This window comes from Shimia abyssi (assembly GCF_003014475.1).
In the GTDB taxonomy this organism is placed as follows: Bacteria; Pseudomonadota; Alphaproteobacteria; order Rhodobacterales; family Rhodobacteraceae; genus Shimia; species Shimia abyssi.
Genome location: NZ_PYGJ01000004.1, coordinates 170,789 through 226,839 on the forward strand (window position 1 = coordinate 170,789; position 56,051 = coordinate 226,839).

Below are 56,051 nucleotides of genomic sequence, written 5' to 3' on the forward strand. Positions count from 1 at the left end.
TCAGTGTTCAGATAAATCAGATCTCGCGTCAGCTTTTCCTTGGCCATTCGCTGGGTTTTGCTCAATCGGCGGGTGGTCATGGCGGCTCTCCTTGGGTTGCAGGCGCGCTCATATCCGACAAGATCACCGCACAAAGGCCCATTGCCGGAAGGGTCCGAGCCGAGCCTGTGTGTGTCTCTCTTACGAACTGCGGCCCGCCAACATGTTGCGCCAGGACATCCTAAAGGCGCGCTAAAGCAGCGCTCGTTGAGCCACCAAAGCTAGTCCCAGGCGTGTGTCGGCGCCGTTTCCGGAACTTCACGCGGACGACCATCTTCATCAATAGCCACATAGGTAAAAATCGCCTCGGTCACTTTTTCCCGTTCCCCAATGCGCCCTCGCAGAACCCACGCCTCTACTCCGATGCCCATTGAGGTACGACCAACCCGTTCGATCCTTGCATAGATGCACAACACATCGCCAACCTTTACGGGTCGAATGAATTTCATCGCGTCTACTGCCACAGTAGCCACCCGCCCATCCGCACGTGTCCCGGCAACAATGCCCGTCGCAATGTCCATCTGGCTGAGCACCCAGCCGCCAAAGATATCGCCGTTCACGTTGACATCTGCCGGCATAGCCAATGTGCGCAACGTCAACTCTCCTCTGGGCGTTTCAGGTTCAGTCATGGCGCGTCCTTTCACTGGGCGTGAGCTGATATAAGCCCTAGGAGCATAGGACGCTGGCAAACCCTTGAGAAGATGGTAAAACCCGCACAGAACGCCAAAGGCACAGCAAGCAGGTCCGCGCCGCCATGCATTTCGATATTATCGTACTGGGCGCTGGCCCAGCCGGAAGCGCCGCCGCGACTTGGGCTGCGCGTCAAGGGCGTCGAGTCGCCCTGCTCGACAAGGCTTTATTCCCACGCAACAAGCTATGCGGCGGTTTGTTTACGGAACGCAGCCGGGCCTATTACCGCGAGATTTTTGGGCAGGATATTGATCTGTCCAATGCTGTTACCCGGCACGAGATTGCCTTTTGGCATGAGGGGCGCGAACTGGCGGTACTGGAGGATATTCCGCCGTTGCACCTCACGATGCGCCTTGATCTGGACAATTGCCTTTATCAACACGCGCTTGCGGCGGGGGCCAAGGATTACACCGGGCGGGCCGTTGCGGAGATCGGCGATCATGACGTGACGCTGCGCGATGGCACAAGGTTGTCGGCGGATATTCTGATTGGGGCCGACGGGGTCAACTCAATCCTTGCACGCCACCTATTTGGGGCACCGTTTAACAAGGACACGATCGGATTCGGCCTTGAAATCGAAGTGTCGCCCGAGACGCAATCACCTGGAGCACATCCTCTGCGCATCGATTTTGCAGCTGCCACGTGGGGTTATGGCTGGTCGTTTCCCAAGCAAAATTCCACCACCGTGGGTGTGGGCGGTCTGCACGCGCCAAACCCGGATATGAAGGGGCATTTTGCGCGATATTTGCGCGCGCTTGACCTTGATCCGGAGGCGGTAAAAGTCAAAGGACACTACCTGCCGTTTGGCGATTTCCGCCCCAGACCGGGACGCGCGCACATGCTGTTGGCTGGGGATGCTGCGGGGCTGGTGGATCCGATCACTGGCGAAGGCATTGCATTTGCCATGAAAAGTGGGCAGCTCGCCGCGGATGCGGCATGCGACGCGTTGGACGCAAATGATCCGGTCTCGGCGCTTCCCCGATATCAAACCGCGCTGAAGGAGATGCACCGTAATCTGCGGATCGCTCGGACCTTGCGTCGCATCATCTTTGCGCCACGTTGGCAAAAGGCGTTTATCGGTACGTTTCGTCGATCTGGCACAGTGCGTATGCAGTACAGGCGCCTGCTGGCCGGAGAGCTGGAATATCCGCAACTGGCCCGCAGCGTGCTTGCACGATTGCCACGCTACCTGCTGAACACGGTGCGCCGCTAGGTAAGTCGGACAAAATTGTCCGACCTACGAAACGGCTCAGACCTGTGCCTTGATCCATTTCACAATGGACGCCTTGGGCATCGCCCCGGCTTGGCGCGCGCGCTCCTTGCCATTAGAAAAGACCGCCATCGTCGGAATGCCCCGGATGCGGTATTTGGCGCTCGCGTTGCGATGTGCCTCGGTGTTCAACTTGACCAGCCGCGCGCGCGGCGTCACCTCGCCCGCCGCCGCCTGATATTGCGGTGCCATCTGTTTGCAGGGGCCACACCATGGCGCCCAGAAATCCACCACCACTGGCACATCATCATTGCGCACGGACTTTTCCAGCGTCGCCAGATCCACTTCGGCCACTTTGCTCGACATCAGCCCGGCACCGCAGGTGCCGCATTTCGGTTTGGCCTCTAGCCTGTCAAATGGCACCCGGTTGATTTGCCCACAGGAAAAACACGTCAGTTTCTTGCCGCTCATGATATGTCTCTTTGTCAACTTTGCCGTTACATAACCCTCAAATTGCAAAAGACCACCCCACCCTCTCGCAAAGGAGCGCCCATGCCAACCGGCCACGTCTTTATTGCCACCAGCCTTGATGGCTTTGTTGCCCGGCCCGATCACGGCCTTGACTGGCTAATGAAACAGCCCGTTGATGAGCACGACACCCGGTTTGATGATTTCATGGCCAGCGTAGATGGCTTGATCATGGGCAGCGGATCATTTCGCACGGTGCTGGGCTTTGGCCAATGGCCATATGAAAAACCTGTGATTGTCATGAGCCGGTCTCTTACCCCCGACGACATCCCCGAGGATTTGCAGGACAAGGTGCGCATCAGCGCGGCGCCGCCCGAGGTGGTGATTGCAGAGCTGGACAAGGAAGGCTGGACGCGCGCCTACGTTGATGGCGGTGGGCTTGTGCAATCGTTTCTACGCGCCGGGTTGATTGCGGATCTTGAGATCACCACGGTGCCGGTTTTGATTGGCAGCGGCATCCGCCTGTTTGGCGAACTGGATGGGGATATCGATCTGGACCTGATCAGTACCAGCCTGCGCAAGACCGGGCTGATGACCACCTTTTACCGCGTGAGACAGGATTAACACAAAAGGGCCGGATCGCTCCGGCCCTTGGAGTTTGAATGTGGCAGACGCTTAGTTCAGCGCCTTGTCCGTGATCGCATGAGTCCACGCTCCCTCAGGTGCGGCGGTGATCACAGGATCAGAGCCACCCGACATTAGGCTGTCGACGGTGCGCTGATAGTCTGCTTCGTCCAGCGCGCCGTTTGAACCTGCAGTCAGCTTGGCAATTTCGCCCATCATCCGCACCTGATGCTCTTCAGTCTGGGCACCGGTCTCATCATACTCGAGTACGATCATTGCCGCGTCTTCTGGATTCTCTTCGGCCCATTTCCAGCCCTTCATGGACGCGCGCACAAAGCGAACCATCTTGTCCTCAAATGCCGGATCCGCAAGGTTCTCTTCCAGCGCATAAAGACCGTCTTCCAGCGTCGCGACACCTTGGTCTTCGTATTTGAAAGTGGTCAGATCATCCGGAGTGAGGCCCGCGTCAATGACCTGCCAATACTCATTGTAGGTCATCGTCGACACACACGCTGCCTGACCGTTCAGGATCGGATCCACATTGAAGCCCTGCTTGAGCACCTCAACACCGGCGTCGCCGCCATCGGTGCTCAGCTCCAGCTGAGACATCCAGCTCAGGAACGGGAACTCGTTGCCAAAAAACCAAACGCCCAGCGTTTTGCCCGCGAAGTCATCGGTTGTGGACACGCCTGCATCCTTGCGACAGGTCAACATCATGCCCGAGGACTTGAACGGCTGCGCAATGTTCACCATCGGCAAGCCTTTTTCGCGCGCGGCCAAGGCGGCTGGCATCCATTCGACGGTCACGTCAGCACCGCCACCGGCCAGAACCTGAGTCGGGGCGATATCGGGGCCACCCGGCTTGATGGTCACGTTCAGGTCTTCTTCGGTGTAAAAGCCGTTTTCCAGCGCGACGTAATAGCCTGCAAACTGTGCCTGCGTGACCCATTTCAGCTGAAGTGTCACATCGTCGGCGGCCAGTGCAGCGGACCCAAGCAGGGAAAAGGCCGCGGCCGTTAGGGAGGAAGTCGAGAGTTTCATGCAAGTTTCTCCTTGTTGAATGTCATGTGGGCTGTTGTTCAACCTCTTTGTGAAGGGTGCCAAAAAGTCACCCGTTTTTCGATCCATGTGACAACCCCGTAAAAGGCGCTGCCTACCAGAGCTGAGACAAAAATCTCGGCCCAGACCAAATCTATCGAAAGGCTACCAACACCGGTCGAGATCCGAAATCCCATACCGCGCGTCGGCGAACCAAAATATTCGGCAACAATCGCACCGATCAAAGCAAGTGTTGTCGCAATCTTCAACCCATTGAATACAAAAGGCATCGCCGCTGGAATGCGCAGCTTGGCCAGGGTCTGGAAATAGCCCGCCGCATAAGTGCGCATAAGGTCACGTTGCATAGCATCCGTTTCGCGCAGGCCCTGCACCGTGTTCACCAGAATGGGAAAAAACACCATCACCACTACAACAGCTGCCTTGGAGTGCCAGTCAAAGCCAAACCAGTTCACCAAAATCGGCGCGACCCCAACAATCGGCAAAGCGGCAACAAAATTGCCAATTGGCAGCAAACCGCGTGTCAGGAACGCGCTGCGATCAATCAAAAGCGCCGCAACAAAGGCGGCTGTTGCGCCAATCAAAAAGCCACGCAAAGCGCCTTTGAGCACCGTCTGCACAAAATCGATCCACAAAATATCCATCGATTGTGCAAAGACGACAATGACCTGACTAGGTGGTGGCAAAATAACCTGACTTACTCCAAATCCCCGCACCAGACCTTCCCAAAGCACCAGAATTGTGACCCCAAACAGCACAGGCACTGCAATGCGCACCGCCCGCTTTTCGGCATGGGCGGAATTTGCCAACCACACATTGATGCACCAGGCGGCAGCCCAAAACGCCATCATTCCAACAATCCAGATCATGTGTGGAACCCCATCCTGCGCAACGTAATACGTTGTAAGACGTCAATAAGTGTCACCAATGCCCCCGCGAGAATGGCCGCGCAGATCAGCGCAGACCAAATCGCCAAAGGCGTGCCAAACTGATCTCCGATCAGGATACGAGCGCCCAATCCGCTGATGGCACCGGTCGGCAATTCCCCAACAATGGTGCCCACCAAGGCCGCCGCGATCCCCACCTTCAGTGCAGTAAAAAGAAACGGCACACTGGCTGGCAAGCGCAGCTTAAAAAAGCTCTGAAACCCGTTGGTGTTATAGGTTTTCAACAGGTCCAGCTGCTGCGCAGTCGGAGATCGCAGCCCCTTGACCATCGACACCAACACCGGGAAGAAACACAGATAGGCCGAGATAATCGCCTTTGGCACACCGCGCCCGTCAATACCGATTTGGTTGGACACCACGATGATCATCGGTGCCAAGGCAACAATCGGTACGGTCTGGCTGATAATGGCCCAAGGCATCACGCTCATGTCCATAACACGGCTATAGACGATGGCCACAGCGCCCAGGATTCCAATCGTCGTGCCTAGCATGAACCCCCACAAGGTCGACTGCAACGTGACCCACGCATGATAGACCAGCGACCGCTTGGACCAAGTACGGCCCTTGGCCACCATCGCGCCGGTGGTCTTCCAAAGCTCTTCACCGACCTGTGATGGGGTGGGCAAGCGTGGACGTTTAAGATCATAACCCACTGCAACCTGACCGGGGTTGTCCAACATCAGTTTCCAGACGGACACATCTCGACGCGGCACCGAGCCTTCGGGCACGACAACCGCACCGCCCCGCTCCGCGATATCCAATGCGGGGCGGATGTTCATCGGTGCAACCGCAAGCCACCACGCGGCCACAATCACCGCCAGAACAGAGAGAACAGGGACAGCATTCTTCATGCACTCCACTCCATCCGAATTTCACGTATCTTGTCGTGCAAATCGCCGTCGTGGCGCGATACCTCGACAAACCCCTCACGTTTGTAAAACCGCTGCGCGGCTTCGTTGGGTACGTGGGTATGCAACCAGATGGATGTGCGCCCCTTCTTGACCGTGTCCATCAACGCCTTGCCCAGCCCCTTGCCCGGACGCGCACAATAGATCCCGCCGATACGGCCGGTTTCGGGATCATAAGACAGATAGGCCTCGACCGGCGCACCCGCGACCCAGATTTCGCGCGCGTCAAAGGCGTCGCGGATAAACCCGGTGATTTCTTCGTGGGTATAGGGGCTCTGCATCCACCCGGTCGCCTTTTCCCAATCGGTCACGATCCGTGCCATCGCCGGGATGTCGTCAACCGTGGCGCGCCTGACAGTGGGATCAGTCATCGCCATGCCCCGCACGCAGCCCGTCGCGCACCCGATGCGCGATCTCGATGAACTCTTTGCTGTCGCGAATTTCCAAGGGGCGTTCACGCGGCAATGTGCTCTCGATAACATCTGTGATCCGGCCCGGACGCGGCGACATCACTACGATCTTGGTCGACAGAAACACCGCCTCGGGGATCGAATGGGTCACAAAACCGATTGTCTTATTAGTGCGCGCCCACAGGTCCAGCACCTGTTCGTTGAGGTGATCGCGCACGATTTCGTCCAGTGCACCAAACGGTTCATCCATCAGCAAAATGTCGGCATGAAACGCCAGCGCCCGCGCGATTGAGGCGCGCTGCTGCATCCCGCCAGAAAGCTGCCATGGGTATTTCTTTTCAAACCCGTCGAGATGCACCAATTCCAGCACCTCGGTAACGCGCTGATTTTGTGTCGCCTTGTCCACACCCATGATCTCCAGCGGAAGGCGGATATTGCCGCCAATCGTGCGCCAAGGGTACAGCCCTGCGTGCTGGAACACATAACCATAGGCGCGCGCCTTACGGGCTTCCTCTGGGCTGACACCGTTTACCGTGATCTCACCGGCGGTGGGTTTTTCAAGGTCCGCCATGACCCGCAGAAACGTGGTTTTGCCACAACCTGACGGGCCGATGAAGCTGACAAAGTCGCCCTTGTTGATATCAAGGGTCACATCCTTGAGCGCATGAACCGGACCATCATTGGTTTCAAAGGTCAGGCTCAGGTTTTTGGCACTGATCACGCTTGACACAGATGCGTCCCCTTCTTGCATAGTCATAGTCATCTTGTCCCCGATGGGAGTGTATTTGAATGTCGGACGAAATGCCCAAAACCTGCCAGAAACTGCGCCCCAAAAGCACATATGCAGGCAAGCAGGGTTTCAACTATTTTGCGGGTGTCGCCCGCGAAACCACCGGTGCACAAGGCATTTGCATGCACATGTTGCGCATTCCACCGGGGGGCCGCGCCAAGGCGCATCTGCATGAAAGCCACGAAACCGCGATCTACGTGCTTGAGGGCAGTGCGATCATGTATTGGGGTGATCAGCTTGAACACCTGATGGAGACCAATGCCGGGGATATGATCTACATCCCAGCGGGTGTGCCCCATCTGCCGATCAACACCGGCACGGTCGAGGCCGTTGCGGTCATCGCCCGCACCGACCCGCATGAGCAGGAAAGCGTGAAGCTTTTGCCCGATCTGGACAATTTGGTGCCCCAGTAAGAGCATTACACCCCCGTCGCCGGAATACCGCTGCGCGACACCGGTTGCGGCGAGGTCAATTCTTTCCACGTGCTCAGCGCCTTGTTCACTGTGGTATTGGCCTCGCGCGCCACGAACTTGCCGTGGCCTTCTTGGGTCTGCACTTCACCGTCATTCACGGCCACTTGACCACGGGTCAGCGTATAGCGCGGCAGACCCTTAACGTCGTGCCCCTCGAACACGTTGTAATCAATCGCTGATTGCTGCGTACTGGCCTGGATTGTCTTGGATTTCTCCGGATCCCACACCACCAAATCCGCATCAGCACCAACCAGTACCGCACCTTTCTTGGGGTAACAGTTTAGGATTTTGGCAATATTGGTCGAGGTGACGGCGACAAACTCGTTCGGGGTCAATCGGCCCGTGGCCACCCCATGGGTCCAGAGCATCGGCATGCGATCCTCTAGCCCGCCGGTCCCGTTGGGTATCTTACTGAAATCACCCACCCCAGTGCGTTTTTGCTCGGTGGTAAAGGCACAATGATCCGTCGCAACCACGCTCAGCGAGCCGGACTGCAACCCGGCCCAAAGGCTGTCCTGATGTTGTTTATTACGGAAAGGTGGCGACATCACGCGCCGCGCCGCATGATCCCAATCAGCGTTGAAATACTCGTTCTCATCCAAAGTCAGGTGCTGGATCAATGGCTCACCCCATACGCGCTTGCCCTGCATCTTGGCCCGCCGGATCGCCTCGTGTGCTTCTTCACAAGATGTGTGCACGACATAAAGCGGCACCCCCGCCATATCGGCAATCATGATGGCCCGGTTGGTGGCCTCGCCCTCGACCTGGCTGGGGCGCGAATAGGCATGCGCCTCGGGCCCGGTATTGCCCTCGGCCAGCAATTTCGCTGTCATCTCCGCAACCACATCGCCATTTTCGGCGTGCACCATTGCGATGCCGCCAAGCTCCGACAAACGGTTAAACGACGCAAACAACTCGTCATCATTCACCATCAACGCGCCTTTATAGGCGAGGAAATGTTTAAACGTGTTGATGCCGCGATCCTGAATGATGGTCTTCATGTCGTTGAAAACCTGCTCGCCCCACCAAGTCACCGCCATGTGGAAGGAATAATCGCAATTGGCACGGGTCGACTTGTTGTCCCAGCGTTTGATAGCATCCAACAGGCTCTCGCCCGGATTGGGCAGGCAGAAATCCACTACCATGGTTGTGCCGCCAGCCAGACCAGCCCGCGTGCCACTCTCAAAATCGTCACTAGAATACGTTCCCATGAACGGCATTTCCAAATGCACATGCGGGTCGATCCCCCCCGGCATCACATAACACCCGGTCGCATCCAGCTCTTTATCACCCTTTAGGTCCGGCCCAATCTCAGCGATCCTACCCCCTGCGACCAATATGTCCGCCTTATACGTCAGATCCGCTGTAACAATTGTACCGTTCTTGATGACTGTGGACATACGCCCTCTCCCTGTTGTTCTTATTCCGACCCGAACTTGTATCGCAAACCGTCCAGATCACTTCCCTTCAGATCAAACTTCGGCCACTGCAATACCCTGTTCTGCCGGCCTACCCAACTCAATCACGGACGCAGCAAGTCTCTTTCATCTTGCCAAAAATACTTCGGGGGTTTGGGGGCTGGCCCCCAAAACGCCCTTCGGTTCACTCCACAATCTCCGCTGTCTCTAGCACTGCATGTAGCAACACGTCCGCCCCTGCCGCTGCCCACTGGCGCGAAATTTCCTCAGCCTCGTTGTGACTAAGACCATCGACACAGGGACACATCACCATCGCAGTTGGGGCCACTTGGTTGATCCAACAGGCATCATGCCCCGCACCGGAAATCAGGTCGCGATGGGTGTACCCCAACCGCTCTGCTGCACTACGCACTGCCGACACACAGCCATCATCAAAGGCCACCGGATCAAACCCGCCAACTTTCTCGAAACTAATGGTTAGCCCCATATCATCGGCGATCTTCTGGCCTTCGACCTTCAGGCGCGCCTCCATGTCCTCGATCACCGCCAGCTCGGGCGAGCGGAAATCCACAGTGAACACGACCTTGCCGGGGATAACGTTGCGCGAGTTTGGATAGACATCGATATGCCCTGCCGCGCCCACTGCGTGTGGCGCGTGGCTCCATGCTATCTCGTCGACCTTTTCCAACACGCGCGCCATGCCCAAGCCGGCATTTTTGCGCATCGGCATAGGTGTCGAGCCGGTATGGGAATCTTTGCCCTCGATTGTCACTTGCGTCCAGCTCAGCCCCTGGCCATGGGTGACAACACCAATATCCTTACCTTCAGCCTCCAGAATGGGCCCCTGCTCGATATGCAACTCAAAGAAGGCATGCATCTTGCGCGCGCCCACTTCTTCGTCACCGCGCCAGCCGATCCGCGCCAGCTCATCGCCAAATTTCTTGCCTTCTGAATCCTCGCGCTCATAGGCCCACTCTTGCGTGTGGATGCCTGCGAATACGCCCGACGACAACATTGCTGGTGCGTACCGCGTACCCTCTTCGTTGGTCCAGTTCGTGACCACGATAGGATGCTTGGTCTTGATGCCCAGATCCTTCATCGTGCGCAAAATCTCGAGGCCACCCAAAACGCCCAGTACGCCGTCATACTTGCCGCCCGTCGGCTGTGTATCCAGATGTGACCCGACATAGACCGGCAGCGCCTCGGGGTCGGACCCGGGATAGGTGGCAAACATGTTGCCCATCTGATCCAACCCCATTTTGCAGCCTACGGCCTCGCACCAGCTCTGGAACAACGCGCGCCCTTCGCCGTCTTCGTCCGTGACAGTCTGCCGGTTATTCCCACCCGCTATGCCGGGGCCGATCTTGGCCATCTCCATCAGGCTGTCCCACAGCCGATCGCCATTCACCTTGAGGTTTTCACCGGGTGCCGCCATGCTTTTCACTCCCTTGCTCTCTTGCGCTGGGCCTTCAGGCCTCTTGCTTTTGCTCGGTTCCTGACCGTATGGTCAAAAACAAAGCACCACACCCTGACCAACCGGTCAAGATTTTTCTTGAGGCAATCGAAATGGCTTCCTCCCGCGCCCCGGCCAAACGCGCCAGCAGCAAAAAAGAACGCCGCCTTGAAAGCGAAACGCTTATTTTGGCGGCAGCTGAAAAAGTCTTTTCCGAAGCGGGGTTTGGCGGAGCGACAATGCAACTTATCGCCGATGTGGCCGGATTGCCAAAAGCCAATCTGCATTATTATTTCCCCACCAAGGAAGCGCTCTATCGACAAGTCGTACAGAATATTTTTCAGATCTGGCTGCAGGCGGCGGACATCTTTGACAAGGCAGATGGTCCTGCTGAGGGAATCGGCGCCTATATCGACGCCAAGATGGAAATCTCGCGCCGCCATCCTGCAGGATCCAAAGTCTGGGCAACAGAGGTAATGCATGGTGCACCTGTCATTCAGGATTATCTGGAAACAACGCTTCTGGATTGGACCAAGGGGCGCGCAGACGTGATACGGCGATGGATCGATCAGGGCCTGATGGACCCTGTTGATCCCGATCACCTTCTGTACATGCTATGGGCCACAACCCAGCATTACGCGGATTTTGGCCACCAAATTGAAACTTTGAACGGTGGTGCAGCGCTTAGCGAAGACCAATGGGTGGCGGCCAAAACGAGCGTAAAACAGATAATCCTTCGCGGTATCGGCGCCACCCGTTGAAACGCCCGGTAGGTCGGACAATAATGTCCGACTTACGGCACGTCTGGACCTGCCTGAGCACCTGCACTAGCGTTGCCCGAACCAAGTTGACGAAAGACAATCCATGGCGCAGACGCCCGCGAAACAAACAGGTAAAAAAACCAGCCGCATTCAACAGCGCAATCGCGGCCGTATCCTTGATGCAGCGCTGAACGTGTTTTCGCGTCACGGCTATCGTGGCGCCACGCTGGACCAGATCGCGGACGAGGCCGGGCTCTCTAAACCCAATATTCTCTACTATTTTGAGGGCAAGGAAGACATCCACGTCACGCTTCTCAACCAGCTTATGGAAACCTGGCTCGACCCACTTGACCATATGGATCCCGATGGCGACCCGCTGAATGAAATCCTCGCTTATGTCCGCCGCAAAGTCGAGATGACCCGCGATTATCCACGCGAAAGCCGCCTCTTTGCCAATGAGGTTCTGCAAGGCGCGCCGCGCATGGGACCGCATCTGGAAGCGGGCCTGAAACCATTGTTTGCCGAAAAAACTGCCCTGATCCAACGCTGGATCGACGACGGAAAACTGGCGCCGATTGATCCGCGCCACCTCTTGTTTTCGATTTGGGCAACCACCCAGCATTACGCCGATTTTGACGCACAAGTACAGGTGCTCATGGGTGATCAAGCCGACATTCTCAACGATGCTGATGGCCATCTAGAAATGATGTTTAAAAAAGTTCTTACCCCATGACAAAACACACAGGTGCCCGCGCCTCCGCATCGCATTGGCCGGGAATTCGCGCCGTGGCCGGACTTTTTGCGCTAAATGGCGCGCTTTATGGCATGTGGGCCTCGCGCATACCGGCCTTCAAGGACGCAATGGCGCTCAATCACGCCACGCTGGGCGCGCTTTTGTTGTTGCTGGCAGCCGGGGCCATTTTGGCCTTTCCGATTGCCGGGCGCCTGACGGACAAACATGGAGCAGCTCCTATGTCGCGCCTATTGGGGCTGGGCAATGCGCTGTGCTTGATGGCAATTGCGTTGTCACCCAACCTTGCCTGTCTGGCGATTGCGCTGTTTCTGTTTGGCGCCACCCATGGCGCGATGGACGTGGCGATGAACGCGTGGGCGGCGGAATCCGATCGGGCCTCAGGCAAAACGATCATGCCCGCCTTTCATGCTGTTTGGAGCTTTGGCGCCGGGGTCGGTGCCATGAGCGGTGTGGCCGCAATTGCGTTCTCTCTTTCGCCCTTGCCGCATTTTTTGATCGCAGGCACTGCCGTCGCAGCCTTGACCCTTTGGATTGCAAACATCCCTTGGCAGTCCGAGACTAGGCCACATCACGAAGGCCCGCTTTTCCCCCTGCCCAAAGGGCCATTATTGCTTGTTGGGTTACTGTGTTTCTGCTCAACACTTGGCGAAGGGGCAATGGCCGACTGGAGCGCGATTTATCTGCGTGACGTAACGCTGGCCTCAGAAAGCTTCGCAGCAGCGGGCTTTGCGGTGTTTTCCTGCACGATGGTTGTGGTACGCCTGTCTGGCGCGTTCCTGACCAAGTTGTTTGGACCTGTGATTGCGACACGGCTAAGTGGCGTGGCAGCCTTGATTGGCGTGACGCTGATCGTCGGTTTTGCAACCCCTCATATGACGATGGTCGGCTTGGCCTTTCTTGGCCTGGGTTATGGGCTGGTGGTGCCGCTGGCCTTTTCCCGCGCTGCCAATGACCCCGACCTGCCTCAAGCTGCCGCCATCGCGCGCGTGGCCACACTCAGCTACGGAGGCATCCTGCTTGGCCCGCCGATTATCGGCTTCGTGGCCGCACTCTCGTCACTGCGGGTCTCTTTCGCCCTGCTTGGTCTTTTGGCCATTGCCACGATCTGGATGGCGGGCGTTCTACGCGCACCTCGATAGGACCGTGACTATGCAAAAATAGGTTTGACGAAAGCCCATAGCCGTCATGGGAATTTTTACAAACCGACATCCAGCCAACTGAAGCTAATGACCTTGGCAGTTGGCGAAAGGCGATGGATCAGATATGAACGGAGCAGAACAACAATCTGCAATCGGGCCGAGTAATTCTCAAGAAAGCTGGAGACCAATCGATGAACCTTGAAAACCTTATTGAGAGAGTAACGGTGGAAATGGACAAGGCCCTTTCTGATCTTCCAGGCGACGAGAAGGCGGAAATTCTGGGGATTGTCAAAAAGGCGATGCTCGACACTTCGCACCGAACGCATCGCGAATTAAAGGAAACCGCTGTCGTCTGCTGTGGTCCAGAGGCAGACTTGGTCCATAAGCTTCAAGAGCAGATGGACCAAAAGCGCGATATGCTTATTGCCAACTTAAGCGCTATGCGTTGACCCGACGGGCAAAGACGTAAAGGCCTGCTAACATTGCTTCTCTTAAGTGCACTGGTTTTTGCCCGCAGTTTGGCAATGGCTTGTGTTATTGACACATGTGTTCAGTTAGCAAAATTGACTGCGAGCTACCAAAAGAACAGATGACGGCAATGCGCTGAGAGCCGGCGTTTACCGTGCGGTGTGCTGCCAAAAACTATTCCAAACCGTATCTCGATTTTTCTATAAACAGCTGATGTGTCGGGCTGCCAATCGCGCAGATAATTCGGTGCTTTCCAGCGCGACACAGAGCTGGCCGCAACTTCACTTGCGACCAGCGATTTTCATTCAAGTTTCGTCACCTCAGAGTGCGACCACTTTCTGTTTCTGCGCGCCAAGCTTCTGAATACTCAGCTCAATTATATCGCCAGGTTTAAGGTAAACTTGCGGGTTTTGCCCCATGCCGACGCCGGGTGGTGTGCCCGTGCTGATGACGTCACCGGGTTGCAGGCTCATGTATTGTGAAATGTAGGAGATCAGATGTGCAACACCAAAGATCATGGTTTCGGTCGTACCATTCTGAAATTCATGCCCATTCACACTAAGGTTCATAGTCAGTGCTTGCGGGTCACCTACCTCATCCGCCGTCACCAGCCATGGACCGATCGGGCCAAATGTATCCGCGCTTTTGCCCTTAACCCATTGACCGCCGCGTTCCAGCTGAAACTCACGTTCGGAAAGATCATTCACCACGCAATACCCAGCCACATAGTCCAAGGCATCTGCCTGGGTGACATAGCTGGCCGCTTTACCGATGATGACACCCAGCTCAACTTCCCAGTCTGAATTGACGGACCCCTTGGGAATGATCACGTCGTCATTCGGGCCACACACAGCTGATGTAGCCTTCATAAACAAAATCGGTTCGCTTGGAGGTTCCATGCCAGCTTCCGCAGCATGGTCGGAATAATTTAGACCAACACAGATAAACTTTCCAATTTGGCCGACACACGGGCCGATCCGTTGATCTTGGGCAATTTCTGGAAGAGACGTCAGGTCCACTTTGGACAGCTCCGACAGTTTGGTCGGATCCAGTGCCGCATCACTCCAATCACTAACAAGCGTCGAAGCATCTCTCCAGATGCCATTCGTATCGACGATCGCTGGTTTTTCTTCGCCGGGATTTCCAATTCTCAGTAGTTTCATTACCTGCTCCTAAATTGTCCACCCGCCGTCAATCATATACTCACCGCCGGTTGTAAATGCTGCGCGCTCAGAAGCAAAAAAGCAGGCCATCTCGGCCACTTCTTCAGGTGTGCCAAGCCGTTTCATCGGTTGTCTTGCTTCGAAATCAGCACGCGCCTTCCTGTTCTCAGCGCAAACGCGGTTTCTATTTGGCAAGGACTGCGCATTGGCGGCAGGGACTCGCATGTCTCTGAACTTAGGACAGCCCTTTCGACGCGATGGCACTAGCTGATTGTTTTCGCACCCAAAAATGCAAGAGCATAACTGGTCGGTGTTTTCATGGCTGGCTGCTCGATTAACCAGACAGCGAACATTCTCTCTTTAAGCTGCAAATGTCCGCGCCTGCCCATGTTTCGGAAACGAATGTATGTTTTCTTCGGCTGAATAGTGCTCGCGTGTGTGTCAGAGGGGGAAAATCGACATTCCGGAGTTTTTGTTCATTTTCAATCTATGAAGGTTACGTTGAACCAGTAATCGTCCGTTGCTCATAACACTAACAAATTCCTGTAGGTTCTGACGCCACACAGGTTAGACAATTTCGACATCACTTTTCTCACCGCTGACGGGTTCGTTTCATCTGCATGAACGTTCACAATTGCGCTAATGTTATCGCCTAAAGGGGTAAAGCCTCAGTTAACCGAGCTTTACCGCTGCAAAACCTTCCTGTTCGAAATTTATTCGGGAATGATAAAGCTTTAGCAAAACGGCTGGCCCGATCGCAGCAATGGCAACAAGCTCCTGCAATCGATAACGGGGCACCCGTTTCAATGAATTCACGCCTTTGGTCGATGCCGCCGTCGAAGTTGGGCTTGCAAAGTGCTCCTGACGCTTGCGATGATCCAACAAAAAAATCCGCCTGTTCGGCAAAAAAACACCCGCCGCAGTTTAACCGGCAGGTGTTGTGGAAAACGATGTTCCCCTGAGACGCTTTACCCCGTAGGGTGCCGCATTCCAGATCTGACCAAGAGCAAACCCTATTCCGCAGCCTGTGCTGACGGGTTGTTGGGATGCGTGGTCCAATTGCCGTAATCCGGGGCCACTGGTTGGCCGGTGCGCTCGTCCATCTCGCCCGCTTCCAGCGTGCGCATGGTGATGCAGCCTTCGACCGGGCAAACATTCACGCACAGATTACAGGCGACGCATTCGTCATCCTTAACCGTAAAGGTGCGATCCTCGGACATGGCGATGGCCTGATGCGAGGTGTCCTCGCACGCCGCATAGCAGCGTCCACATTTGATGCAATCATCCTGATTAATAACTGCCTTGGTCACATGATTGAGGTTCAGGTATTGCCAGTCGGTTACGTTTGGCGTGGCCATGCCGACAAAATCGGCGGTGCTTTCATAACCCTTTTCATCCATCCACTGGCTGAGGCCGGAAATCATCTCTTGCACGATTTTGAAGCCATAGGTCATTGCAGCCGTGCAGACCTGCACATTGCCTGCGCCCAGCGCCATGAATTCAGCCGCATCGCGCCACGTGGTGATGCCGCCAATACCCGAGATTGGCAAACGCGCTGTGGCCGGATTGCGCGCGATTTCAGCCACCATGTTCATCGCAATTGGCTTCACCGCCGGGCCGCAATAGCCGCCATGCGTGCCCTTGCCATCGATCATCGGCTCCGGGCTCATCATGTCCAGATCGACCGAAGTGATCGAGTTGATCGTGTTGATCAGGCTGACCGCATCCGCACCACCCTTGAGCGCCGCTTCGGCTGGGTAGAGCACATTGGTGATATTGGGGGTCAGTTTGACAATCACCGGCAGATCCGTTGCCTCTTTGCACCAGCGCGCGACCATTTCGATGTATTCAGGCACCTGCCCTACGGCAGAGCCCATGCCACGCTCGGCCATGCCATGTGGACAGCCAAAGTTCAGCTCGAACCCGTCACACCCAGTCTCCGCAATCATGGGCAGGATGCGTTTCCACTCATCCTCTTCGCAGGGCACCATGACGGACGCGATCAAGGCGTGATCGGGATAGTCGCGCTTGACCCGCAACATCTCCTCAAGGTTCACCTCAAGTGGGCGATCCGTGATCAACTCGATATTGTTCAAGCCCAGCAACCGGCGATCCGCGCCAAAAATCGCGCCATAACGCGGGCCATTCACATTGACGACGGGCGGCCCCTCGGCCCCCAACGTTTTCCAGACAACACCACCCCAGCCCGCTTCAAAGGCACGGCGTACGTTGTATTCCTTGTCCGTAGGTGGCGCAGACGCGAGCCAGAACGGGTTTGGGGATTTGATCCCGACAAAGTCACTTTCGAGATTGGCCATTTTGCTTATCTCCCTGTTTTACACCGACAGCGCGGCGTGAATATCTTCGGCGGCGTCACGCCCTTCGGCCACGGCCGTCACGGTCAGGTCATCGCCACCCGTGGCACAGTCGCCCCCGGCCCAGACACCGTCGACGCTGCTGCGCCCGGTGCCGTCCACCGCAATCTTACCACGCTCCAACGCCGGAAGCCCCTCGCCCTCAAGCGTTTGGCCAATTGCCTTGAAAACCTGATCCGCCTGCAGCCGGATCACCTGACCCGTGGGGTTCAGATCATCATCCGTGTACTCAAATTCGATCTCGCGCACGGTACCATTGCCGATGACCGCCTTGGGGGAGGCGTTGGTCACGATCCGCACCCCTTTGGAGGCTGCCAGATCCTGCTCAAACGCAGAGGCGTTCATCCGGTCGCGCCCACGGCGGTAAACCAGCGAAACGTTGAGCGCGCCAAGCAGTTTCGCCTGCACAGCCGCATCCACCGCCGTCATACCGCCGCCAATCACAACCACATCACGCCCGATGGGCAGCGTGGTCAGATCGTCGGACTGACGCAGATCCGCAATGAAATCCACAGCCGCCTCGATACCGTCCTTATCCTCGCCATCAACACCAAGTGCGTTGACACCGCCAAGGCCAATACCCAGGAACACCGCGTCGAAGTCTGCCTTGAGCTGGTCCAGCGACAGGCCGCCGCCCAGTCGCTTGCCAGTCTCCAGCGTAATCCCGCCAATCTGCATCAGCCAGTCAACTTCGCGGGTGGCAAAGCTGTCGACCGATTTGTAAGCGGCGATGCCAAATTCATTTAGCCCGCCCGCCTTGGCCCGCGCATCATACAACGTCACGTCATGGCCATACATCGCCAGCCGGTGCGCCGCAGACAGGCCCGCAGGCCCAGCGCCCACCACAGCCACACGTTTGCCTGTAGGGGCATCGCGCTCAAACGGATGCACGCCGCTGTCCATCAGCGTGTCGGTGGCAAACCGCTGCAACCGGCCAATCTCAACCGGCTTGCCTTCGGCCACCTCGCGCACACAGACCTCTTCACAGAGTGTTTCAGTTGGGCAGACCCGTGCGCACATGCCACCCAGAATGTTCTGACTCAGGATCGTGCGCGCCGCCGCCTCGGGCGTTCCGGTGGCGATCTGGCGGATAAATAATGGAATATCAATATCTGTCGGGCACGCTGTCATACAGGGCGCGTCGTGACAGAAATAACAACGATCCGCGGCGACCAACGCCTCGTGATCATCCAGACGGGGATGCAGATCCCCAAAATTCTCGGCAATCTGCGCAGACGCCAAGCGGCCTGCGGTGATACCTTCGCTGAACGGTGTTTTGGACATGAACCCTCCCCATACACCCTGTTTGGCTACGATCTCAGGCTGGCATAGGGTAATTTTTTTATCAACTGGTAAAATTTAAAATGTGAACATATGCCACCAATTGCCCAAATTCTCATCGGAATTTATCGGCCCAAACCGTTTCGTCGCATAACTTTTACTTGCATGAATGCTTTTTCAGGGTCATTCAAAACGGGCAAGTTACGACATTCGACCATCTGCTCCACTTCCGGCTCAGTCCATCGAACATGTGACAAGGCCGGGCTGCCGCATGCTGCGGGCAGCATGATTGAGGAGAGACGGATATGGCCACTGGCACCGTTAAATGGTTCAACACCACCAAAGGTTACGGGTTTATTGCGCCCGACGATGGCGGCAATGACATCTTTGTTCACATTTCTGCCGTTGAGCGTTCGGGCCTGACCGGTCTGGCGGATAACCAGAAAGTAAAATACGAACTGCGCGCAGGCCGTGATGGTCGCGAAAGCGCGGTGGATATCGAAGCCGTTTGAGGTTTCTATCTGACGTATAGAATGAACCGGGCGTCCCATCGCGGGCGCTCGCTTTTTGTTTGAGCCGCGCGTGATTGGGACCGGCTTATGGCCCCTGCCAATCCACATCGTTTGCCTGCTCGATGGTCAGCCGTCCTTGGGACCAGGGCACCATCAAAGGGGTGACTTCTGCTTCTGATCCGGTGAGCCAGAGCGGCGTATCCTCCCGCGATAGTAACACACCCATACGGTGATGAATGGGTTCGACATCGGTGTTTGGTGGGCAGGTAATGGTTGCCACCTGAGCCACCTCGCGCCCGCCGGGTGCATTCCAGACATCAGTGATCGCGGCAAAAATCAAAGGCTCGCCCCCAAAGAGACGCCACGCGGTTTTTCGGCGTTTTTCACCGGTCCATTCATACCAGCCATCTACAATTACAACAGCGCGCCCAACGCCGATGAAGGCGCTTTTGTCAAACACCGATTCAGAGCGGGCGTTCACGATGGTTTCCATCACCGGACGTCCCCGCGCATTGACCCGCCCCACGGGAATGATGCCCCAACGCATCCGTTGAAAGCCCGCCTGCGTCAGGCACACGATGTCCTGCCCGGGCGCAATATTGCGGCGCGGCGGCTCCTCAAGCCCCGGCGGGCTTTCCTCGCCCAGCCAAGCGGCAACCTCATCCATTGGCGTTGTCAGAAACAGACGGCCCGGCATTCACTCAACTGCCGCGATCAGCCTCAGCACATGCGGCCCAAGCGCGTCGACAATACGTGTCACCCCATCTGAATTGGGGTGCAACCCATCGCCCTGCATCACACCGGGTAAATCATCAGGTGCCACATCGCGCAGCCCCGCAAAGAAATCCGGCGCCAGTAACGTTTCGTACTCATTTGCAAGGTCAGGATACATTCCGTCAAAGGCGGCCTTGTACTCCGCCCCATAGTTGAGAGGCGCCGTCATGCCCACTAGCATCACTTCGACCCCCTTGGCCTGTGCGGCCTCGATAATGCCTGCCAGATTGCTCCGGCTCAGCGCCGGGTCAAACGCGCGCAACACGTCGTTGCCGCCCAAGGCCACGATCAGTGCTTCCACATCCGGTGTCAGGGTCCAGTCCACCCGCGCCAACCCGCCTTGGGTCGTATCTCCGGACACGCCGGCATTGATCAACCGCACCTCGGCGCCTTGCGCGTTGAGCCAGCCTTGCAGCTGCGGTACAAACCCATCCTCAAGCGCCAATCCGTACCCATGGGTCAGGCTGTCGCCCAGCGCTGCCACGACCACAGGTTCAGCAATTGCCGTGCCACACAGAAAAAGACCAAGCCCCAGCGCCTTGCCCCCGGTTCTCACGCACCCATATAGTTCTGCAAACACTTTCAACAGGCGGCCCTCCGAATGACATCCATACTCTCTCTAAAAGATGCGGCTTTGGCGCTGGATAGCAATGCCGGACGTGTGGAAATTTTGCACGGCATCTCGCTGGAGGTTCAAAAGGGCGAGACATTGGCGCTGGTTGGGCCCTCCGGATCGGGCAAATCCTCGCTATTGATGCTGATGGGTGGGCTGGAGCGCGCCACTGGCGGTCAGATCAACGCGCTCGGCAAAGATCTGAGCACCATGTCCGAAGACGCGCTGGCCCGGTTTCGGCGCGAAAATATGGGTGTGGTGTTTCAGAACTTTCACCTTATCCCCACGATGACCGCGTTGGAAAATGTCGCGACACCGCTGGAACTGGCCGGTCACCGCGATGCGTTACACCGCGCCGGCACCGAGCTAGAGGCGGTCGGGCTGGCCCACCGCGCCGATCACTACCCCAGCCAGATGTCAGGCGGAGAGCAACAGCGCGTGGCGCTGGCACGTGCGTCGGCACCTGCGCCTCAAATCCTGCTGGCGGATGAACCTACCGGCAACCTCGATCAGAGCACGGGCGAGGTCATTATGGACCTGCTGTTTGAAATGCACGCCAAGCGAGGCACCACGCTGGTGCTTGTCACCCACTCCAACACATTGGCGCGTCGATGCGGGCGGGTGATCCGCCTGCGCGACGGACAAGTGGCACCGCAATCGGACGCCGCCGCATGAGCCTTGCGCACGCTGCCCGCCTCGCCCGTCGTGAAATCCGTGGCGGTCTGCGCGGCTTTGCCGTTTTTCTTGCCTGTCTCGCGCTTGGCGTGGCCACCATCGCCGCCATCGGTTCGGTACGCGCCGCGATCGAGGCCGGTTTGTCGGCCGAGGGAGCTGCCCTCCTTGGGGGCGACGCCGAAATGAGCTTTACCTATCGGCGCGCAAACGATGATGAGCGCGCATGGATGGCCCGGAACGCCACAACCGCATCCGAAATCATCGATTTCCGCTCGATGGTTGTTGTGCCACGCGGGGATGACGCCGAGCGCGCACTGACCCAGATCAAAGCCGTCGACAGCGCTTATCCGCTGGTCGGGTCGGTCACACTCGCCCCTGCCATGCCGCTCGAAACCGCGCTGGCTGGCGCCGTCGACCTGCCCGGCGCAGTTATGCAAACACTTCTGGCGGACCGGCTCGGACTTGCGGTTGGAGATACGTTCAAGCTGGGCCAGCAGGATTTTGTCCTGATGGCTGAACTTATCCGCGAACCGGACAGTTCCGGTGGCTTTGGTCTTGCACCACGGACAATTGTGGGCACGCCGGGATTGGCCAATTCAGGCCTGCTGGCACCGGGAACATTGTTTGACGCGCATTATCGTCTAACCCTGCCGCAACCTGCTGACCTTGCCGCATTAGAGGGAGATGCGCGCGCACAGTTTGAAACCACCGGGTTGCGCTGGCGCGACAGCCGCAATGGTGCGCCAGGTATCACCCGCTTTGTCGATCGGTTCGGTGCCTTTCTGGTACTTGTCGGCCTAGCCGGGCTGGCCGTTGGAGGCGTAGGAGTGTCCACCGCGATCCGCGCCTATCTGGCTCGCAAAACCGAAGTCATTGCCATCCTGCGCGCGCTTGGTGCAGAACGCAGCACTATTTTCCTGACCTATTTCCTGCAAATCGGCATGGTGGCCACCATTGGTATTGCAGCGGGCCTGTTGATTGGTGCGCTGACCCCAATCCTGCTGGCCCCGCTGATCCTGTCGGTTCTGCCCTTTCCAGCCGTGTTCACGCTTTACCCGCTGCCGCTGTTTGAGGCGGCACTCTATGGCGCGCTGACTGCGGCGATCTTTACTCTGTGGCCACTGGCCCGGATCGAGGATGTCCGCCCCACCTCTCTATTCCGTGACGCATTGGATGCGCGCGCCACTCTGCCCGCGGCGCGCTATTTGTTGTCCGTCGGCATCCTGCTGGCATTGCTTGTCTCTGTTGCGGCGTGGCTCTCGGGTTCTACGACCCTGACACTTTGGTTTGCGGTTGGCGTGGTGGCGGCAATGGTATTTCTCTCGCTCGCCGCCCTTGGCTTGCGCCTGTTCATTCGCTTTGTCTCGCGCCGCACCCGGCCCACACCTCCGATCACTTGGGCGCTCAACGCCATTGCCCGTTCCCGCGAGGCGACAACACCGGTTGTGCTGTCACTTGGCCTTGGCCTCTCGGTGCTGGCCACGGTAGGACAGGTCGATGGCAACCTGCGCAACGCCATCGCCCGCGATTTGCCTGATGTTGCGCCCTCGTTCTTTTTTGTCGACATCCAGAAAGACCAGATGCCCGACTTTCAAGCCCGTCTTGATGCGGATAAAGCCGTCACCAAGGTCGAAAGCGCCCCCATGCTGCGTGGCGTGATCACCCGGATCAATGACCGCCCGGCGCGCGAGGTGGCAGGCGATCACTGGGTCATTCGCGGGGATCGGGGCATCACCTATTCCGCCGCCCTGCCCGAAAATACGACCCTGACAGCGGGGCAATGGTGGTCCGAAGACTATGCGGGCGACACCCAGATCAGCTTTGCCGACGAAGAAGCCGTTGAGATGGGTTTGAAACTTGGGGACACCATGACCGTCAATGTGCTGGGTCGCGACATCACCGGCACCATCACAAGCTTTCGCGAGGTCGACTTTTCGACCGCAGGTATGGGGTTTGTCATTGCCATGAACCCCAGCGCGCTGGCCGGTGCGCCGCATAGTTTTATTGCCACGGTTTATGCCGAAGAGCCCGCCGAGGCCGGGTTGATGCGCGATCTGTCCAACGCCATGCCCAATATCACCGCAATCCACGTGCGCGAAGCTGTTGGACGGGTGTCTGACCTTGTGGGTCAGTTGGCCAACGCCACCACCTATGGCGCAGCAGCAATTTTGCTGACCGGTTTCCTTGTCATCATCGGCGCCGCAGCCGCTGGCCAACAGGGCCGCACATACGAGGCAGCTGTGCTCAAAACCGTGGGGGCCTTGCGCGGCCAGATCCTGACCAGCTTTGCCCTGCGCGCTGCCCTCCTCGGTGCCGCTGCCGGGCTTGTCGCGCTGGCCGTGGGACTAACGGGGGCATGGGCGGTGATGGTCTTTGTCATGGAAGGCGAGTTCGAGGTGATCTGGTCCAACGCGATTACCGTGGTTTTGGCCGGGTTGCTGGCCAATGTGCTGGCTGGGCTTGCGTTTTCGCTCCCCTCGCTCGGCATTCGCCCGGCGCGCATCCTGCGCGCGCGGGATTGAGGCGCCAAAGACTGAGCGCACCCAGTTGACCGCAACGGTGTATCTGAATGCAGGAAAGGCCCCGATTTCGGGGCCTTTTGTCTGTAATCGTCAGCCGATAAACTTTTTGTACTCAGCTTCGTCCATATAGTCGTCCATCTGGCTAACGTCGTCGGCCTTGATCTTGAAAAACCACGCCTCGCCTTGTGGATCGTCATTTACCTTGCCCGGTTCCGAAACGATGGCTTCGTTCACTTCGACAATCTCGCCATCAATTGGGGCGAGAATATCGGACGCGGCCTTGACGCTTTCGAGCACACAGATCTCGTCATCTTTGGAAACAGTGTCACCGGCTTCGGGCAGTTCGACAAACACCACATCACCTAGTTGTTCGCTCGCGTGCTCGGTGATGCCCACAACGATCAGCCCGTCCTCTTCGCGCAGCCATTCGTGTTCTTCGGTAAATTTCATTGCCTAGTCTCCTGATGTTTGGCGAGGTCCCACAGCCAGAGAGTTTCCGCAGCGGTTGCGCCTTTGGCAACGGACAAATCCGGCTCTCCCTGACCCTCAAATTCGGCATACGGTAGTATCCCGCAAAACCGCTGGCAAGCAACAATGAGTCGTGAATGACAGTCGTTTTGGCGTGGCGCCGGAGCGCGCTCAGGCGGTGGCGCAGGGTTCGGGCGCCAGAATGCTCAAGAGGGCCGCGTTTTTACAGACCAGCGCGTCCAATGTCACATCATCCAGCCGCAGATAAAACGCCTCTGCCGCCTCTTGCAACGCAGGCCGCAGGCGGCAGGCCTCGGTCAGCGGGCAGGAATTATCCACGTCAGCAAAGCACTCGGTCAGTGGCACGGGCTTTTCCATGATGCGGAAAATGTCGCCAATCTTGATATCGTTTGCAGCACTGGCAAGCTCTACACCGCCGTTGCGGCCACGCTGAGTATTGAGCACACCAAGCTGGGCAAGCTGGTTGATGACCTGTGCCAGATGATTCTCAGAGGCATTACAACAATCCGCGATCTCGTGTTTTGTGACCAGTCTGTCCTTGTGAACGGCGCAATACATCAACACGCGGATCGCTATATTCGTTCGCTTGGTGATACGCATGAAATGCCCCAGGGTGGTTGGTCAACTCGGACATTATGCCCTATTGAGAATGCGTCGGAATTGACATGCATCAATCGCGCAGCGGACGGACTTTATGAAAGACCCTTACTTTTTTGGATATGGCAGTCTCGTCAACCGGGACACACATGACTATGGCGATCCACATCCGGCGCAGTTGTCAGGGTGGCGGCGGGTGTGGCGGCACACGCATTTGCGCAAACTCGCCTATCTGACCGTTGAACCTGCTGCCGGATGCGAAATAGACGGGTTGATTGCCCATGTGCCGGGTGGCGATTGGGCCGCATTGGACGAGCGCGAGCGCGCTTATGACCGGGTCGGTGCCACCGAAGCGATTTCACATCCCAAGCCAAACCGGGTCGACATCGCGGTCTATACGGTGCCGGATGGCAAACACGGCCGCCCCAGTGTCGAACACCCGGTGCTGTTGTCTTACATTGATGTCGTCGTTCAGGGTTACTTGCGCGAGTTTGGAGTCGATGGCGTTCGGCGGTTCTTTGACACAACCGTCGGATGGTCGGCACCGGTGTTGGATGATCGCGCCACCCCGGTGTATCCGCGTCACCAGTCGCTGAGCGCGCGCGAACGCGGATTGGTGGACCAGCATCTGGTCGCAGTCGGATCGCCCGTCTTGCCGCTGGAGGCGGTGCCGGACTGGCGATCAACACCGCAGTAGTACCGAATCAGCAAGTGCTCCCGCCCCTTGGAGACGCGGCAAGCCGCGCCACAAAGCGTTGGGCGTGGCTCAGCAAAGCTGAGCCTGCCCAAGCCGGAAAGGTCAGTACATTGTCTGAAAGCGCATCAGCTCATCGCCACTGGCGGATTTCAGGATCAGTTCACGATCTTCAACCGCATAAGTCGCCACTTGGCCCAACGCTTTGAAGACCGCGCCTTCCTGTTCATCAATCGGTCCGGCACAGGCCATGCGAGTACTGGCCAATGGCAAGAAGGTCAGCGATTGTCCGTCACGGTCGTACCCGCCGGAAAAACGGTTGCACCCGCTGGTTCCACTGACCTGACGGTCAGGACCAAAGGTGATCTCGGGCAACCGATCCGAAATCAGCTCAATCCCCGGCATGGACAGCCCCACCCATGCTGTTCCCGACAGCGACATCGCCTGTGGTGCGGGCATTTTTTCGACCATTACATCCACCTTTTCCGGGGCATCATTTGTCAAAGCCGGATAGACGCTGGTGGTTCGGAACAGTGTTGTGTCGCCCAACGTGATCGTGGCCTGCACCGCAAAGCTGAGCCCGTCTGTCACCATGGCATCATCATAAGTGAGCTGATAGGTGATTGGTACCTGCCCCTGTGGGCGCACCGTCACCGACCCGAGTTCAATCGCAGGCACGTCAGCGCGCGAAATATCCACCAGTTGCACATTCACCAGCACCGCAGGCGGCAATGCGATCCGTTCGCGGTAGCCCACCGTACCTTCGAGCGTCTGAAACTCGGCAAAGGCCGGGAAGGCCGCAAGACTGAGGAGACCGGCAAAAGCAGCCGGAACAAATCGTGTGGGCATGGGAATTCCTTGGTTATCATTGGCTCGTCCTCAAAGTATGACATGATCAGAACCATTCAACCGCCCGATAGTTGCATTGGCAAAACTCTGCTCAGGACACGCCTGCCCTACGACCATTGGCGCATTTGGCGCGGTTCATTTGGTTTGGTAACGTGACTGGGAAAGGTAGCAAACATACCATGACATCTTCTACCTCCTCCAATTCGGTCTTTTCCACCGCGCTGGTCATTGATGACCATCCGCTGTTTTGCGACGCGTTGGGGATGACCCTTCAGGCCGTCTGTGATGTGAAAGACGTGGCAACCGCCCCCTGTTTGCGCGCCGCACTTGAGCGATTGGACCAAGGACAGGCCGAAGGCTGGGCGCCGGACATTGTGGTGCTGGACCTGAACCTGCCCGACGTGCAAGGGCTCGACGGGTTAGTGCGGCTAAAAAAGGCGACCGTGGCTACCGTGGTTGTAGTGTCATCCATGACCGACAACCGCGTGATCAGCTCGGCCATTCATGCCGGGGCCGCCGGGTTCATCCCGAAACACAGTCAACGTGATGTGTTCCGTCAGGCGTTTGACGCAATGGCGCGTGGTCAGGCGTTTCTGCCCGAAGGCAGCGTTCTGCTACAGGAAGAAGACTCAGGAGGGCGCGATGATGCGTTGTCGCGGCTGGCGTCGCTGACCAACCAACAGGCGCGCATTCTGCAATTGATCTGCGAAGGCAAGCTGAACAAACAGATCGCCTTTGATCTCTCGATTGCGGAAACCACAGTCAAGGCTCATGTCACGGCGATCATGCGCAAGCTTGGGGTGCATAGCCGCACCCAAGCTGTTCTGATTGCCAAAGAAACCAGCTTTGACGAGGTCTTGCGCCGCAATGGATAGCCTGCGTAATCTGTTCCCCGAGTGAGGGAGGACAGCCAATGGATCAGGGGACAAACCTGACCACAGCCAGCCGCGTGGACAACAGGTCGAATGGGGCTCGCTCCAAACAGCGTATCGTGCGCACGGGTTTTGCACCTTGCGACGCGCCCGACGCCGTTGATCAACTGGTGGCCGCCTTGCAGCCAGATGATCTGGCTCTGATAATACTGTTCCTTTCACCCGACACGGACCGAGATCGTTTTCTCGAAAACGCCCGTGGCCGGTTTGGTCCGGCTCAGGTCGTCGGCTGCACCACGGCAGGCGAGATTGGCAAGACAGGATATACCGAAGGTCAGATTGTAGCCCTTGGCCTGCCCACCGATCACTTTGCCGCAGCGACCATGCTGATTGATAATCTCGACGACATCCGCCCCCAAGAACGCATCACCGAAATGATCCGCAACCGTAATGCTACGGCTGCTGATCATCCCGGTTGGACCTCAGAGTTTGCGTTTTTGATGGTCGACGGCGTCTCTCAGCGCGAAGATCTGCTGACCTCGGATCTGGCAATGGGTCTGGGCCCTGTACCGCTGTTTGGCGGATCGGCGGGGGATGGGCCTCGTTTCAAAGAATCGTGGATACTGCATGGAGATAGGTTTCACGCCAATGCCGCGGTACTGGTTCAGGTGCGCTCAGACTGTCCAGTGCGCGTGTTCAAGGCGGATCACCTGTTGCCAACCGATAAACGAATGGTTGTGACCGGCGCTGATCCCGCCCGTCGTTTGGTGCATGAAATAAACGCAGAGCCTGCCGCCCGCGAATATGCGCGGGTGTTAGGCAAAGACCCCGAACAACTATCGACATTCACCTTTGCCGCGCATCCAGTGGTGGTGCAGATCGGCGATCAGACCCATGTGCGTGCGATCCAGCGCGTCGCCAAGAACGGCGACCTCGTGTTCTTTTCCACCATCGACGAAGGCGTGGTGCTGCGGCTTGCGGAACCTGACGATATGGTTGCGCATCTCTCGCGTGAGCTGGATGCGCTGGCCGATACGGGCGCGCCCGACATGATATTGGGCTGCGACTGCGTATTGCGCCGGGTCGAGGCCGAACAAAAACAGCTGACCGGTGATATCTCTCGACTGCTGGCCAAACACCGTGTCGTCGGGTTTTCAACCTACGGCGAGCAGGTGAACTCGATGCACGTCAACCAGACCCTGACCGGCGTGGCCATCTACCCACCTGTGGACGCATAACCACGATGCCCGATACCCTGATCAACCCAGACGACACCATTGAGCGGCAGAACGAGAAACTGCTCAAGATTGCTGGCGCGCTGATGGGACGCGTGGAACAGGGCAGCGATGTGCGCGGTATGGCTTATGCCCAGTTTGAACGTGCCGTGATGCTAGAGGCCGAAGTCGGCGCGCGCACCCGCGAGTTGGAACACGCACTGAACTTGCTCAACAAGTCGAACGCCCAGCTGGCCGAGGCCAACGCCGACGCCGAAGCCGCGCGTGCAAACCTCGCCACGGCCATTGAAACCGTTCAAGAAGGGTTTGCGCTGTTTGATGCAAACGAGGTGCTCGTCATGTGCAACAGCCGCTTTGGCCAGCACATGCGCGACATCCATCACCTGTTCAAACCGGGATTGGCATTTCACGAATACGTAGAACTGGCCTCTCAGAGCCCGTTTCTCTACTTGCCAGAAGGAACCACCCCTGCCCAATGGGCGGCAATGCGCATGACTCGTCACAAAGACGATCACGTCGTATTCAATGCCCGCATGGCCGGGAGCCGCTGGTTGCAAGTGAGCGAACACCGCACCCATGACGGTGGTACGGTTGTTTTGCAAACCGACGTGACCGACATGATGTTGCTCGAGCGTCAAGAACGGGAACGGCTGCTGGACGATCAGGCACGGCTGATCAAAGCGACGCTGGAACATCTGGACCAAGGAGTCTGTATTTTTGACGACGAAGCGCGGCTGGTGGGCTGGAACCGACGGCTTAGCGAACTGTTGTCGATCCCGACAGGTCGATTTCGCATCGGAACTCCTTTTTTTTCGATCTATCGTCAGATGTTGCGCGACAATACATTTTTGGATGCCAACCGGGCAAACACGCTTGTCAAATGGAGCGAAGGCAAAGACGCACGCGCGCCCTTGTCGCTGGAGATGGCCTTTGGGCCGAATCGCATTCTGGCCGTGTTTGCGCAGCAAATGCCGGATGGTGGCTTTGTCATCAGTTTTACAGATGTGTCTGCCGAGCGCGCGGCGGCCCGGGCATTGTCCGAAGTGAACGAAACCCTTGAACGGCGCGTCATGGACCGCACTTTGGAGCTGGAGGATGCGTTGGCCGAAGCCGAACGCGCAAATGCCTCCAAGTCGCGCTTTGTGGCCGCAGCCAGCCATGACCTGTTGCAACCTTTGTCAGCTGCAAAGCTATATCTGGCGTCAATCGACAGCGACCTGCACGACCCCGAACTGCGCCAGCGTTTGGGTAAAACCGAAAGTGCGCTCAAGAGTGTTGAGAGCATACTGGGGGCGCTGCTGGATATTTCGCGGCTCGATTCCGGATCGGCATCTGTTGATCTGACCGGAATCGCACTCAACAGGATGCTTGGCCAGTTGCGCGATGAAATGGCACCACAGGCGGCCGAAAAAGGGCTCAGTCTGTCGATCAGCCAGAAATCGGCGTGGGTACATAGCGATGCAACCTATCTGCGGCGCATTTTGCAAAACCTGATCTCGAATGCCCTACGTTACACCACGCATGGCGAAGTACGGGTTGATCTGCAACAACTTGACGACCGGCTGAGCGTATCCATCAGCGACACCGGTCCCGGCATACCGATAGATCATCAGGACAAGGTGTTTGATGAATTTCACAGGGTCAACTCAGACACCGGGCCAGCGGACGGTCTGGGACTGGGGCTGGCAATCGTGGATCGGGCCTGTCGCTTGTTGAAGCACCCTTTGCGAATGATTTCGAAAACGGGACAGGGCACGACTTTTACCATCGAATTGCCGCTGGCAACTCAGTTTGCAACCGAACGGCCCGAACGTCCCAATGTCGCAGAAAACACGCCCTTACAGCGTATTGTGTTGTTGATCGAAAACGACGACGTAATGCGCAATGCACTGACCATGACGCTCGAAGGCTGGGGGGCGGATGTTCTTCCATGTGCAAACGGTGGTGACGCGTTGAAATTGTTGGAAGAGATCGACATTGCGCCGGATATCGTTCTGGCGGATTACCAGTTGAACGACGGCGCGCTCGGCACCGATACAATTGCAATACTGCAGCAGAAGTTTGGCGATATTACCTGTTGCGTAATAACGGCAAATCGAATCGCACCCGTACCAGAAGAATGTGCGCGGCTGGGGGCCATGCTGCTCTACAAGCCCATCAATCTGGTCAAGCTGCGCGCGTTTGTCGAACAAGCCGCAACGCCAGGCTCTTTGCAGCAATCCGGCGACACGGTGCCGGAAAATGGCACCGATGCAATACCGACGTAATACCGACGTAATACCGACCCTCTGATTTTGCGCCAGTAGCGCTTGCCGATGCCTGCCGCGAGCCTTAGTTTGAGACCTTCAACACCAGCCATCGGAGCCAATTGTTTATGTCCAAACTCGCCACTGTTCTCGCCGCAATCGACGCCGCAAACGCCAAAGATCCGCGCGCGGACGAAGGCCAGCCCGAGGCGTTTCTCTATGGCACAAGAATGAGTGAAGAGGTTGATCGCCTGTTCCCCGACGCGCCGGATGTTCTTCAGATCGCAGCGCGTGGTCAGCATATCGAACGCTGGGTACTCAAACGGGCAGACTATCCCGAAGGGCGCGCCGGCTATCTGAAATGGCGCCGCGAGCTGGCCGCACATCACGCCGCCCGTGTTGGCGAGTTGATGGCCCAGGCTGGTTACGGCGCAGACCACATTGCCGAAGCCGGGCAGATGCTGCGCAAGGAAGGGATCAAGCGCAATGAACAGGTTCAGGCGCTGGAAGACGTGATCTGTTTCGTGTTCCTGAAGTGGTATTTCGCGCCTTTCGCCGCAAAGCACCCGCATGAGAAAGTGGTTGATATCGTTCAGAAAACGGCACGAAAGATGTCCGCCGATGGACGTACGCGAGCCTTGGCAGAATTTGATCTGCCGAATGATCTGGCGGATGCCGTTCGCGCGGCTGATTAACGATGCCATCACCATGCGAAGCGCTGATTGTCGCCCATGGCCAACCCTGGGCGCCGGAACCACCCGAGGAAAAACTAGCCGTCTTGGCCGCAGACGTGCAGGCGCGGTTGCGTGGCTGGACGGTTCGTTCTGCAACAATCGCCATGCCCGGGCGGCTAGAAGACCAAGCGGCATTGATGCCAAAGAATGGCGTGATTTATCCGTTTTTCATGTCCGACGGCTGGTTCGTATCGCGTGTCCTGCCAAAGCGATTGGGCAACGCGCCACAACGCATTTTGCCACCCTTTGGCTTTGATGACGCCCTGCCCCAATTGGCCGCTGATTTAGTAAGCCGTGAACTGGCTCAGCATGGTTGGCGCGTCGCAGAAACAACCGTTGTTCTGGCCGCGCATGGATCAGCCCGCGGACCACGCGCCGCCGAGGCGACGCACCGCTTCGCATCTCTCTTGAAGTCATTGATACCAAATGCAAAAGTCCGAACGGGATTTGTCGAGGAATGCCCCTGTGTCGAAGCCGCAGCCTTTGGCGCTGATCGCCAATCGATCTGTTTGCCGTTCTTTGCACAAGAAGGGGATCACTGTCGGGATGACATCCCAAGAATGCTGGATCAGGCCGGTTTTGAAGGGGTGCGCTTGAAGCCTTTGGGCGAGGCGCCGGACGTTGCAAGCCTGATCGCGGATACACTTACGAAAAGCGGTTTGCGCTAGAGCGACTGTCCTAGAGTCAATGTCGGATCCAGCCGGATCATCTGACAGGGCGCGTCCGCTTGGTCCGTGAATTCAATGATTATCCCGGCCGCCTTTTCACCGATCTCAAACCGATGAGCATCTGTTGTGGCAAGCGTCATTGGTAACCCCTTGAGAAGGTCTAGGCTGTTGAAACCTGCAATCGCCAGATCGTTCGGAATACTCATCCCGGAGGCAAGACAGTGCATATATGCGCCAACAGACATAACGTCACTGGAATAGTAAATGCAGTCCAGATCAGGTATGCGCGCCAACAATTGCTCGGTCAGTCGCCTTCCGTTTTCTATCGAAGAAACGCCTGCGTAAAGTTCCTCTCCAGCCAGATCGACCCCTGCGGCATTCAACGCCTCAACGAACCCTTTCAGGCGTTTCTCGGCTCTAAAATCCTGAGGCATTTTTGTCCCGATGAACCCGATACGTCTGTAACCGCGTTCCAACATCATAACCGCCATGTCCCGCCCGGCCTGCAAATGCGAAATGCCGACACAATGGGCAACCGGGTCACCATCTGTATCCATGATTTCCACCACGGGACAATCCGCGGCGGCCAACATCCGGCGGGAGGCCTCGCCATGTTCTAACCCGGCCACGATCAGGCCGGATGGGCGCCAGCTTAGCATTTCACGGATAACTTCTTCTTCTTCGTCCGGGTCATAACCGGTGACACCGATTACAGGTTTCATCGGCGTCGGTTTCAACGCCGCAGAAATGCCCGACAGCACCTCGGGAAATACTGAGCTTGAAAGGCTAGGCACCACCACGCCAACAAGGTTCACCTTTTGGGACGCCAGTGCGCCCGCTATTCTGTTGGGCACGTACCCGACCTGTTTGGCGATGTCTTCGACCTTACGTTTGGTGGCGTCAGACACGTCTGGCGCACCTCGCATGGCGCGTGACGCTGTCATTTCGCTGACCCCGGCAAGGCGTGCGATGTCCTTGAGCAAAAGTTTTTTTCCCATGGAGCGATGGTCGGCTACAATGACAGAAACCGCAAGTCGTAAAACCCGATTTACGCACCTATATTTTTTGTTGATTCGAAGGTTCAGTTGAACTATTGGTAGCGCTAACGGTAGCGCCAACGAAACGGCTGACATCATACAGCTTGTTCATTTGGCTGAAGGAGCCTGAACGTGAAACTCAAGAACGCACGCGCACATCGCCCCGGCCTGCTCCGGATTTATGAACCAAATTCCACGGCCGTGACTGCGGCATCTGAAACTTTTGGAGTAGCGTGACATGGTCGCCCGCGTAATTCCCGTCTCCCCTTTTGATCTGGTAATTTTTGGCGCTACGGGTGATCTGGCCCGCCGCAAAATCCTGCCAGGGTTATTCCACCGTTTTAAGGTCGAGCAAATGCCCGAAGATGCCCGGATCATCGGGGCGGCGCGTTCGGAGTTTGACAGCGCCGCGTTTCGCAAAGTGGTGCGCGAGTCTTTGGAGCAGTTCGTAGGCGAAGCGGATCGCCCCGCTAACACCGTTGAACAGTTTCTGGAGCGCATCGACTATGTCAATGTTGACGCGATGGGTGACAAGGGCTGGGACGCCCTATCTGATCTGCTGCGCGAAGACAAAGTGCGCGCGTTCTATTTCTCGGTCACGCCCAGCCTGTTTGGTACACTGGCCGAACAGCTGCACAAACGCGGCATTGCCACACCAGAGAGCCGGATCGTGGTTGAAAAACCCTTTGGTCACGACTTAGAGACCGCAAAGGCGCTGAACGCTGATCTTCTCAAGTGTTTTAACGAAGAACAAATCTATCGCATTGACCACTATCTGGGAAAAGAGACCGTTCAGAACCTGATGGCGCTGCGATTTGCCAATTCGCTGTTTGAACCGCTTTGGAATTCGACCCATATCGACCATGTGCAGATAACCGTGGCCGAGAGCTTGGGTGTCGAAGGGCGCGGTGAGTATTACGACAATTCCGGCGCGATGCGGGACATGGTGCAGAACCACCTGATGCAGCTATTGTGCCTGATCGCGATGGAACCGCCTTCTCGGTTTGAGCCAAATGCAGTGCGAGACGAAAAGGTGAAGGTGATCGAAGCGCTGGAGCCTGTGGCGCCCGATGACATTGTGCGCGGTCAGTATTACGACTGGAACAACCGTGTGGGATACAAGGACCACGCGGGCAACCCCGAGAGCCGCACCGAAAGCTTTGTGGCAATGAAGGTGGCCGTTGCCAATTGGCGTTGGGCAGGCACTCCGTTCTATCTGCGCACCGGGAAAAAGCTGCGCACGCGCATGTCCGAAATCGCAGTAATCTTTCGCGATCCACCGCACATGATTTTCCCCAAGATGGAAGGGCGTCGCGGCAATGCGTTGGTGATCCGGCTGCAACCGGACGAAGGCATCACGTTACGCACTACGATCAAGGAACCCGGCCCCGGTGGTATGCGCCTGACCGAAGTTGCCATGGACATGACATTTGACGACGCGTTGGGCGAGGATCTGCACGCCCAAGACGCCTATGAACGGTTGATCATGGATGTGATCCGTGGCGATCAGACGCTGTTCATGCGTGGCGACGAGGTGGAATCGGCCTGGGCCTGGGCCGATCCGCTGATCGAAAACTGGAAGAACTCAACCCAGCGCCCAGCAAGCTATGACTCTGGTGGCTCTGGTCCCGAGGAATCGATGATGCTGATGCATCAGGACGGGCGCCGCTGGCGCAGCGTTGGTCAATAAATCGCGTACACGACATTCACCGAAACCCAGAATTTAAAGGTACCGGAATGGCACTTCACGACACAGTTCAAAAAGTCACGGACCGCATTATCGAACGCAGCGCAGACAGCCGCGGCACATACCTCGCCCGCATGGACGCGGCGCGGTCCAAAGGCCCGGCGCGGGCTCATCTTAGCTGCTCGGGACAGGCACACGCCTATGCCGGGGCGGGCGCGGATCAGGACGCGTTGGCAACGGGTGGCGCGGGCAACCTTGGCATCATCACCGCCTACAACGACATGCTTTCGGCGCATCAGCCGTTTGAAACTTATCCCACGCTGATCCGCGAGGCTGCGCGCCAGATGGGTGGCACGGCGCAGGTTGCGGGCGGTGTCCCTGCAATGTGTGACGGTGTGACCCAAGGCGAGGCAGGCATGGAGCTGAGCCTGTTTTCGCGTGACGTGATCGCGCTGGCGACGGGTGTCGCACTCAGTCATAACACCTTTGACGCGGCAGTATTTCTGGGCGTGTGTGACAAGATCGTTCCCGGCCTAGTGATCGGGGCGCAGGCGTTTGGGCATCTGCCCGCCGTTTTCCTACCTGCCGGTCCGATGACCAGCGGTCTGGCGAATGACGAAAAGGCCAAGGTACGCCAGAAATTTGCCGCCGGAGAGGTCGGGCGCGACGCGTTGATGGCTGCAGAAATGGCGGCCTATCACGGCCCCGGCACGTGCACGTTCTATGGCACGGCAAACACCAACCAGATGCTGATGGAGTTCATGGGCCTGCACCTGCCCGGTGCCAGCTTTGTATCACCGAATACCGAATTGCGCGAGGCGCTGACCAAAGAAGGCGCGCGCCAGTCGCTGGCCAATAGCGCCCTTGGCAACAACTACTCGCCGGTTTGCCATATTCTGGATGAAAAGGCATTTGTGAACGGGATTGTCGGGCTGAACGCCACCGGCGGGTCGACCAACCTGTTGATCCACCTGATCGCCATGGCGCGCGCCGGTGGGATTATGCTGGACTGGCAGGATTTCTCAGAACTCTCAGATGTCACGCCGCTCTTGGCGCGGGTCTATCCAAACGGCCTTGCGGATGTAAACCATTTCCACGCCGCTGGTGGCCTTGGCTACATGATTGGCGAGTTGCTGGGCGCGGGTCTGCTGCATCCTGACACCAAAACGGCGGCGGGTGATGGTCTGGATACCTACACGCGCGAACCTAAGCTGATCGATGGCGAACTCAGTTGGGTGGCAGGCACCAAGACCAGCCTGAACGATAAGATCGTGCGCCCTGCCAATGACGCGTTCCAGCCAACCGGCGGGCTAAAGCGGATGGCCGGCAATATGGGAACGGCTGTCATGAAAGTCTCCGCCGTCGCACCAGAACATCGCATCGTCGAAGCCTCGGCACGCGTGTTCCACGATCAGGAAGAGGTCAAGGCCGCTTTCAAGGCTAATGAGTTGACCGAGGACGTCGTGATTGTTGTGCGTTTTCAGGGGCCCAAGGCCAACGGCATGCCGGAACTGCACAGCCTGACACCGATGCTGGGTATCATGCAGGGGCGCGGCCAAAAGGTGGCGCTGGTAACGGATGGGCGCATGTCAGGTGCGTCGGGCAAGATCCCGGCGGCGATCCATGTCAGCCCCGAAGCGCTGGATGGCGGCGCCATAGGGCGTGTGCTAGACGGTGATCTGGTACGTGTGGATGGCGAGGCAGGCGTGCTGGAAATCCTTGTTGACGATCTAGAGGCCCGCGCTGTGGCCACCGCCGATCTGTCAGCCTATCATGCCGGAACAGGCCGCGAATTATTCGCAGCCTTCCGTAATTCTGTAGGGGCCGCCACCGAAGGCGCCTCGATATTTGGGAACTGATAATATGTCGATTACCCCTTCTCAGGCGAGCCAAGCAGCCCGCGAACTATGTCAGGCTGCGCCGATTGTGCCGGTTCTGGTTGTTGAAAGCACGGATCACGCGCGCCCCTTGGCCGAGGCATTGGTCGCGGGCGGATTGCCCGTGCTTGAGGTAACGCTGCGCACCCCGGCAGCGCTTGAGGTCATTGCTGAAATGGCCAAGGTCAAGGGCGGCATGGTGGGCGCGGGTACGCTGCTTACACCGGCTGATGTCAATGCGGCCAAAGAGGCCGGTGCCACCTTTGGCGTGTCACCTGGTGCGACGGATGTGCTGCTTGAGGCATGTGAGGCCGAGGGCCTGCCACTCTTGCCCGGCGCGGCCTCTGCAAGCGAAGCAATGCGCCTTCTGGAGCGTGGCTATGACATGCTGAAATTCTTTCCGGCAGAAGCCGCTGGCGGAGCCAAATTCATTGGCTCGCTGGCCAGCCCCCTGCCTCAGATTTCATTCTGCCCAACCGGTGGTGTCAGCCCAACAAACGCCTCCGACTACCTGTCGCTGGCCAACGTGGTCTGCGCAGGTGGCAGCTGGGTTGCGCCCAAGGCGCTGGTCAATGACGGCGCGTGGGATCAGATCGAAGCCCTTGCGCGCGATGCATCAAAGTTGAGCCGCTAAATCATTCGCAGATTGCCGAACACCTTCGGCAATCTGCTCCAACCGATCCGCCAACGGATTGGTTTTGCGCCAGACCATGCCAACCCGGCGCTGCGGCGCCGGTGCCGCGAAATGGGACACGATCACCGGGGCCGAGCGCGTTTCAACCGACACGGCCATTTCCGGAATGAGAGTCACGCCAATTCCGGACCCAACCATCTGGACTAATGTGGACAGGCTACTGCCGTCAAACCCATCGGTTGGTGTTGTGCCGCCGATATTGCAGAACTCCAGCGCCTGATCGCGAAAACAATGCCCCTCTTCGAGCAACAGCAAACGCATCCGGTGTAGCGTATCAACATTTGGAATAGGTTTGCCCGCATCCGTTGCGGCGCGCACCAGCACAAACTCTTCTGAAAAGAGATCCACCTCGGTCAGTGTTGGGTCATCAAGGGGCAGCGCCAAAATGGCAGCATCCAACCGCCCTTCGTCCATCTCGCGCAATAGGGTCGAGGTCAGCGTTTCACGCACATGAATGTCCAGCGCCGGAAAATTCTTCCCCAAGGTGCGCATGATCGAGGGCAACAGATAGGGCGCGATGGTGGGAATCACCCCCAGACGTAACCGCCCCGAAAGCCCTTGTTGCGAGGCACGCGCAAGGTCGCCCAGCTCTTCGATCGATAGCAATATCTCGCGGGCGCGCGTCAGAACATCTTCGCCCACATTTGTTAGACGCACCTTGCGGGCGGACCGCTCGAAAAGTTGCACTCCGAGTGTATCTTCTAACTCTTTGATTTGCACCGAAAGCGCCGGCTGCGAAATCGAACACGTCTCGGCAGCGCGACCAAAATGGCCCTGACGGGCCAGCGCGTCAAAATATCGAAGCTGTCGGAGCGTTACATTAATCATAAGAAAAAACTATCGGAACGATGAAAAAATGCAACTTAGAATAATTCAAAAAAGCGGCTAGGCTCATGTCTGTTGGCACCAAAACAGCCGACTCAGAGTTTATTGCGCCGAACGTTGGGCAAGCCCGTGCACAAGGCACGGACCGTTCGGCATTTATCAGTGGAGGACGTCATGGACGGAAATGATATGAGCAGCGGCGGCAAATGCCCGGTCATGCATGGACAGGTCAAGCAGGGTACAAATTCCAATCGGGATTGGTGGCCAAACCAATTGAATCTGAAGATTTTGCACCAGCGTTCGGATCTCTCCGATCCGATGAACCCGGATTTCGATTATCGCGAAGAGTTTCAGAAACTTGACTATGATGCGCTCAAGGCCGATTTGACCGCGTTGATGACAGACTCACAGGATTGGTGGCCAGCGGATTATGGCCATTACGGCGGTCTTTTCATCCGCATGGCATGGCATAGCGCAGGCACCTATCGCACGACAGACGGTCGCGGCGGTGGATCAACCGGGAACCAGCGGTTTGCCCCGCTCAACAGCTGGCCGGACAACGGCAACCTCGACAAGGCACGCCGCCTGTTGTGGCCGATCAAACAGAAATACGGCAACCAGATCTCCTGGGCCGATCTGATGATCCTGGCCGGAAACGTGGCCATTGAATCGATGGGTGGCAAGACGTTTGGCTTTGCCGGTGGCCGTGCCGACATCTGGGAGCCCGAAGAAGACATCTATTGGGGTGCCGAAACCGAATGGCTGGCGACCAGCGATCAGGAAAACAGCCGTTACTCCGGTGAGCGCGAGCTGGACAATCCATTGGCGGCTGTGCAGATGGGCCTGATCTATGTGAACCCCGAAGGTCCGGATGGGAACCCCGATCCGGTATTGTCAGGCAATGACGTGATCGACACGTTTGGCCGCATGGCGATGAACCCCGAAGAAACGGTGGCGCTGGTCGCGGGTGGTCACACCTTTGGCAAGGCACATGGCGCAGGTAACCCCGACCTCGTTGGCTCCGAGCCAGAAGGTGCAGAGATCGAACATATGGGTCTGGGCTGGATCAATGGCCATGGCACCGGCAACGCGGGTGACACGACAACCTCGGGAGTTGAGGGCGCATGGAAGCCAAACCCGACACAGTGGGACAACGGCTATTTCGACGTGCTGTTTGGCTATGACTGGGAGCTGACCAAGAGCCCGGCAGGCGCACAGCAATGGGTCGCCAAGGATGTCGCCCCTGAGCACATGGTGGTTGACGCACATGACCCCAGCAAAATGCACGCGCCAATGATGACGACAGCGGATATGTCGCTGCGGATGCATCCCGAACTGGAGCCATTTGCGCGCAATTTCCATCAGAACCCTGACGCATTTGCCGATGCATTTGCCCGCGCTTGGTTCAAGCTGACCCACCGCGATATGGGGCCTCGCTCACTTTATCTTGGGCCAGAGGCACCAGACGAGGAATTGTTGTGGCAGGATTGTGTGCCAGCCGCAGATCATGCGCCAATAGACGCCGCAGACGAAGTGGCCTTGAAGGCAGAGATCGCAGCATCTGGTCTGTCCGTGGCCGAACTGGTGTCAACCGCATGGAATGCGGCGGCAACCTTCCGTGGCTCGGACAAGCGTGGCGGGGCAAATGGCGGCCGCATCCGTCTTGAGCCTCAAGCGAGCTGGGACAGCAACGAGCCTGCGCAGCTGGCCAAGGTGCTGGACGTGCTGGGCGGCATTCAGACGTCGTTTGGCAAACCCGTTTCGCTGGCCGATCTGGTTGTGTTGGCGGGGAATGTCGGTGTTGAGCAGGCTGCCAAAGCTGCTGGCCACTATGTGGCTGTGCCGTTTTCGGCAGGGCGTACTGACGCCAGTCAGGATCAGACCGATGTCGAGAGCTTTGCCGTACTGGAACCTGCGGCGGACGGCTTCCGCAACTATCAGAAGACCGAGTATGCAGTCGCACCAGAAGAGCTTTTGCTGGATCGCGCGCAGCTTCTGACACTGACCGCACCTGAGATGACGGCGCTGGTTGGCGGGATGCGGGCAATGGGGGCAAACCATGGCCAGACCACCCACGGTGTGCTGACCAATCGTCCCGGCGCACTGAGCAACGACTTCTTTGTGAACTTGCTGGATATGGGCACCAAGTGGGGTCCGAAAGAGGGTGAGCCAGGGCTTTATAGCGGCGTAGACCGTGCCAGTGGCGCAGAGAGCTGGACCGCGACACGTGTCGATCTGGTGTTTGGTTCCAACTCGATCCTGCGGGCGATTGCCGAGGTGTACGGATCGTCGGATGGCGAGGCCAAGTTTGTGGCGGATTTTGTCGCCGCATGGGCCAAGGTCATGAACGCAGATCGGTTTGACCTGCTGTAATCACACTAGAAAACGGGCAAAGCGGAGTTTCCGCTTTGCCTAAACGATGCGCCGCAACTGCGTTCAACGCGCGAGGCAAGGCGGCAAAAAGACGGCTCGAACCAATCCTCAGATTCAGCGTGATTTTTGGTTTTGCGTCAACTATGTCTTCTGACATGCAAAGCACTTCAAAAAACATCAACGACCAGTTGGTCACAATCGGATCTGCCTGTGAATTAGGTGTATCCAATCAGGACATCGCCGCGTTTTACGCTGTGCAATGGGCCCGGCCAATTGCACTTGGGCGCACGGATTATTTGCAATGGCAATTCAATGACGCGCCGACGTCAGAGGCGGGAAATCACAGCGTTGTTGCCCTTGATGGCACCGAGATCATTGCCGTAATGGGGGCAACGCCGCGTGATTTTTGTGTGGGTGAGACGTGCAAAAAGGGTGCGGAGCTGACCACTTGGATTGTATCCCCTAAGGCGCAGGGGCGCGGTGTGGGCGGCAAAATGCTGCGCTATTTTCAGAGCAGATACGAAGTGCTGTCGGGCGCTGGGATCACGAATCAGGCTTTGCCGCTGTACCTCAAGGCAGAGTTCACATTCCTCGCCCATATTCCGCGGTTCTTCTATGTTTCTGACTTTGAACGTATTGCGCGGTTTACTGACCCGCACTCGGCGGCGTTGTCGATTGTGCAACGGCGCCAACAAATGGGCGCGGCGTTGACCCAACAGGGACAAGCTTGCGCGGCGTTTGATTTGCCCGGGCGTGTCGGCCAGCCTACCCCTGACGCCATCCAATGGAACCGGGATGCCGCCTATATGCAGTGGCGCTATGACGAGCATCCGGTATTCACGTACGAAGCATTCGCGATTGACGCAAACGCCTCAAACGCGTGCGGTGTGGTCATGCGGCAAGATGAGGTGGACGGGATACCGTTTCTGCATGTTGTTGATTTTTCTGGCCCACCCTCTGGCTATGCCGCGGCGGGCGCGTTTCTGGAGGCCGAAGCAACACGTCGGGGCTGTGCATTTGTCGATATCAGCGCTACGCATCACAGTCTGATCGCAAACTTGCGGGCACGCGGCTGGAACTCGGCGGTGGATGATCCATTGATTGAATTGCCCAGCTTGTTCTACCCGGTCGAGCTGCGCCGCCCACCAACAACTTCGTTGGTGTTCTGGGCGCGCGATGATCGCAGCTCCCTTTATGACTTTGGCCAACAGTTCTATTCCAAAGGCGACCTGGATCTCGACCGCCCAACCTTGGCTTTTTACGAAAAGCACGGCCTATGACTCGCACATCCGCGCGCGCGCCGGTGACCGTGGTGATGTATCACTATGTGCGCCCTTTGGCCGACAGCCCGTTCCCGAGGCTTAAGGCACTTGAGCTTGCCGATTTTCACACACAGTTGGACTATCTCTCGGCGCATTACTCGGTTATCTCGCCCGCCGCGTTTCACGCCGCGCTGCACAATGGCGCAGACTTGCCCAACCGGCCGTGCCTGCTGACCTTTGATGACGGCTATAGCGACCACTACGATCACGTCTTTCCAGCTCTGCAAGACCGCGCGATGACTGGATTATTCTTTACCCCCTACATGTCGCTAATCAAGCGCCAGATGCTGGAGGTGAACAAGGTTCAGTTCATCCTTGCATGCTGCGAACACTCCGACAGGCTGGCCCGGAAACTGGACAGTTATCTGGAAATGGAAGGGTATGATGACATCGCGTCCTTGCGACAGGAATTTGGCGCGGCCAATCGGTTTGACGACCCGGATGTCGCCTATTTCAAGCGGATGCTACAACACGCGTTACCCGCCCCTTTACGCGCCAAAATTATCGCCTCGCTTTTTGAGGAACACGTCTCGACGGACGTAACCGCCTTTGCCGAAACCCTCTATCTGACACCTGATCAAGCGCGCGATATGCGGGCCACAGGTAATGAGTTTGGCGCGCATGGCGATCTGCATTTGTGGCACGCCAAGGCGAGCGCCGAGCAGCTTGCGCAAGAGGTCAGCGGCAGCGTGCGCGCCTTGGAAACAATTGGCGCCCCTGTGCAGGGCGGGTTCTACTGCTATCCATTCGGTAGCGAGAACAATACCGTGCGTTGCGCGGTCCAACAGGCCGGGTTCACAACCGGTTTCACGGTTGTTCCCGACCTATACACACCAAGCGCTGACAGCGCGTTGTCGGTCTCTCGGCTGGACACAATCGACCTGCCCCGTTCCGTGGATGCGGTAAACGATCCCTGGTTGGCTAAGGCAACAGTGCCCTGATGTCTGGCTCTGCCCCGTTCAGCCTGCAAATGGCGTGTTACAAGCTGCTGCGCCCATTGTTGCAGCCGATTATGCGGCGCGTTTTGGCCCACCGTGTCAAATCCGGCAAGGACGATCCAGTACGTAGTCAGGAAAAGCTTGGCCTGACCGATTTAAGCCGGCCTAAGGGCACGTTGATTTGGTTACACGCGGTTGGATTGGGCGAAGTGCTGGCCTTGCGCCCCTTAATCACTGAAATGCGACGCCAACGCCCGGATTTGCAATTCCTGATCACATCAACAGCGCGCTCAGCTGGCAAAGTTATTGGGGACAATCTGCCGGACAACACAATGCACCAGTTCCTACCGCTGGATGGTCCGCTTTTTGTGAAACGGTTTCTGAATCATTGGCAACCGGACCTGTCGATCTGGTCTGAACAAGACCTGTGGCCCGGCGCGATCATGGACACCGCGCGCAGGGGCATTCCACTTGCCTACATCAACGCACGGATCACGCCGCAAAGCTATCAGCGGCGAAAAACGTTTCGTGGATTGTATCGCAAGATGCTGGCCCAGTTCGAAATTGTCACCGCCCAAAATCAGGAAAGCGCTCAATTCCTTGAAGCCCTTGGCGCGCATGACGTAAAGGTCATGCCCTCGCTGAAACCCGCCGCGGAACCACTGCGCGCGGATGCAGGTGTGGTTCAGGAGATGCAGCAGGCTATAGGCACGCGCAAGGTATGGGTTGCCGCATCTACGCATAAGGCCGACGAAGACGTTGTGCTTGAGGCCCATAAGATCCTGCTCAAACGCGACCCTCAGACCCTGTTGGTTCTGGTCCCGCGCATTCCCGTGCGCGCGCCCGAGATCGCGACGACACTTGCGCACGCGGGTTTCTCTTTTGCTCAGCGCAGCATCGGGCAACCCATAGCACCGGAAACGTCTGTCTATCTTGCCGACAGTTTCGGAGAGTTGGGCGTGTGGTATCGCATTTCGAACATCGCACTGATTGGTGCGTCATTTGACGGGTTAGGTGGGCATAACCCATGGGAGGCGGTGTGTCTGAGCAACCGCGTACTGCACGGCCCCGGTGTACATAATTTTATCTCAGATTATCAGATACTTGACGCGCAATCGATCAGTGAAGAAATCGCCGATACGCCGCAAGCGGCACAGGAAATCGCGGATAAGATAACATCAACTAAAGGCGCGAAACCTCACGCCAATGCGGATCGATTGATTGATGAGGCCCGCAGTGCGCTCGAACCTCTCGCTGCGGCTCTGCTCAAACTCGAGGGGCACAGCGCATGATATTGGGCACAACCATGGTATTTTACCGCCTGCTATGGGCCTGTTTATTGCCGGTTGGGCTGGTGTACCTCTGGCTTCGCGGTCGCAAGGACCCGCTTTATCGACAGCACATTGGAGAACGATTTGGCGTCTATTCAAAACCATTGCCACAGCGCCCGGTTTGGATCCATGCCGTCAGCATTGGCGAATTGCGATCTGCGACGGCTTTGATACGCTGTGCACTGGCCGCTGGGCATAACGTGCTGGTTACAAACTTCACCCCAGCCGGGCGGCGCGAATCCGAGAAACAGTTTGCCCCGGAAATCGCAAGCGGTCGGCTGGCTGTGGTCTATGTGCCTTTTGACATGAGCTGGTGTCACAGGCGGTTAATCGCGGCCTGTCAGCCGCAGATTTGCCTGCCCCTCGAGGTGGAAATCTGGCCTTGCATGATCCACGCCACCCGGCGGGCCGGTGTGCCGCTTTATCTATGTAACGCGCAATACGCGACCAAATCGTGGATACGCGATGCCAAGGGGTTGAAGTTTCGCAAACGGATTGTCGCGAAATGCGCAGGTGCTTTTGTAAAATCGGACATCCACAAACAGCGATACGAGTCGATCGGCGTCGAGGACGTAATCGTGACCGGCGAATTGCGGTTCGATCAGGCGATCCCGGACTACCTGCTAGACGCGGCAGAGGCGCATCGCCCAGCCCTGCAACGGGACAATCGCCAAGTCATCGCCATAGCCAGCGGCGTGGAACATGAAGAAACAATTTATCGGGACATGATCCAGAACCTTGTTGCCAATGCCCATGAGCGTGGTTCGCCGGCACCGTTGGTGATCTATGTTCCGCGCGCACCCGAACGGTTTGACGCGGTGTTTGACGGGCTGTGTCAGGCCGGGCTTTCGGTTGAGCGGCGCTCAAGACTGGGCGCGCCCGGCGCCGAAGGCCTGAAGAACATCCAACTTCCAGACACCAACAAGATACAGGTTCTGTTGGGCGATAGCCTTGGTGAGATGTTCTATTACCTCGCCCTAGCGCAAAAGGTCATCGTGGGCGGCGGGTTTTATGAAAGAGGCGCGCATAATATCATCGAGCCGCTTGCCATTGGCAAACCGGCCTATGTGGGCCCTTACACGTGGACAATCGAATACCCGTTCGAAGAGGCGAAACTTGCCGGCATTGCGACATCCTACGAGACGCCAGACGCCATGGTCGACGCACTGTTGGCGCTGCCCGTTCCCGAACCGCAAACCATCGCGGAGTTCATGGGTCTGCACTCTGGGGCCAGCGCAAAAACGCTGGCGGGTATCGAAAAGGTTATCGCCCGATAGCACCAGTAGGTCACGAAGGCGCAGCTCAAAACCTGCCAGGGGCTACCCTAAGCGAGGATATGCTTTTGCCGCGACACCTGCCCCTAGCGTCTCCTGAATGGGTTGGTCCTGCACGAGCGAACTAAAAACCTCACGCCACTGCGGATAGTCCGACGCGAGATTGATAACAGGCCAATCGCTGCCAAACATGACGCGGTCAGATCCAAAGATCTCGTACACATGAGAAACATAAGGTTGCAAATCGGGTGTGGTCCAATTTGCACCCGCCTCCGTCACCAAGCCCGACAGCTTACAGAAAACACTTGCAGACTGGGCAACCTGCGCCATCAGTGACGCCCAAGGCTCAAATCCGTTGTCGCGGATTTCGGGTTTCGCGCAGTGATCCACGACGACGCGCAATCCGTCATATTTCTCAAGGAAAGTAAGTAGATGCGGCAAATGCCGCGGCATGACCAGCGCATCGAATGTGAGGTTATGCGCACGCATTGCTTCTATGGCCGGGCGCAGTTCATCCAGCAGCATCCAACGATCATCAGGGATGTCCTGTATCATCGGGCGCAGCCCCACCAGTTTTGGATGCTCCGTCAGCCGGGCTATCGATTCTGGAGCCGTTTCTTTTTCAAGGTCGACCCAGCCTACCACCCCAACGATCCAGTCATGAGTGTCGGCCAATGAAAGCAGAAATTCGGTTTCCGCCTCTGTATCCGCCGCCTGAACGGCAATGCATCCCTCGATGCCAGCGCTGTCCAAAAGCGGTTTGAGGTCGGATGGCAGGAAATCGCGGTAAAGCGGCGCAAGATCTGGCGTGAGCCAACCATAGTCACCTCGATCCAGTTTCCAGAAATGTTGATGTGTATCGATTTTCACGGGCCTAGACCTTGAATGGATTGGAATTGGGTGTCGGTGCATCCGGACTCACAAGTCCGGTTGCCTTGAGGGTGTCCCAGAAACTTTCGGGAATTTCCACTGACGCCCATTTCAAGGCGTCCTGCAATTCTTTGCGGTTGCGCAACCCCGGAATGACGGACACGACCGCGTCGTGTCCCAATGGGAATTGCAGTGCTGCGGCGGGCAGCGGCACGCCAAAGGCTTGGCAATGTGCTGACAAATCAGCGACCCGTTTTCGAATATGATCCGGCGCCGCGCCATAGTTCCAGGTTTTTCCACCAACCAGAATACCAGAGTTGAACGGGCCACCGATCACAACCGAGATGCCTCTATCAGTGCAGGCGACTAACAAATCCTCCAACGGGTCCTGCTCAAGCAATGTGTACCGCCCGGCCAAAAGAAACACGTCCCAGTCCCCGATGCCCATAGCGTCCATGCAGACGGCGCTTTCATTCACCCCCAACCCGATGGCCTTAACCACCCCACCGGCGCGCAATTCGTCCAACGCCTTGTACCCACTATTGGCTAGGTCGGAAAAATGACCTTCATGGGCGTCACCATGGGTCATCCGACCAATGTCGTGAACATAGAGAATGTCGATCCGATCAAGGCCCAGCCGCTGAAATGAGTCTTCAACTGATCGCATGATCGCATCGTAGCTGTAGTCAAAGACAGGATGGAACGGCAGCGGCTCTGGCCAGCCAAGCGCAGCAGGATCTTTCGGCATTCCCGGTTTAAGCAATCGCCCCACTTTGGTCGACAGCACATAGTCTTGCCCGCGCAGCGCATCGCCTACAGTATGCTCCGAGCGCCCAAACCCGTAGAACGGCGCCGTGTCAACATATGTAAGGCCTTGTGCGAACGCCTCCGTCAACGTTTGCGCGGCTTCGATATCATCGACCGGATTAAGCAAACCACCCAGAGGTGCACCGCCAAAGCCAAGCGTGGGAACCAAAAGTGAGGTTCGCCCAATTGAACGTCGCGGCAGCATCATCTCTCAGCTTCCCTTCCGAAACGGGTTGGAGCCGCCGTACAAGCTGGTCAAATCGTCGGCGAGATTATCGATCATATCCGTAACCTCCTCCATCGACGGTACTTCAAATTCATCAACGCGTTCCGTGTGAGGGCAGCTCAGAGCGGCGGTAACATTGCCCGATGGTCCAAAAATCGGGAAGGCAATATTGGTGACGCCCGTCAAGGTGGCAGAGGGCATTAGTTCGTGACCGACACTACGTATGCGCGCAAGGTGTTCATCAAACTCGGCACGGTCGAGTTTGGGCTCACCCACCGCCAAACGGTGCTGGGAGATCAGGTCATCCACTTCGTCGCTTGATCGAAAGGCCGCGAGCACTCGCCCAGTACCGGTATTCCAAAGGCCGACGACGGTGCCGGTGCGCAATGCAAGCCCCCAATTGCCCGGCGATTCAGCGGCGGCAACAACAACGATGTCGCCATTACTTTCCATGCCCATATGACACGATTGCCATGCCTTGCGCGTCACGGCGCGCATCCGCGGCAGTGCTGCTTCGATCACCCGACCGATAGGTGGATGGCGTTGGCTCAGCGAGAACATTTTTAGGCTCAACGCGTACCGATCCCCGGAAATGGACCGGTCGATATACCCGCGCCGGACAAGTGTTGAGATCATTCTGTAGATTTCGCTCTGCGAGCGATCCAACGCCTTGGCCACCTCGCCCTGTGTCAAACCCTCTCCGTGGCTGGCCAACAGCTCGATGATGTCGAGCCCTTTTTCCAACGCCGGGGCCCGGTACTTGTCACTGATTTCTTCCATTCCGCGCCCAATTCTCCCTTGGAACTCTCAAAAGGATCATAAAAGCGGCGATCGATGTCAAGCTTGATTTATAGATAAATAAATGTTTTGTATTTGAATGTAGGGCGGAAAATCTTATACTTTTGACGTCTTCGTCCAGGGAGGAAAAAAATGAAAAACTCGAACTATTTAAAAGGTTTACTGGCAAGCACGGCGCTCGTGGTAGCAAGCGAATCGGCGGTGGCCGCGGAATGGGGTAGCTTTGATGGCGTCACCGTCGAAGCGAAGCTGATTGGTGGTCAGCAGTATGAGGGCCTCTATGGGCGTATTGCAGATTGGGAGGCCGCAACCGGCGCCAAAGTCGACATCATTTCAAAGAAAAGCCACTTTGAGATCGACAAGGAAATCAAGTCTGACATGGCGGCCGGAACAACCTCGTGGTGTGTTGGGTCAAACCATTCGTCTTTTGCACCGCAATACGAGGGTCTGTATGTCGATCTGAACGATTATGTCTCTGCGGAAACAATTGCTGAGTTTGTTGGCGGCAACATCGGTGCCTCGACAGTCGGTGGCGAATTGTTGATGCTGCCACGCGCGCAATTCGACGTGTCGGTTCTCTATTACCTCAAGTCGAATTATGAAGACGCCGACAAAGCAGCAGCCTTTAAGAGCGAATATGGCTACGACTTGGCCGTGCCGGAAACATGGGAACAGATGAAGGATCAGGCGATCTTTTTTGCGGATCCGCCCAATTTTTATGGCACACAATATGCGGGTAAAGACGAAGCCATCGTCGGACGTTTTTACGAGATGGTTGTCGCAGAGGGCGGCAATTACCTGGACGATGAAAAGCGTCCGATCTTCAACTCGGATGCCGGCCAGCGCGCACTACAGTGGTTTGTCGACCTCTACGAGGCCAAAGCCGTACCGGCCGGGACAACCTCTTATGTTTGGGATGACCTTGGACAGGGCTTTGCTTCTGGGACCGTCGCGCTGAATTTGGATTGGCCGGGCTGGGCCGGGTTCTTCAACGATCCGGAATCCTCAAAAGCCGCCGGCAATGTCGGCGTTGCAGTGCAGCCAATGGGGTCCGTGACACGCACCGGATGGTCCGGCCACCATGGTTTCTCCGTCACCAATGATTGCGACAACAAAGAAGCAGCAGCGTCACTTGTTATGTTCCTGACCAGCGAAGAAAGCCAGCTGGCGGAATCTGCCGGTGGATCGCTGCCGACACGCACAGCCGTATGGGACGCAAATGTAGCCGCAGCCAAGAGCGGCGACGATGCGTTCCGTGCCGAAGCGCTGGCGGCGTTTGCAGAGGGTGCAAAATACGCGTTTGCAGTTCCGCCAATTCCGGAATGGGGTGAAACCACCAACATCGTTTTCCCAGAGCTTCAGGCCGCCATCGTCGGCGACAAAACCGTCAAAGAGGCACTAGATGATGCCGCCGAAGCCGTTGACGAGCTGATGCAAGAATCCGGCTACTACTAGGTCCGGGTTCCCTTCTCCCAATTGGGGGCGGATTGGTTTCGCCCCCATACTCTCCTTGCCCAGTTCCCAAAAAGGTGTGACATGCCCCGTCGCCGCTTTCCAGAGTGGTTGGTTCTTCTGTTGCCTGCGTTCATCGTCATTGCAGCCGTTGTCCTGATCCCGCTGATTTTCTCGCTCTACTCCAGCTTTACGCCTTACAAGCTGACGCGACCCTCAACGTTGTGGCGTTGGGTTGGCACCTACAACTATGAAAAGATCCTGACCGACGCAAAATTCTGGGCTGCCTTTGGTCGCACCGTTTTGTTCCTGACCATTGCGCTGAACCTTGAACTGATTTTGGGATTGGGCATTGCGTTGATGGTTAACAAGGTGACGTGGGGCCAGCGCACTCTCAGAACCATTCTGATGTTTCCGATGATGTTCTCTCCCATCCTTGTTGGCTTTCAGTTCAAGTTCATTTTTAACGACAATATCGGGCTGGTGAACAACGTGTTGCAGTCTTTGGGGTCCAACACCGCCCTACCGTGGCTGGTCGATGGCAAATTGGCGATGTTCTCAATCCTGTTTGCGGAAATCTGGATGAGCACTTCTGTGTTCGCCATCCTGATCCTGGCCGGATTGTTCGCCATGCCGCGCGACCCGCTGGAGGCTGCAAAAGTGGATGGGTGCACCGCATGGCAGACGTTCCGTCATATAACGCTTCCATTTCTGATGCCCTTTATCTTTATCGCAATGACTATCCGTTCGCTGGATGTGGCACGTGCCTATGACATCGTTCAGATCATGACGGGCGGCGGCCCAGCTCGTCGAACCGAGCTGCTTTGGACGTTGATGAGCCGTACCGGCTATGTGGACGCGCGGATGGGGCTGGCCAATGCGATGGGCTATGTGTCGATCATTCTTTCCATCCTCTTCACCATCTATTTCTTTCGCAAGCTTAGCGCAGCTCGCGCTGAACTGGGCATGGCGGGGTAACGAATATGGATCGCAATCTCACACACCGCAATCGCCGCCGCGTTCTGAAAGCAGTCCACTTTGTCGCGCTTTTTCTGACGATGGCCATCATATGCATTCCTGGCCTCTGGATCGTACTGAATTCGTTCCGTCCCACCGTCGAGATCATGGCAAAGCCGCCAGTCTGGACGCCAAGCTTCACGCTCGACCATTATCGCGCCATGTTCGGCGGCGCCGGAGAAGGCGGCGTGCCTGTGTTCTCCTATTTCCGCAATTCGATGATCGTGTCTGTGACATCCACAGTGATCGCTATTCTGATTGGCATGTCAGGTGGATACGCGTTTGCACGCTACCGTTTCAAAGGCAAAGGCGCCTACTTCGTTGGTCTGATGCTGTTTCGCGCGGTGCCGGGTGTGGCGCTCTCTTTGCCGCTTTTCATCGTGTTCGCCCGCGTCGGGATTATTGATACGCATTTCGGGTTGATTCTGGCCTATGTTGCAATGAACGTCCCATTCACCGTTTGGCTGACGGACGGGTTCTTTCGCCAGATCCCAAAGGAGCTGCATGAAGCGGCCGAGATTGACGGCTGTACCCGTTGGCAGGCTTTTTGGAAGGTCGAGTTCCCTGTCGCCCGTTCGGGCGTAGCTTCAGCGGCGATCTTTGCCTTTCTCACCAGCTGGAACGAATTTGCCTTGGCGTCCCAACTGACACGTTCGGTGGGATCAAAAACAATGCCGGTTGGTCTGCTCGATTTCACGGCTGAATTCACCATTAACTGGGGTGGGATGTGCGCACTTGCGGTGCTTATGATCATCCCCGCGCTCATCCTGACTTTCCTTGTTCAGAAACACCTGATTGCCGGCCTGACCTTCGGCGGCGTCAAAGGATAACATCATGACCGAAGTAACCCTTTCAAATGTAGTCAAAAACTACGGTGCTCACCGGGCAGTACACGGCATCGACCTCGATATTCAACACGGCGAATTCGTGGTTCTGGTTGGGCCTTCGGGATGCGGCAAATCCACGACTTTGCGAATGATCGCCGGGCTCGAGGCTATATCGGGCGGCGATGTCTCAATTGGTGGGCGGATCGTGAACGACCTGCCGCCGCGGGAACGCAATATCTCGATGGTGTTTCAGAATTACGCGCTTTACCCCCACATGACCGTTCGCGAAAACCTTGGGTTCTCGCTGGCGATCAAGAAAAAGGCACCCGAAGAAATTATCGCGGCGGTGGATGAGGCCGCTGCAATCCTCGGGTTGGATGAGTTGATGGATCGCAAGCCTGCTGAACTGTCTGGTGGTCAGCGACAGCGTGTTGCCATGGGGCGGGCGATTGTGCGCCACCCGGATGTATTCCTGTTTGACGAACCCTTGTCGAACCTTGACGCCAAGCTGCGCACTCAGATGCGGGTCGAGATTAAGAAGCTACATCAGAAAGTCGGCAACACAATCATCTACGTAACCCACGATCAGGTCGAAGCCATGACGTTGGCAGATCGTATCGTGCTGATGCAGGACGGGCATATTGTTCAGGTCGGCACTCCACTGGAACTGTTCGACAAGCCGGTCAATACGTTTGTCGCAACGTTCATCGGTTCACCGCCAATGAACCTGATTGACGGAATTGTGCGCGGCGATAACGCGGTCGAATTGCACGCTCCGTCTAGCGGAGGATTACATGGCGGTCTGACAATACCCTTACCGTCAACCGCACGTGGACGCGTTTCAGATGGTCAGGCGATCAAGTTCGGGTTTCGGGCGGACAATTTGATGCCGATGGGACACGCGGTCGAAGAAGGTGGAGAAAGAACTGAGCTGGATTTGCCCGTTACCCTGACAGAACCATTGGGCACGGAAACCTTGTTGTTCACTGAGGTGGCCGGAACCGAAGTACAAGCTAAGATGTACAACCCCCGCCCAGTTCGGCCCGGCGAAACTCTGAAATTCCAGCTGATGCTGGACAAGTGCCACATCTTTGATGCGGCGACATCGAATGCAATCCGGGGCTGATCATGGCACATATCACACGAATAGACCTACAGATGATCGACTTGGTTCCCAAGGTGAAACGGGTCGACGCCATTCAGACATTTGTCAGCCAGGAAACGCCGATTGTGACGCTCCACGATAGCGATGGCGCAACGGGAACCGGATATTGCTATACTATCGGAACCGGCGGGCCTTCGATCATGGCCATGCTCGAACACACCTTGGCGCCCTTGTTGATTGGACGTGACCCTGACCGGATCGAAGGGTTGTGGCAGGAGATGCTGTTCAGCACGCATGCCACCGCCGTGGGCGCAATTACGTCGCTCGCGATGGCGGCCATTGATACGGCGCTTTGGGATCTGAAATGCAAAAAGGCGGATCTGCCCTTGTGGAAAGCGGCAGGCGGCAGCCGCGAGCGCATCCCGCTTTATACGACCGAAGGAGGTTGGTTGCATCTTGAGCCGCAGGCGCTGGTCGATGATGCGCTTGAAATGCAGGAGCGAGGGTTTCGCGGCTCCAAGATCAAGATCGGCTGTGAGCATATCAGCGAAGATGACGCACGGCTTGGTGCGGTGCGGGCCGCCGTTGGCGATCGATACGAGATTATGACCGATGGCAATCAGGGATTCACCCTGTCCGAAGCCATCCGGCGCGCGCGACTGCTGGAAACATATGGTATTGGCTGGTTCGAAGAACCCCTGCCCGCCGACAATGTGGCTGGCCACATCGAACTGGCGCGTCACACCTCTGTACCCATCGCCGTTGGCGAAAGCATGTATTCACTTAGCCAGTTCAAGGACTATTTACAGCTGGGCGCGGCCTCGATTGTGCAAGTGGACGTGGCGCGCATCGGCGGGATCACTCCGTGGTTAAAGGTGGCGCACATGGCCGAAGCGTTTAACGTGATGGTGTGTCCGCATTTCCTGATGGAATTGCATCTACCGCTGGTCTGCGCCGTGCCCAACGCCAAATGGTTGGAGTACATTCCACAACTGGACAGCGTGACAGGCGACGGGATGCGAATGAAAGATGGCTTCGCCATTCCTTCAGATGTGCCAGGCTTGGGGATAGACTGGGATTGGCAAGCTATTGACGCCAAATCTGTTCTGTCGACCACTGTGACTAGGGGACATTAATGCAACGTATGGGCATGGTGATCGGGATCAAACCCGACAAGATCAAAGAGTATAAGCGGCTTCATGCAGACGCGTGGCCAGATGTGCTGGACCAGATCAGAGGCAGCAACATCCGAAACTATACGATTTTTCTGCGAGAGCCTGAAAACCTGTTGTTCGGGTATTGGGAATATCACGGCGACGATTTCAATGGTGACATGGCCCAGATGGCCAAGGATCCCAGAACACAGGAATGGTGGACGCACACCGACCCCTGCCAATCACCGCTCGCCAGCCGCGCCGAAGGCGAACAATGGTCAATGATGGAAGAAGTTTTTCACACGGAGTGAATTGATGACAAACTCGACGGGCCGTCTGGCCAACAAGAAAGTGCTGATCACAGCGGCCGGGCAAGGTATCGGGCGCACCACCGCAGAGCTGTTTGCAGCCGAGGGTGCAACGGTTGTTGCAAGCGACATCAATCCTGAAACCCTTGCCGAATTGGATGCTCTAGACGGTGTGACCGCGTTGAAATTGGACGTAACAGATCCCGCCGCTGTGAGCGCTGCAATGGCTGAGATCGGAACGCTTGACGTGCTGTTCAATTGCGCTGGATTTGTCGCTAACGGATCCATTCTGGACTGCGACGAGCGCGACTGGGACTTCAGCTTCGAACTGAACGTCAAGGCAATGTTCCGCCTCACCCGACTGCTCTTGCCTGTAATGTTGGATAATGGCGGCGGATCGATCATCAACATGTCTTCTGTGGCCTCTTCGCTCAAGGGCGTCCCAAACCGGTTTGCCTATTGCGCCTCCAAAGCGGCCGTAATCGGCATGACAAAATCCATTGCTGCGGACTATGTCACGCAAGGTATTCGCTGCAACGCGATATGCCCTGGCACCGTGGACAGCCCTTCGATGCACGAACGGCTGCGCGCGACCGGCGACTATGAACAGGCCATGAGCGACTTTATCGCCCGCCAACCGATGGGGCGCATCGGTAAACCCGAGGAAATTGCCGCACTGGCACTTTATCTTGCAAGCGACGACAGCGCATTCACCACAGGTCAGACACACGCCATTGATGGTGGCTGGTCAATTTAGATTCAGGAGAACTTCCCAATGAAACTGTTGAGATATGGCCCAGTTGGGGCCGAAAAACCCGGCATTCTGGATACAGACGGCGCAATCCGAGACCTGTCTGGCGTCATTGCGGACATTGGCGGCGCCACTTTGGGCGACACAGAACTGAACCGGCTGCGCGAAATCGATCTGGACACGCTGCCAAAAGTTGGCGGCGATCCCCGCATTGGTGCCTGTGTCGCGCAAGTTGGCAAATTCATCTGCATCGGTCTTAACTATGCCGACCATGCCGCTGAGGCGGGGATGGATCTCCCAGAAGAGCCAGTGTTGTTTTTCAAGGCAACATCCGCCATTTGCGGCCCAAACGATACTGTCGAAATTCCACGTACATCTGTGAAGACCGATTGGGAGGTGGAACTGGGCGTTGTGATTGGCAAGCACGCGAAATACGTCAGCGTCGAAGACGCGCTGGATCATGTCGCAGGCTATTGTGTGGTTAATGACCTCTCCGAACGTGACTTTCAGCTGCATCGCTCGGGCCAGTGGGTCAAAGGTAAATCCGCCGATACGTTTGGCCCGATTGGCCCATGGCTCGTAACGCGCGACGAAGTGGCCGACCCTCAGAACCTTGGAATGTACCTAGAGGTGAACGGACACCGCTATCAGGACGGGTCGACCAAAACGATGCACTTTGATGTCGCCACCGTCGTTTCGCATATTTCGCAGTTCATGAGCCTGCAACCAGGTGATGTGATCTCTACCGGAACACCTCCGGGTGTTGGCATGGGGCAATCACCCCAGACTTATCTCAAACCCGGCGACAAGATCGAGTTGGGCGTCGAAGGGCTGGGCGTGCAACGCCAGACTGTGGTGGCTGGCTGATGGCGCGTATCACCGGGCTAAGAACCTATGATCTTCGCTTTCCAACGTCCGACCAACTCGACGGGTCGGACGCGATGAACCCTGATCCAGATTATTCGGCGGCTTATGTTGTCTTAGAAACAGATGCCGGCCACGAAGGACACGGGCTGACTTTTACGATTGGGCGCGGCACAGAAATCTGTGTCGCGGCGATCAAAGCCATGCGGCATCTCCTTGTGGGGCTCGATCTCGACTGGATGCGCGAAGATATGGGGCGTTTCTGGCGTCATGTTACAGGCGACAGTCAACTGCGATGGATTGGCCCTGACAAGGGTGCCATCCATCTGGCGACTGGGGCGGTTGTCAATGCAGCGTGGGATCTGCTGGCCAAACAATCGGGCAAACCCGTCTGGCGGCTGGTTTCAGAGATGTCACCTGAAGAACTCGTCAAGCTAGTCGATTTTCGCTATATGACAGATGTCCTGACCCCGGACGAAGCACTGGATATCCTGCGCCATGGTGCCGTGGGCAAAGCGGCGCGGATCGAGACACTCAAAACCGAAGGCTACCCCTGTTACACGACCTCTGCCGGGTGGCTTGGCTATAGCGACGAAAAACTCCGCCG

Annotated in this window: 57 protein-coding genes (2 of these 57 running past the window's edge); 33 read left to right on the forward strand and 24 right to left on the reverse strand. The window is 57.1% G+C overall.

Annotated elements, in window-relative coordinates:
- Positions 1 to 80: the beginning of a BrnA antitoxin family protein gene (locus CLV88_RS09340; RefSeq protein WP_106608119.1), read on the reverse strand. 346 nt of this gene lie to the left of the window's left edge; 80 of the gene's 426 nt are visible here — the first part of the coding sequence; its start codon is at positions 78 to 80; its stop codon lies off the left edge, out of view.
- A gap of 180 nt (positions 81 to 260) precedes the next feature.
- A complete protein-coding gene (yciA, locus tag CLV88_RS09345) occupies positions 261 to 668 on the reverse strand; it encodes an acyl-CoA thioester hydrolase YciA (protein WP_106608120.1) in 408 nt (135 codons plus the stop codon).
- 125 nt (positions 669 to 793) lie between these two features.
- Here yciA and CLV88_RS09350 point away from each other — a divergent pair, with 125 nt between their 5' ends.
- The gene (locus CLV88_RS09350; protein WP_106608121.1) at positions 794 to 1,942 is read left to right on the forward strand and encodes a geranylgeranyl reductase family protein; all 1,149 of its coding nucleotides are present in this window, start codon (positions 794 to 796) and stop codon (positions 1,940 to 1,942) included.
- A 36-nt stretch (positions 1,943 to 1,978) separates the two neighbouring features.
- Here CLV88_RS09350 and trxC read toward each other — a convergent pair whose 3' ends face one another.
- A complete protein-coding gene (trxC, locus tag CLV88_RS09355; protein ID WP_106608122.1) occupies positions 1,979 to 2,410 on the reverse strand; it encodes a thioredoxin TrxC in 432 nt (143 codons plus the stop codon).
- Positions 2,411 to 2,491: 81 nt separating this feature from the next.
- On the opposite strand from trxC, the gene CLV88_RS09360 reads away from it, so the two are divergent.
- The gene (locus tag CLV88_RS09360; protein WP_106608123.1) at positions 2,492 to 3,031 is read left to right on the forward strand and encodes a dihydrofolate reductase family protein; all 540 of its coding nucleotides are present in this window, start codon (positions 2,492 to 2,494) and stop codon (positions 3,029 to 3,031) included.
- A 51-nt stretch (positions 3,032 to 3,082) separates the two neighbouring features.
- On the opposite strand, the gene CLV88_RS09365 is transcribed toward CLV88_RS09360, so the two are convergent.
- From CLV88_RS09365 to CLV88_RS09385, 5 genes are read right to left on the reverse strand one after another with little or no spacing between them, the layout of a single operon-like run.
- Positions 3,083 to 4,072, reverse strand: coding sequence for an ABC transporter substrate-binding protein (locus tag CLV88_RS09365; protein WP_106608124.1), 990 nt, complete (start codon positions 4,070 to 4,072; stop codon positions 3,083 to 3,085).
- Between the two features lie 38 nt (positions 4,073 to 4,110).
- Positions 4,111 to 4,956, reverse strand: a complete 846-nt coding sequence (locus CLV88_RS09370; protein ID WP_106608125.1) for an ABC transporter permease — start codon at positions 4,954 to 4,956, stop codon at positions 4,111 to 4,113.
- Positions 4,953 to 5,885 carry an ABC transporter permease gene (locus tag CLV88_RS09375; RefSeq protein WP_106608126.1) on the reverse strand — a complete coding sequence of 311 codons (933 nt, stop codon included), beginning with the start codon at positions 5,883 to 5,885 and terminating at the stop codon, positions 4,953 to 4,955. The genes CLV88_RS09370 and CLV88_RS09375 overlap by 4 nt, the downstream gene beginning before the upstream one ends.
- On the reverse strand, positions 5,882 to 6,313 hold the full coding sequence (locus CLV88_RS09380) for a GNAT family N-acetyltransferase (protein WP_106608248.1): 432 nt from the start codon (positions 6,311 to 6,313) through the stop codon (positions 5,882 to 5,884). Before CLV88_RS09380 ends, CLV88_RS09375 begins: the two co-directional genes overlap by 4 nt.
- Positions 6,306 to 7,109, reverse strand: coding sequence for an ABC transporter ATP-binding protein (locus CLV88_RS09385; protein WP_106608127.1), 804 nt, complete (start codon positions 7,107 to 7,109; stop codon positions 6,306 to 6,308). Before CLV88_RS09385 ends, CLV88_RS09380 begins: the two co-directional genes overlap by 8 nt.
- A 32-nt stretch (positions 7,110 to 7,141) precedes the next feature.
- Here CLV88_RS09385 and CLV88_RS09390 point away from each other — a divergent pair, with 32 nt between their 5' ends.
- Positions 7,142 to 7,555 carry a cupin domain-containing protein gene (locus tag CLV88_RS09390; RefSeq protein ID WP_106608128.1) on the forward strand — a complete coding sequence of 138 codons (414 nt, stop codon included), beginning with the start codon at positions 7,142 to 7,144 and terminating at the stop codon, positions 7,553 to 7,555.
- Positions 7,556 to 7,560: 5 nt separating this feature from the next.
- On the opposite strand, the gene hydA is transcribed toward CLV88_RS09390, so the two are convergent.
- Entirely contained in the window at positions 7,561 to 9,015 is a 1,455-nt protein-coding gene (gene hydA / locus CLV88_RS09395) for a dihydropyrimidinase (RefSeq protein WP_106608129.1), read from the reverse strand.
- 202 nt (positions 9,016 to 9,217) lie between these two features.
- Positions 9,218 to 10,468, reverse strand: coding sequence for a Zn-dependent hydrolase (locus CLV88_RS09400; protein WP_106608130.1), 1,251 nt, complete (start codon positions 10,466 to 10,468; stop codon positions 9,218 to 9,220).
- 131 nt (positions 10,469 to 10,599) lie between these two features.
- On the opposite strand from CLV88_RS09400, the gene CLV88_RS09405 reads away from it, so the two are divergent.
- The 4 genes from CLV88_RS09405 to CLV88_RS09420 all read left to right on the forward strand — a co-directional run bounded on the left by CLV88_RS09405 (position 10,600) and on the right by CLV88_RS09420 (position 13,589).
- Positions 10,600 to 11,247, forward strand: a complete 648-nt coding sequence (locus CLV88_RS09405; RefSeq protein ID WP_106608249.1) for a TetR/AcrR family transcriptional regulator — start codon at positions 10,600 to 10,602, stop codon at positions 11,245 to 11,247.
- A 103-nt stretch (positions 11,248 to 11,350) separates the two neighbouring features.
- Positions 11,351 to 11,980 carry a TetR family transcriptional regulator C-terminal domain-containing protein gene (locus CLV88_RS09410; RefSeq protein WP_106608131.1) on the forward strand — a complete coding sequence of 210 codons (630 nt, stop codon included), beginning with the start codon at positions 11,351 to 11,353 and terminating at the stop codon, positions 11,978 to 11,980.
- Entirely contained in the window at positions 11,977 to 13,140 is a 1,164-nt protein-coding gene (locus tag CLV88_RS09415; RefSeq protein ID WP_106608132.1) for an MFS transporter, read from the forward strand. The genes CLV88_RS09410 and CLV88_RS09415 overlap by 4 nt, the downstream gene beginning before the upstream one ends.
- 191 nt (positions 13,141 to 13,331) lie before the next feature.
- Positions 13,332 to 13,589, forward strand: coding sequence for a hypothetical protein (locus tag CLV88_RS09420; RefSeq protein WP_106608133.1), 258 nt, complete (start codon positions 13,332 to 13,334; stop codon positions 13,587 to 13,589).
- 339 nt (positions 13,590 to 13,928) lie between these two features.
- Here the strand turns inward: CLV88_RS09420 and CLV88_RS09425 are convergent, their stop codons facing one another.
- From CLV88_RS09425 to CLV88_RS09445, 4 genes are all read right to left on the reverse strand, one after another.
- Complete coding sequence (locus CLV88_RS09425) at positions 13,929 to 14,771, reverse strand: fumarylacetoacetate hydrolase family protein (protein WP_106608134.1); 843 nt, start codon at positions 14,769 to 14,771, stop codon at positions 13,929 to 13,931.
- Between the two features lie 9 nt (positions 14,772 to 14,780).
- Positions 14,781 to 14,996: an SDR family oxidoreductase gene (locus tag CLV88_RS23570; protein ID WP_106608135.1), complete on the reverse strand. Its 216-nt coding sequence runs from the start codon at positions 14,994 to 14,996 to the stop codon at positions 14,781 to 14,783.
- 788 nt (positions 14,997 to 15,784) lie between these two features.
- Positions 15,785 to 17,089, reverse strand: coding sequence for an NAD-dependent dihydropyrimidine dehydrogenase subunit PreA (gene preA, locus CLV88_RS09440; RefSeq protein WP_106608137.1), 1,305 nt, complete (start codon positions 17,087 to 17,089; stop codon positions 15,785 to 15,787).
- Between the two features lie 18 nt (positions 17,090 to 17,107).
- The gene (locus CLV88_RS09445) at positions 17,108 to 18,430 is read right to left on the reverse strand and encodes an NAD(P)-dependent oxidoreductase (RefSeq protein ID WP_106608138.1); all 1,323 of its coding nucleotides are present in this window, start codon (positions 18,428 to 18,430) and stop codon (positions 17,108 to 17,110) included.
- A 302-nt stretch (positions 18,431 to 18,732) separates the two neighbouring features.
- Here CLV88_RS09445 and CLV88_RS09450 point away from each other — a divergent pair, with 302 nt between their 5' ends.
- Positions 18,733 to 18,939 (forward strand): cold-shock protein, encoded by a 207-nt coding sequence (locus tag CLV88_RS09450; protein ID WP_106608139.1) that lies wholly within the window; start codon positions 18,733 to 18,735, stop codon positions 18,937 to 18,939.
- Positions 18,940 to 19,024: 85 nt separating this feature from the next.
- Here the strand turns inward: CLV88_RS09450 and CLV88_RS09455 are convergent, their stop codons facing one another.
- Together CLV88_RS09455 and CLV88_RS09460 are read right to left on the reverse strand one after the other, a co-directional pair.
- The gene (locus CLV88_RS09455; RefSeq protein WP_106608140.1) at positions 19,025 to 19,636 is read right to left on the reverse strand and encodes an SOS response-associated peptidase; all 612 of its coding nucleotides are present in this window, start codon (positions 19,634 to 19,636) and stop codon (positions 19,025 to 19,027) included.
- A complete protein-coding gene (locus tag CLV88_RS09460; protein WP_423827731.1) occupies positions 19,637 to 20,299 on the reverse strand; it encodes an arylesterase in 663 nt (220 codons plus the stop codon).
- A 15-nt stretch (positions 20,300 to 20,314) separates the two neighbouring features.
- On the opposite strand from CLV88_RS09460, the gene CLV88_RS09465 reads away from it, so the two are divergent.
- Together CLV88_RS09465 and CLV88_RS09470 are read left to right on the forward strand one after the other, a co-directional pair.
- Positions 20,315 to 21,001 carry an ABC transporter ATP-binding protein gene (locus CLV88_RS09465; protein WP_106608141.1) on the forward strand — a complete coding sequence of 229 codons (687 nt, stop codon included), beginning with the start codon at positions 20,315 to 20,317 and terminating at the stop codon, positions 20,999 to 21,001.
- Complete coding sequence (locus CLV88_RS09470; protein WP_106608142.1) at positions 20,998 to 23,523, forward strand: ABC transporter permease; 2,526 nt, start codon at positions 20,998 to 21,000, stop codon at positions 23,521 to 23,523. Before CLV88_RS09465 ends, CLV88_RS09470 begins: the two co-directional genes overlap by 4 nt.
- Positions 23,524 to 23,613: 90 nt before the next feature.
- On the opposite strand, the gene gcvH is transcribed toward CLV88_RS09470, so the two are convergent.
- Positions 23,614 to 23,973 carry a glycine cleavage system protein GcvH gene (gcvH, locus tag CLV88_RS09475; RefSeq protein WP_106608143.1) on the reverse strand — a complete coding sequence of 120 codons (360 nt, stop codon included), beginning with the start codon at positions 23,971 to 23,973 and terminating at the stop codon, positions 23,614 to 23,616.
- A 189-nt stretch (positions 23,974 to 24,162) separates the two neighbouring features.
- Positions 24,163 to 24,612, reverse strand: coding sequence for an RrF2 family transcriptional regulator (locus CLV88_RS09480; RefSeq protein WP_106608144.1), 450 nt, complete (start codon positions 24,610 to 24,612; stop codon positions 24,163 to 24,165).
- 94 nt (positions 24,613 to 24,706) lie between these two features.
- On the opposite strand from CLV88_RS09480, the gene CLV88_RS09485 reads away from it, so the two are divergent.
- The gene (locus CLV88_RS09485) at positions 24,707 to 25,306 is read left to right on the forward strand and encodes a gamma-glutamylcyclotransferase family protein (protein ID WP_106608145.1); all 600 of its coding nucleotides are present in this window, start codon (positions 24,707 to 24,709) and stop codon (positions 25,304 to 25,306) included.
- A gap of 102 nt (positions 25,307 to 25,408) precedes the next feature.
- Here the strand turns inward: CLV88_RS09485 and CLV88_RS09490 are convergent, their stop codons facing one another.
- Positions 25,409 to 26,152 (reverse strand): YbaY family lipoprotein, encoded by a 744-nt coding sequence (locus CLV88_RS09490; RefSeq protein ID WP_106608146.1) that lies wholly within the window; start codon positions 26,150 to 26,152, stop codon positions 25,409 to 25,411.
- Positions 26,153 to 26,331: 179 nt separating this feature from the next.
- Here CLV88_RS09490 and CLV88_RS09495 point away from each other — a divergent pair, with 179 nt between their 5' ends.
- From CLV88_RS09495 to CLV88_RS09515, 5 genes are all read left to right on the forward strand, one after another.
- On the forward strand, positions 26,332 to 27,027 hold the full coding sequence (locus CLV88_RS09495) for a LuxR C-terminal-related transcriptional regulator (RefSeq protein ID WP_106608251.1): 696 nt from the start codon (positions 26,332 to 26,334) through the stop codon (positions 27,025 to 27,027).
- Positions 27,028 to 27,065: 38 nt separating this feature from the next.
- On the forward strand, positions 27,066 to 28,262 hold the full coding sequence (locus tag CLV88_RS09500; protein WP_106608147.1) for an FIST N-terminal domain-containing protein: 1,197 nt from the start codon (positions 27,066 to 27,068) through the stop codon (positions 28,260 to 28,262).
- Positions 28,263 to 28,267: 5 nt separating this feature from the next.
- Positions 28,268 to 30,526, forward strand: a complete 2,259-nt coding sequence (locus CLV88_RS09505; protein ID WP_106608148.1) for a PAS-domain containing protein — start codon at positions 28,268 to 28,270, stop codon at positions 30,524 to 30,526.
- Between the two features lie 107 nt (positions 30,527 to 30,633).
- Positions 30,634 to 31,200: a DUF4202 domain-containing protein gene (locus CLV88_RS09510; protein WP_106608149.1), complete on the forward strand. Its 567-nt coding sequence runs from the start codon at positions 30,634 to 30,636 to the stop codon at positions 31,198 to 31,200.
- A gap of 2 nt (positions 31,201 to 31,202) precedes the next feature.
- Positions 31,203 to 31,907: a sirohydrochlorin chelatase gene (locus CLV88_RS09515; protein ID WP_106608150.1), complete on the forward strand. Its 705-nt coding sequence runs from the start codon at positions 31,203 to 31,205 to the stop codon at positions 31,905 to 31,907.
- On the opposite strand, the gene CLV88_RS09520 is transcribed toward CLV88_RS09515, so the two are convergent.
- Positions 31,904 to 32,905, reverse strand: coding sequence for a LacI family DNA-binding transcriptional regulator (locus tag CLV88_RS09520; RefSeq protein WP_106608151.1), 1,002 nt, complete (start codon positions 32,903 to 32,905; stop codon positions 31,904 to 31,906). The two genes, CLV88_RS09515 and CLV88_RS09520, sit on opposite strands and share 4 nt — an antisense overlap.
- A 277-nt stretch (positions 32,906 to 33,182) precedes the next feature.
- Between CLV88_RS09520 and zwf the strand changes: the two genes are divergently transcribed.
- From zwf to eda, 3 genes are read left to right on the forward strand one after another with little or no spacing between them, the layout of a single operon-like run.
- The gene (gene zwf, locus CLV88_RS09525; RefSeq protein ID WP_106608152.1) at positions 33,183 to 34,634 is read left to right on the forward strand and encodes a glucose-6-phosphate dehydrogenase; all 1,452 of its coding nucleotides are present in this window, start codon (positions 33,183 to 33,185) and stop codon (positions 34,632 to 34,634) included.
- A gap of 47 nt (positions 34,635 to 34,681) precedes the next feature.
- Complete coding sequence (gene edd / locus CLV88_RS09530; RefSeq protein ID WP_106608153.1) at positions 34,682 to 36,490, forward strand: phosphogluconate dehydratase; 1,809 nt, start codon at positions 34,682 to 34,684, stop codon at positions 36,488 to 36,490.
- Between the two features lie 4 nt (positions 36,491 to 36,494).
- Positions 36,495 to 37,142, forward strand: coding sequence for a bifunctional 4-hydroxy-2-oxoglutarate aldolase/2-dehydro-3-deoxy-phosphogluconate aldolase (gene eda, locus CLV88_RS09535; RefSeq protein ID WP_106608154.1), 648 nt, complete (start codon positions 36,495 to 36,497; stop codon positions 37,140 to 37,142).
- Here the strand turns inward: eda and CLV88_RS09540 are convergent.
- On the reverse strand, positions 37,125 to 38,030 hold the full coding sequence (locus CLV88_RS09540; protein WP_106608155.1) for a LysR substrate-binding domain-containing protein: 906 nt from the start codon (positions 38,028 to 38,030) through the stop codon (positions 37,125 to 37,127). The genes eda and CLV88_RS09540 overlap by 18 nt on opposite strands.
- A 171-nt stretch (positions 38,031 to 38,201) precedes the next feature.
- Here CLV88_RS09540 and katG point away from each other — a divergent pair, with 171 nt between their 5' ends.
- The 5 genes from katG (at position 38,202) to CLV88_RS09565 (ending at position 45,268) form a co-directional block, all read left to right on the forward strand.
- Entirely contained in the window at positions 38,202 to 40,400 is a 2,199-nt protein-coding gene (gene katG, locus CLV88_RS09545) for a catalase/peroxidase HPI (RefSeq protein WP_106608156.1), read from the forward strand.
- 155 nt (positions 40,401 to 40,555) lie between these two features.
- On the forward strand, positions 40,556 to 41,680 hold the full coding sequence (locus tag CLV88_RS09550; protein ID WP_165798848.1) for a GNAT family N-acetyltransferase: 1,125 nt from the start codon (positions 40,556 to 40,558) through the stop codon (positions 41,678 to 41,680).
- The gene (locus CLV88_RS09555) at positions 41,677 to 42,663 is read left to right on the forward strand and encodes a polysaccharide deacetylase family protein (RefSeq protein ID WP_106608158.1); all 987 of its coding nucleotides are present in this window, start codon (positions 41,677 to 41,679) and stop codon (positions 42,661 to 42,663) included. The genes CLV88_RS09550 and CLV88_RS09555 overlap by 4 nt, the downstream gene beginning before the upstream one ends.
- Positions 42,663 to 43,952, forward strand: coding sequence for a 3-deoxy-D-manno-octulosonic acid transferase (locus CLV88_RS09560; RefSeq protein WP_106608159.1), 1,290 nt, complete (start codon positions 42,663 to 42,665; stop codon positions 43,950 to 43,952). Before CLV88_RS09555 ends, CLV88_RS09560 begins: the two co-directional genes overlap by 1 nt.
- A complete protein-coding gene (locus CLV88_RS09565; RefSeq protein ID WP_106608160.1) occupies positions 43,949 to 45,268 on the forward strand; it encodes a 3-deoxy-D-manno-octulosonic acid transferase in 1,320 nt (439 codons plus the stop codon). Before CLV88_RS09560 ends, CLV88_RS09565 begins: the two co-directional genes overlap by 4 nt.
- Before the next feature lie 42 nt (positions 45,269 to 45,310).
- Here the strand turns inward: CLV88_RS09565 and CLV88_RS09570 are convergent, their stop codons facing one another.
- The 3 genes from CLV88_RS09570 to CLV88_RS09580 are packed head-to-tail and all read right to left on the reverse strand — an operon-like array spanning position 45,311 to position 47,948.
- A complete protein-coding gene (locus CLV88_RS09570; RefSeq protein WP_243403623.1) occupies positions 45,311 to 46,135 on the reverse strand; it encodes an amidohydrolase family protein in 825 nt (274 codons plus the stop codon).
- Positions 46,136 to 46,139: 4 nt separating this feature from the next.
- Entirely contained in the window at positions 46,140 to 47,150 is a 1,011-nt protein-coding gene (locus CLV88_RS09575) for an aldo/keto reductase (protein WP_106608162.1), read from the reverse strand.
- A gap of 3 nt (positions 47,151 to 47,153) precedes the next feature.
- Positions 47,154 to 47,948 carry an IclR family transcriptional regulator gene (locus tag CLV88_RS09580; protein WP_106608163.1) on the reverse strand — a complete coding sequence of 265 codons (795 nt, stop codon included), beginning with the start codon at positions 47,946 to 47,948 and terminating at the stop codon, positions 47,154 to 47,156.
- A gap of 150 nt (positions 47,949 to 48,098) precedes the next feature.
- Here CLV88_RS09580 and CLV88_RS09585 point away from each other — a divergent pair, with 150 nt between their 5' ends.
- The 9 genes from CLV88_RS09585 to CLV88_RS09625 all read left to right on the forward strand — a co-directional run.
- Complete coding sequence (locus CLV88_RS09585; RefSeq protein ID WP_106608164.1) at positions 48,099 to 49,421, forward strand: extracellular solute-binding protein; 1,323 nt, start codon at positions 48,099 to 48,101, stop codon at positions 49,419 to 49,421.
- An 81-nt stretch (positions 49,422 to 49,502) separates the two neighbouring features.
- On the forward strand, positions 49,503 to 50,396 hold the full coding sequence (locus CLV88_RS09590) for a carbohydrate ABC transporter permease (RefSeq protein WP_106608165.1): 894 nt from the start codon (positions 49,503 to 49,505) through the stop codon (positions 50,394 to 50,396).
- 5 nt (positions 50,397 to 50,401) lie between these two features.
- Positions 50,402 to 51,265: a carbohydrate ABC transporter permease gene (locus tag CLV88_RS09595; protein ID WP_106608166.1), complete on the forward strand. Its 864-nt coding sequence runs from the start codon at positions 50,402 to 50,404 to the stop codon at positions 51,263 to 51,265.
- Positions 51,266 to 51,269: 4 nt separating this feature from the next.
- On the forward strand, positions 51,270 to 52,388 hold the full coding sequence (locus tag CLV88_RS09600) for an ABC transporter ATP-binding protein (protein ID WP_106608167.1): 1,119 nt from the start codon (positions 51,270 to 51,272) through the stop codon (positions 52,386 to 52,388).
- Between the two features lie 2 nt (positions 52,389 to 52,390).
- On the forward strand, positions 52,391 to 53,503 hold the full coding sequence (locus CLV88_RS09605) for a mandelate racemase/muconate lactonizing enzyme family protein (protein WP_106608168.1): 1,113 nt from the start codon (positions 52,391 to 52,393) through the stop codon (positions 53,501 to 53,503).
- Positions 53,503 to 53,832, forward strand: a complete 330-nt coding sequence (locus CLV88_RS09610) for an L-rhamnose mutarotase (RefSeq protein WP_106608169.1) — start codon at positions 53,503 to 53,505, stop codon at positions 53,830 to 53,832. Before CLV88_RS09605 ends, CLV88_RS09610 begins: the two co-directional genes overlap by 1 nt.
- A 4-nt stretch (positions 53,833 to 53,836) precedes the next feature.
- Entirely contained in the window at positions 53,837 to 54,586 is a 750-nt protein-coding gene (locus CLV88_RS09615) for an SDR family oxidoreductase (RefSeq protein WP_106608170.1), read from the forward strand.
- Positions 54,587 to 54,604: 18 nt separating this feature from the next.
- Entirely contained in the window at positions 54,605 to 55,447 is an 843-nt protein-coding gene (locus CLV88_RS09620) for a fumarylacetoacetate hydrolase family protein (RefSeq protein WP_106608171.1), read from the forward strand.
- Positions 55,447 to 56,051, forward strand: the 5' portion of a protein-coding gene (locus CLV88_RS09625; protein ID WP_106608172.1) for an L-fuconate dehydratase. 685 nt of this gene lie beyond the right edge of the window; the window shows 605 of its 1,290 coding nt (coding positions 1–605); its start codon is at positions 55,447 to 55,449; the stop codon falls past the right edge of the window. Before CLV88_RS09620 ends, CLV88_RS09625 begins: the two co-directional genes overlap by 1 nt.

Excerpts from the sequence above, each read along its gene's own strand:
- yciA (WP_106608120.1), bottom strand. The coding sequence starts at position 668 with ATGACTGAACCTGAAACGCCCAGAGGAGAGTTGACGTTGCGCACATTG.
- CLV88_RS09350 (WP_106608121.1), top strand. The coding sequence starts at position 794 with ATGCATTTCGATATTATCGTACTGGGCGCTGGCCCAGCCGGAAGCGCC.
- trxC (WP_106608122.1), bottom strand. The coding sequence starts at position 2,410 with ATGAGCGGCAAGAAACTGACGTGTTTTTCCTGTGGGCAAATCAACCGG.
- CLV88_RS09360 (WP_106608123.1), top strand. The coding sequence starts at position 2,492 with ATGCCAACCGGCCACGTCTTTATTGCCACCAGCCTTGATGGCTTTGTT.
- CLV88_RS09365 (WP_106608124.1), bottom strand. The coding sequence starts at position 4,072 with ATGAAACTCTCGACTTCCTCCCTAACGGCCGCGGCCTTTTCCCTGCTT.
- CLV88_RS09370 (WP_106608125.1), bottom strand. The coding sequence starts at position 4,956 with ATGATCTGGATTGTTGGAATGATGGCGTTTTGGGCTGCCGCCTGGTGC.
- CLV88_RS09375 (WP_106608126.1), bottom strand. The coding sequence starts at position 5,885 with ATGAAGAATGCTGTCCCTGTTCTCTCTGTTCTGGCGGTGATTGTGGCC.
- CLV88_RS09380 (WP_106608248.1), bottom strand. The coding sequence starts at position 6,313 with ATGACTGATCCCACTGTCAGGCGCGCCACGGTTGACGACATCCCGGCG.
- CLV88_RS09385 (WP_106608127.1), bottom strand. The coding sequence starts at position 7,109 with ATGACTATGCAAGAAGGGGACGCATCTGTGTCAAGCGTGATCAGTGCC.
- CLV88_RS09390 (WP_106608128.1), top strand. The coding sequence starts at position 7,142 with ATGTCGGACGAAATGCCCAAAACCTGCCAGAAACTGCGCCCCAAAAGC.
- hydA (WP_106608129.1), bottom strand. The coding sequence starts at position 9,015 with ATGTCCACAGTCATCAAGAACGGTACAATTGTTACAGCGGATCTGACG.
- CLV88_RS09400 (WP_106608130.1), bottom strand. The coding sequence starts at position 10,468 with ATGGCGGCACCCGGTGAAAACCTCAAGGTGAATGGCGATCGGCTGTGG.
- CLV88_RS09405 (WP_106608249.1), top strand. The coding sequence starts at position 10,600 with ATGGCTTCCTCCCGCGCCCCGGCCAAACGCGCCAGCAGCAAAAAAGAA.
- CLV88_RS09410 (WP_106608131.1), top strand. The coding sequence starts at position 11,351 with ATGGCGCAGACGCCCGCGAAACAAACAGGTAAAAAAACCAGCCGCATT.
- CLV88_RS09415 (WP_106608132.1), top strand. The coding sequence starts at position 11,977 with ATGACAAAACACACAGGTGCCCGCGCCTCCGCATCGCATTGGCCGGGA.
- CLV88_RS09420 (WP_106608133.1), top strand. The coding sequence starts at position 13,332 with ATGAACCTTGAAAACCTTATTGAGAGAGTAACGGTGGAAATGGACAAG.
- CLV88_RS09425 (WP_106608134.1), bottom strand. The coding sequence starts at position 14,771 with ATGAAACTACTGAGAATTGGAAATCCCGGCGAAGAAAAACCAGCGATC.
- CLV88_RS23570 (WP_106608135.1), bottom strand. The coding sequence starts at position 14,996 with ATGCGAGTCCCTGCCGCCAATGCGCAGTCCTTGCCAAATAGAAACCGC.
- preA (WP_106608137.1), bottom strand. The coding sequence starts at position 17,089 with ATGGCCAATCTCGAAAGTGACTTTGTCGGGATCAAATCCCCAAACCCG.
- CLV88_RS09445 (WP_106608138.1), bottom strand. The coding sequence starts at position 18,430 with ATGTCCAAAACACCGTTCAGCGAAGGTATCACCGCAGGCCGCTTGGCG.
- CLV88_RS09450 (WP_106608139.1), top strand. The coding sequence starts at position 18,733 with ATGGCCACTGGCACCGTTAAATGGTTCAACACCACCAAAGGTTACGGG.
- CLV88_RS09455 (WP_106608140.1), bottom strand. The coding sequence starts at position 19,636 with ATGCCGGGCCGTCTGTTTCTGACAACGCCAATGGATGAGGTTGCCGCT.
- CLV88_RS09465 (WP_106608141.1), top strand. The coding sequence starts at position 20,315 with ATGACATCCATACTCTCTCTAAAAGATGCGGCTTTGGCGCTGGATAGC.
- CLV88_RS09470 (WP_106608142.1), top strand. The coding sequence starts at position 20,998 with ATGAGCCTTGCGCACGCTGCCCGCCTCGCCCGTCGTGAAATCCGTGGC.
- gcvH (WP_106608143.1), bottom strand. The coding sequence starts at position 23,973 with ATGAAATTTACCGAAGAACACGAATGGCTGCGCGAAGAGGACGGGCTG.
- CLV88_RS09480 (WP_106608144.1), bottom strand. The coding sequence starts at position 24,612 with ATGCGTATCACCAAGCGAACGAATATAGCGATCCGCGTGTTGATGTAT.
- CLV88_RS09485 (WP_106608145.1), top strand. The coding sequence starts at position 24,707 with ATGAAAGACCCTTACTTTTTTGGATATGGCAGTCTCGTCAACCGGGAC.
- CLV88_RS09490 (WP_106608146.1), bottom strand. The coding sequence starts at position 26,152 with ATGCCCACACGATTTGTTCCGGCTGCTTTTGCCGGTCTCCTCAGTCTT.
- CLV88_RS09495 (WP_106608251.1), top strand. The coding sequence starts at position 26,332 with ATGACATCTTCTACCTCCTCCAATTCGGTCTTTTCCACCGCGCTGGTC.
- CLV88_RS09500 (WP_106608147.1), top strand. The coding sequence starts at position 27,066 with ATGGATCAGGGGACAAACCTGACCACAGCCAGCCGCGTGGACAACAGG.
- CLV88_RS09505 (WP_106608148.1), top strand. The coding sequence starts at position 28,268 with ATGCCCGATACCCTGATCAACCCAGACGACACCATTGAGCGGCAGAAC.
- CLV88_RS09510 (WP_106608149.1), top strand. The coding sequence starts at position 30,634 with ATGTCCAAACTCGCCACTGTTCTCGCCGCAATCGACGCCGCAAACGCC.
- CLV88_RS09515 (WP_106608150.1), top strand. The coding sequence starts at position 31,203 with ATGCCATCACCATGCGAAGCGCTGATTGTCGCCCATGGCCAACCCTGG.
- CLV88_RS09520 (WP_106608151.1), bottom strand. The coding sequence starts at position 32,905 with ATGGGAAAAAAACTTTTGCTCAAGGACATCGCACGCCTTGCCGGGGTC.
- zwf (WP_106608152.1), top strand. The coding sequence starts at position 33,183 with ATGGTCGCCCGCGTAATTCCCGTCTCCCCTTTTGATCTGGTAATTTTT.
- edd (WP_106608153.1), top strand. The coding sequence starts at position 34,682 with ATGGCACTTCACGACACAGTTCAAAAAGTCACGGACCGCATTATCGAA.
- eda (WP_106608154.1), top strand. The coding sequence starts at position 36,495 with ATGTCGATTACCCCTTCTCAGGCGAGCCAAGCAGCCCGCGAACTATGT.
- CLV88_RS09540 (WP_106608155.1), bottom strand. The coding sequence starts at position 38,030 with ATGATTAATGTAACGCTCCGACAGCTTCGATATTTTGACGCGCTGGCC.
- katG (WP_106608156.1), top strand. The coding sequence starts at position 38,202 with ATGGACGGAAATGATATGAGCAGCGGCGGCAAATGCCCGGTCATGCAT.
- CLV88_RS09550 (WP_165798848.1), top strand. The coding sequence starts at position 40,556 with ATGCAAAGCACTTCAAAAAACATCAACGACCAGTTGGTCACAATCGGA.
- CLV88_RS09555 (WP_106608158.1), top strand. The coding sequence starts at position 41,677 with ATGACTCGCACATCCGCGCGCGCGCCGGTGACCGTGGTGATGTATCAC.
- CLV88_RS09560 (WP_106608159.1), top strand. The coding sequence starts at position 42,663 with ATGTCTGGCTCTGCCCCGTTCAGCCTGCAAATGGCGTGTTACAAGCTG.
- CLV88_RS09565 (WP_106608160.1), top strand. The coding sequence starts at position 43,949 with ATGATATTGGGCACAACCATGGTATTTTACCGCCTGCTATGGGCCTGT.
- CLV88_RS09575 (WP_106608162.1), bottom strand. The coding sequence starts at position 47,150 with ATGATGCTGCCGCGACGTTCAATTGGGCGAACCTCACTTTTGGTTCCC.
- CLV88_RS09580 (WP_106608163.1), bottom strand. The coding sequence starts at position 47,948 with ATGGAAGAAATCAGTGACAAGTACCGGGCCCCGGCGTTGGAAAAAGGG.
- CLV88_RS09585 (WP_106608164.1), top strand. The coding sequence starts at position 48,099 with ATGAAAAACTCGAACTATTTAAAAGGTTTACTGGCAAGCACGGCGCTC.
- CLV88_RS09590 (WP_106608165.1), top strand. The coding sequence starts at position 49,503 with ATGCCCCGTCGCCGCTTTCCAGAGTGGTTGGTTCTTCTGTTGCCTGCG.
- CLV88_RS09595 (WP_106608166.1), top strand. The coding sequence starts at position 50,402 with ATGGATCGCAATCTCACACACCGCAATCGCCGCCGCGTTCTGAAAGCA.
- CLV88_RS09600 (WP_106608167.1), top strand. The coding sequence starts at position 51,270 with ATGACCGAAGTAACCCTTTCAAATGTAGTCAAAAACTACGGTGCTCAC.
- CLV88_RS09605 (WP_106608168.1), top strand. The coding sequence starts at position 52,391 with ATGGCACATATCACACGAATAGACCTACAGATGATCGACTTGGTTCCC.
- CLV88_RS09610 (WP_106608169.1), top strand. The coding sequence starts at position 53,503 with ATGCAACGTATGGGCATGGTGATCGGGATCAAACCCGACAAGATCAAA.
- CLV88_RS09615 (WP_106608170.1), top strand. The coding sequence starts at position 53,837 with ATGACAAACTCGACGGGCCGTCTGGCCAACAAGAAAGTGCTGATCACA.
- CLV88_RS09620 (WP_106608171.1), top strand. The coding sequence starts at position 54,605 with ATGAAACTGTTGAGATATGGCCCAGTTGGGGCCGAAAAACCCGGCATT.